This window comes from Bradyrhizobium sp. B025, from assembly GCF_042257955.1.
Taxonomy (GTDB): domain Bacteria; phylum Pseudomonadota; class Alphaproteobacteria; order Rhizobiales; family Xanthobacteraceae; genus Bradyrhizobium; species Bradyrhizobium diazoefficiens.
Map to the genome: position 1 here is coordinate 2,920,183 of NZ_CP170150.1, position 57,014 is coordinate 2,977,196.

The following is a 57,014-nucleotide window of genomic DNA, read 5'->3' on the forward strand; positions in this document are numbered from 1 at the left end:
CGATATCGGCCTCCGTCACGGTGTGCGCGGCGGTCTCGAACTCCGCGCCGAGCGCAATGTCCTCATAGCGGAGATTGATCGGGGCGCTGGTGTCCATGCCCAATCCTCAGGCGACCTTGCGCGGCCGCGCCGGCAAGGCCTTGAAGCTCTGCGCGATGCCCATGGGCCCGGAGCGGAAGATGCGCGGATCCATGTCCTTCAGTTGCGGGCTGATGCGCGGCCGAAAGCCCATATGGGCGAGGATGTCCTCCTCCAGGCGGGCGCCCGGCGCGATCTCGGTCAAGGTCACGCTGCCGTTCTCCAGTTCGAACACGGCGCGCTCGGTGACATAGCTGACGTGCTGGCCGCGCTGCGCGGCAAGCGAGGCACTGAAGCTGATCTGACCAACCTGCGGCACAAACTTGCGGAAGGCGCCGTCGCGCCGGATCGCAAGGCGCCCGTTCTCGACGCCGATATCGAACTTGCCACCGGTCATGGTGCCGCTGAAGATCAATCGCTTGGCGTTCTGCGTGATGTCGATGAAGCCGCCGGAGCCGTCGCGGCGATCGCCGAAGCGGGTGACGTTGACGTTGCCGGCCTCGTCCACCTCGGCGAAGGAGAGGAAGGCGCAAGACAGCCCGCCGCCGTCGTAGAAGTCGAACTGATAGGCCTGGTCGAGAATGACGCGCGGATTGATCGCGGTGCCGAATTCGCGCGCATGGCCCGGCACGCCGCCGACCACGCCGGATTCGACCGTCAGCGTGATCAGGTCGGAGATGCCTTCCTCGGCCGCGACGTTCGGGATCATCGCGGAGATGCCGACGCCGAGATTGACGACGTCGCGCGGGCGTAGCTCGAAGGCGGCGCGGCGGGCGATCACCCGGCGCTCGGTCAGCGGATCGGGCGTGATCATCGCCTCGGGCACACGCGTTTCACCGCAGCGCGCCGGATCGTAGGCGGTGCCGTAGGTCTGCATCTGATCGGGCTCGAGCACGATATGGTCGATCAGGAAGCCGGGGATCTTGACCATCTGCGGATGGATCGAGCCGCGCTTCACGATGCGCTTGACCTGGCAGATCACGGTGCCGCCGGCATTGTGCACGGCCTGCGCGATCGAGAGATCCTCGCGCGTCGTGCCCTCGTGCTCCATGCTGACATAGCCGTCTTCGTCGGCGGAGGTGCCGCGGATGATGGCGACATCGGGCGGAGCGGGGACGCGGTAGAGCAGCCAAGACTGGCCGTGCAGCTCGAGCAGGTCCACCAGCGGTGTGGTGGTGCGCTTGTTCATGCGGCCGCCGTCCTGGCGCGGATCCATATAGGTGTTGAGACCGACATGGGTGAGCACGCCCGGATGTTTCGCCGCCATGGCGCGGCAGAGCTGGCTCATCACGCCTTGCGGAAAATTATAGGCGTCGATCAGCTCGTCACGAACGAGGCGCATGAACGGCACTTGCAAGCCGAAATTGCCGCCGATCACGCGCGCGACCAGGCCTTCATGGGCGAGATGGCAGAGGCCTTTCTCGGTCACGGCGCCGACGCCGGTGATGTTGATCAGGGTCAGATTGTGCGGACCCTGGCCACTGATGAAGCGCTGCTCCAGCGCGTCGAGAATGGCTTCGGCTGCCCCCGTGCCGCCATTGCCGCCGACGATCAGCGTGTCGGCATCGCGGATGAGGCCGGCGGCCTCTGCCGCCGTGATGATGCTCAGCATGATTGCACGCCCCGCATCACGCGGCCTCCTTCTCGACCTGGCGGGCGATGATGAGCCGCTGGATCTGGTTGGTGCCCTCGTAGATCTGGGCGAGGCGGACGTCGCGGAACAGCCGCTCGATGCGATATTCGCGCGAATAGCCGTTGCCGCCGTGGATCTGCAGCGCGTTGGAGACGTGCTTCATCGCCATGTCGGTCGTGAACAGTTTGGCCTGCGCCGCCTCCTTGGCGATCGGCTCGCCGGCATCGTGCAGGCGCGCGGCGTGGTGGATCAGAAGCCGCGCGGCGGCGATGTCGGTCGACATGTCCGCGAGCATGAACTGAACCGCCTGGAAGCCGATGATGGCCTGGCCGAACTGCTTGCGGTCGCGGGCATAGGCGGTGGCGTCCTCGAACGCGGCCTGCGCCATGCCGAGCGCCATCGAGGCCATCATCAGCCGGCTGAAGTTGAAATTGCTCATGGCCATCTTGAAGGCCTGGTTCTCCGGCCCCATCACACTGTCGGCCGGCAGGCGCACGTCGGAGAAGGTGATCTGGCAGTCGTCGAGGCCGTGCATGCCGAGCAGCTCCTCGTTCTTGCCGCGGGCGATGCCGGGCAGGGCGCCGTCGACCAGCAGGCAGGAGATGGAACGGTGGCCCGCCTCGCTGCCGGTGCGCGCGAACACCATGATGCGGTCGGCGACACCGCCGAGCGTCACCCAGGCCTTGGTGCCGTTGAGCCGCCAGCCGTTGCTCTCGCGCACCGCATGGGTGCGGATGCCGGCGACGTCGGAGCCGTGGTCGGGCTCCGAGACGGCGGTCGCAGGAATAATGTCGCCGCTGAGAATTTTCGGGATCAGTGCCTTGTGCGCGTCGGTGCCGTGATGGTCGAAGAACAGCACCGCCTCGACGGGGATCGCGAAGGCATTGGCGACTGCGCCGGAGCATCGCGCCAGCTCCTCCATCGCGATGCAGGCCGCGACTGCATCCAGGCCGGCGCCTCCGGCGCCCTCGCGCAGGCAGATGCCAAACAGGCCGAGATCGGCCATGCCCTTGTAGAGCGTGCGGTCGAAGCGGTCCTCGCGGTCGATCGTGGCGGCGCGCGGGAGGATCTCAGCCTCCGCGAAGCGGCGCGCTGTCTCGCGCAGGGCTTTCTGGTCTTGAGAGTAGAAGCGGTTCATGGCGTGCGGCTCCCGTCAGTCGCTGGCGAGCTTGGAATCGTGGGAGACCTCGCTGCGGTCGCGATCGAGGAAATAGACCGCGACGTCGTCGCCGGGCACGCCATAGGCGCTGCATACGCCGCGGGTCAGCGCGATGGCGGCGGCGCGGCGCTCGGCCTCGCTGCGGCGGAACGCATGCACCTTGAGCAGGATGCGCTGGCCGGCGGCCTGCGCGCCGAACGTGCCGGCATGGGCGTAGTCATCGGGCGCAATGTTCAGGAAATAGAGCGTGACCGTATCAGCGGTGACGCCGAACGCCGACATCAGGCCGTCGGTCACGGACCTCGCCAGCGCGGCCTTGCGCTGGTTTGGGACTTGCGGGGCGAGCACTTCGACATAGGGCATCGATCAGACCTTCGCGGGCTTGGACGCAGACGATTTGGCCGCAGACGATTTGGACGGGGATTTTGGCTTCGCTGACCTGGCGGAGACCGGGGCATCGAACTGGCGGCAGGAGTCGCGCTTGATCAGCCGGGCGCCGACGCGATACTCGCGAACGCCGTCATTGCCGTTGCTCTTCGCATCCATGCGTTGCAGCAACCGGTCGACGGCGAGATTGGCGAGATCGCGCGCGCCGTTGTCGACGATGCTGATCGCGGGGCGATGCCATTCGAACCACGGCATGTCCTCGTAGCAGAGCAGCGAGAGGTCGTGGGGGATCGCGATGTTCCGCTCCGCCGTCACGCGCAGCACGCCGAGCGTTGCCTCGTGGTTGGCCACGAAGATCGCGCTCGGCGGGCGCGGGAGGTCCAGCAGCTTGCGGCAGCCCGTCGCACCGGTCTCGGGGACGAAATGGCCGGCATGAATCAATGTGTCGTCCCTGGCGATACCGGCCTCGCGTAGCGCGCGGACATAGCCGGACAGCCGCTCGCGGCCGGACGTCGTGTCCTGGCGGCCGACGATCAACCCGATGCGCTTGTGGCCGAGCTCGATCAGGTGGCGCGTGCCGAGATAGGCGCCCTGCGGATCGTCGGCGAGCACGGTCTCGAGATCGGTTGCGTCGTCGCGCCGCACCAGGCAGACGATCGGGACGTCCTTCGCCAACGCCTTGAGCTGCGGGCCGTTCTTGCCGGTGGGCACCACGATCAGCCCGTCGATACGATGGTCGACCAGCGTGGTGAGGGTGTCGCTCTCCTGCTGCGGATCGTCGCCGCCGATGCACAGAAGCATCTGATAACCCAGCGCCTTCAGGCGCGCCTGCACCACTTCGGCCATCACCTGGAACGAGGCGTTGGTGAGGTTGTGAACCAGAAGCGCGACGAGCCGCGATTGTCCGGTCTTCAGTCCGCGCGCGATGGGGTTCGGCCGATAGCCTAGCTCGCGCGCGATGCGCGTCAGGCGCTGCTGCGTGCGCTCGCTGGTCAAGCCGGTTCCAGTCAGTGCGCGCGAGGCGGTACTGACCGAAACGCGGGCCGCCTGTGCCACATCTTTGAGCGTGACGGTCATCAAACCTGCCGATAGACTGCAATCGATTGCAGAAACGCTATGAGCTTATTCCACGCGGATCAAGCTCAAAAAATGGATGGTGTTGCCCAATGCAGAGCCATTTATGCAAACGATTGCATAAGGCGTGCGGATATTCCGCAGGCGGCACCCATCGCCTGAATTCACCCGAGCACCCGGCAGTTCCCTGATGAAGACGTTCCGCGGCACCTACACCGTCATGATCACCCCGTTCACGGCAGCGGGCGAGGTCGATGTCGCAGCCTTGCGCGCCTTCGTCGACTGGCAGATCGCGGAAGGCATTCATGGGCTGATCCCGCTCGGCTCGACCGGCGAATTCCTGTCTCTCGACGACGACGAGAAGGCGCTGGTGGCGGAGGTCGTCATCGGCCAGGCCGCGGGGCGTGTGCCCGTGCTGATCGGCACCGGTGCTGAGGATACCCGCGAGGTCGTGCGCCTCAGCCGCCGTGCTGAAAAACTGGGCGCCGACGGCGTCATGATCATCCCGCCGTTTTATTCGACGCCGACCGACGACGAACTCGTCCATCACTACAAGACGGTGGCCGACGCGATCGCGCTGCCGATCATGGTCTACAACAACCCCGCGACCGCCAATGTCGATCTCAAGCCACAGCTCGTGGCGCGCATCGCCGAGATCGACAACTGTCTCTATATCAAGGAGTCGACGCTGGAGGTGACGCGGGTGCGCGACATCATCCGGCTCTGCGGCGACAGGATGACCGTGTTCGGCGGCATCCTCGGCTTCGAATCCTTCGTCGAGGGCGCGCAAGGCTGGGTCGCGGTGGCCTCCAATGTGGTGCCGTCCGAGATGGCGCGCATCTTCAGCCTCGTCGCGGACGAGGGCGCCATCAAGGAGGCGCGCGAGCTCTATCTGAAATATCTGCCGGTGATCGAGTTCGTCGGCGGCCAGGCCTATGTCGCCGGCAGCAAGGCGCTGCTCGGCCATATGGGCCTTGCGGTCGGCGGCCCGCGCCCGCCGCGACTGCCGCTGCCGGCCGCACAGGACGCGGCCGCGCTGGCGCTGGTCAAGTCGTTCGGTCTCGCGTGGCGCGGCGCGTCCATTGCAGCCGCTTAAACCAGGTGTGATCGATGAACCTGCTCGATGGCGTCAAGATCCTCAGCTTCAATCATTACCTCGCGGGCCCGCTGGCCGCACAGACGCTCGCCGATCTCGGCGCCGACGTCATCGCGGTCGAGCCGATCGAGGGCGCGTTTCAGCGCAACTGGGCGGTCGCCAATCACTTCGTCGCGGGTGATAGCGTCAATCACCTGGCGACCGGGCGCAACAAGCGCAGTCTCGCCGTCGATCTCAAGCATCCCGACGGCATCGCCGCGGTAAAGAAGCTGGTCGCGACCGCCGATGTCGTGATGGAAAACTTCCGGCCGGGCACCATGGCCAAGCTCGGCCTCGGCTACGACACGCTCAAGGCGATCAACCCCGGCCTGATCTATGCGGTGGCGACCGGGTTCGGATCGGAAGGGCCCTACAAGGATCGTCCCGGCCAGGATCTGCTGCTCCAGGCGATGTCGGGCCTTGCGATGCGGACGGGGCGGGCGGACGGCGAGCCGACCGCTGTCGGCGCGGTGATCGTCGATCAGCATGCGGCCTCGCTCTATGCCATGAGCATTCTCGCGGCACTGTTTGCCAGGACCAAGACGGGGACGGGGCAGCTCGTCGAGGTCAACCTCTATCAGGCCGCCCTCGATCTCCAGGTCGAGCCGCTGACCGCCTGGCTCAATGGCGCGCCGTCGCCGACGCCGCGCGGTCCGGCCGGAATTGCCGCCTGGTTCAGCCCCGGGCCTTACGGCATTCATGCGACGGCCGACGGCCATCTCGCGATCTCCATGGCGGCGCCCAAGGCGCTCGCGGCAGGGCTTGACTGCGAAGAGTTGAAGCGGTTCGGCGAGGCCGACAGTTTCTCGAAGCGCGAGGAGATCACGCGGATCGTCGCGACGCGTCTGAAGCAGAAGTCGACGGCCGATTGGCTGCCCTCGCTCGAGGCGGCGCGGATCTGGCACGCGCCGGTACAGGATTATCGCGACCTCGAGGCCGATCCCCAGCTCAAGCATCTCGGCGTGTTCAAGAGCGCCGAGAGTGCCGGCGGCGCGCAAATCCGGATGGTGGCGCATCCCGCTCGCTATGACGGCCGGACGCCGGAGGTGCGGCTGGTGCCGCAGCGGTTAGGTGCGCAGACGCGCGAGGTGCTCGGCGAGATCGGCTACGACGCTGCCGACATTGACGCGATGATCGCCGGCAAGGCGGTGGGAGTGGCGCGATGATCGACTTTTCAATCCCTGAGGATACGCGCCTGCTGGTCGATACCGTCCGCCGCTTCGTCGAGACGGAGGTGCAGCCGCTCGAAGACGTCGTGGAGCAGACGGCCAAGGTGCCGCCCGATGCGCTGGCGGTGACCAAGGCCAAGGCCCAGAAGCTCGGTCTTTATGCCATGAACATGCCGGCGGATGTCGGCGGCGGCGGGCTGTCCTGCGTCGAGCACTGCCTCGTCGAGGAAGAGTTCGGCAAGACCTCCGATGCGTTGATCCGCCGCGTGTTCGGCCAGGTCTATCCGATGCTGATGGCCTGCAAGGGCGATCAGGTCGAGCGTTATCTGCTGCCGACGGTGAAGGGCGACAAGATCTGCGCCATGGCGATCACCGAGCCGGGCGCCGGCTCCGACGCCGCCTCGATCAGCACGACCGCGCATCTCGAGGGCGACCAGTGGGTGCTCAACGGCACCAAGCATTTCATCAGCGACGGCGACATCGCCGATTACGTGATCCTGATGGCGCTGACCGACAAGGAGAAGCGCGCGCGGGGCGGCATCACGCTGTTTCTGGCCGATCGTGGCACGCCTGGCTTCAAGGTCGCACGCACGCAGCCGATGATGGGCCACCGCGGCTATGGCCACGCCGAGCTGGCCTTCGAGGACTGCCGCATTCCGAAAGCGGCCGTGCTCGGCGAGGTCGGCGGCGGGTTCAAGCTGATCATGCAGAGCGTGCTCCAGATCCGTCTCGCCCATATCGGGGCGCGTGCCGTCGGCATGGCGCAGCGTGCGCTCGAGATGATGCGCAAGCATGCCGGCGAGCGGCGTCAGTTCGGCCAGCTCATCGGTGACTTCCAGATGGTACAGAAACTGATCGCCGATTCCGCCACGGAGATCTTCGGCGTCAAGATGATGGTGATGAACGCCGCCTGGGACATCGATCAGGGCAAGGATGCGCGGGACAAGGTCTCGATGATCAAGGTCGCGGCCTCCGAGATGCAGGGCCGCGTCGTGGACCGCGCCATCCAGGTGTTCGGCGGCATGGGCTTCAGCAAGGACCTGCCGCTGGAGCGCATGTATCGCGACGCGCGCGTCACCCGCATCTATGACGGCACCTCCGAAATCCACCGCATGCTGGTGGCGCGCAGCACCATCAAGAATGGCTTGCAGCTCTAGGGAAACGACCGATGTCTCACGCACCTCTCAAGCCCGGCGCCGTCTTCGCCTTCCGCAAGACCATGACGGTCGCGGAGCAGGCGATGTTCACCGGCATCAGCGGCAATCTCGGCGGTCTCTATGTGGACGCCGTCCGCGCCAGGAAGGCCGGCGCCTCCAACATGGTCGCCTTCGAGCTCGCGGTCGGCGGCCTTGCCACGACCTGCCTCAGCCAGCTCGGCGGACCGACGCGGCGGATCGGCGGCATCGCGCTGAACTTCGCTGCGCCGGTGATTGTCGGCGAGTCCGTCGAGGCCAAGGCCGAGATCGTCTCGGTTGCCGGTGATGACGCGGTCTGCCGCGTCACCTGCACGCTGTCGCCCTCGGGGGCGACCGTGGTGGACGGCACCGCGACGCTGGTTCCGTTCGCGAAGGGCTGAGCCATGTACGAGCCGAAATCCTTCGACGATCTGAAGGTGAACGACAGGGTCAGCCTCAGCAAGACCATCACCGAGGCGGATGGTGCGCTCTATATTGCTGCGACCGGCGATTTCGGCCCTGTTCATGTCGACGAGGTCTACGCGGGCGCAACGCGCTTCGGCCGCAGGCTGGCGCCGGGGATCATGGTCGCGGGGCTCTGCACCAGCATCCTCACCAGCGAGCTGGTCGGCACGATCGGCGTCTCTGTCGAGGACCGGTTCTGGTTCACCGGCCCGGTGTTCTACGGCGACACGCTCACCTTCGACGTCTGGATCGCCGAGCAGCACGACGAGACCCGCACCATCATCTGGGAGGCGAGCGCCCGCAACGAGGGCGGCCTCGAAGTGCTGAAGGCGCGCGCGAGCCTGAAATTTCCACGGCGGAAACCGTCATGAGCAAGCCGATGAGGAAACCTGACCTGCGCGGCGTCACGGTCGCGACCGTGCTGCCCTTCAAGGACGACAGCTCGATCGACTGGGACGGCTACGCTCGCGTGCTCGACTATTGCGCCTGTCCGGACGGAATCGCGGCCGTGTTCGTCAACGGACATGCCGGCGAGGGCGGGTCGCTCTCGGACGACGAGCGGCAGGCGGTGATCGAGCGGACGCGCAAGCACATCGGCGGCAAGCCGCTGCTTTCAGGCATCATCGCGCATTCCACCGCGGAAGCGATCCATCAGGCGCAGCTCGCGGAAGCTGCTGGCGCCGATTGTGCCGTGTTGTTCCCGCCGGCGCCGCTTGGTGGCGGTGCATCGGCGACCTCGCGAGCACCGGTGGCCTTCGTGCAGGCGGTCAGTTCCGCTATCGGCATTCCAGTGTCGATCTTCCAATATCCACTGGCGTCCGGATTTGGCTACTCACCGGAGACGCTGGCGAAGATCGCAGCGCTCGACGGCGTCATCGCCATCAAGGAGGGCAGCGACAGCATCTTCGCCTATGACGAGAATCGCCGGGCGGTGAAGCGGGCCGATCCCTCCGTTGCGATCCTGCCGTCGAACTTCAACTGGTTCCTGCCGCAGCTCGCCATCGGCGGCGACGGCATTCTCTCGGGCCTTGTCAGCCTCGCGCCGGATCTGTTCGTCGCGCTTTGGCAGGCGGCGCTCGCCGACGATCTCACCGCGCTGCGCGCGGTCAACGAGCGGCTCTATCCAATCGTCCGCGCGATCTATGGCCCGGCGCCGATCATGGACATGCACACGCGCATGAAAGTCGGGCTCAAGGCGCTCGGCTTGATCGGTAACGCCGATCCGCGGCCGCCGCTGCTGCCGGTCGTTCCGGCGTTGTGCGAGGCCATCGCAACGACGGTCGGTGCAGCGCGCGCGACCGGCGACATTCGTCTGGCGTGAGGGACGAACCCGTGGCCGACGAAGCCTTCATTCACATCGTGCGGGTCGACATCGATCCCGAGCACGAGGCCGCGTTCAACGCCTGGTACGAGCAGAGGCATTTCCCTGATTTGCTCGCCTGTCCCGGCTGGCTGTCCGCAAAGCGCTTCGTCTCGATCGGCGACGGGCCGAAATACGCCGCGATGTACGAAGTCGCGGGACGATGGGCGTTCGAAACGCCGGAGTTCCTGAAGGTGAAGGGCTTCGGTCCGTTCGAATCCCTGGTGAAGAACTTCATGCGAATCCAGCTCAGGCCGATGTCGGGACCGGCTTGAGGGGGCGAAGACGATGCTGCCTGTCGTGTCGTGAGATCCGGCCGGCCGCATCCAACAAACATTGAGGGGAATCCCGGGCGAGGGACTGCATCGGTCATTGGCGTCTTACTGGAGGTATCACATGCTCTCGACACTGCTTCGCCTGAGTGCGGCTGCCGCACTCGCTCTTGCATCCACGGCTGCGCATGCGGCCTGTACGCCTGGGATCACCGACGACAATCTGATTGCGCCCGGGAAGTTGCAGCTCTCGATCAATCCGACCAACCCGCCGCAGCAATTCGTCGACAAGGACGGCCAGTTGCAGGGCCTCAACGTGGAACTCGCCGCCGAGCTCGGCAAGCGGTTGTGTCTTCCGGTCGAACTCGTCCGGATGGATTTTCCGGCGATGATACCGGCCATGGCCGCGGGCCGCATCGACGGCATCGACACCGGCATGTTCTGGACCGAGGAACGTTCGAAGCTGATGTACATGGTGCCGTACGCCATTCAGGCGATTTCGGTCGTGGTTGCGCCCGACAGCGGCACAAAAATTGCTACCGAAAATGATCTGATCGGAAAAACATCCGCCGTCGAGGTCAGCACCTACCAGATGAATTGGCTCAAGAAGCTCAGCGATGCGAGCGTGGCGAAGGGCGGCGCAGCCGTCGAGATGCGGACCTTCCCCACCGCCACCAACGTCGTCAGCGCGCTGCTGGCCGGCCAGGTGGACAACGCGCTGCTCGTCGATAGCGTGGCGCGCGATCTCACGGGCCGCGGTCGCGTCAAGGAAGTGCTGAGCGGGCTCGGCACGGCGCGCACCACGCTCGGTTTCCGCAACAAGACGGTGGTCGATGCCGTCGTCAAGGCGCTGAACGCCATGCGTGCCGACGGCAGCTACCAGGCGCTGTTCGACAAGTTCGGCCTGACCAGCATGCCGGCCGATCAGCCGCTTGCGATCGCCGGCCCGGGTCCGGCCTGATACCTACGGAGACGAGCCGATGAGCCATTTCAGTCCGACGGCCGCCGTCAACTACTTCTTCAACTACTTCCTGATGAAGGGGGTGCTCGTCACCATCGGCCTGACGGTGGCGGCGGTCATCGGCGGATTGATCCTCGGCATGGGCATCGCGTTGATGCGCATGTCGTCCAACCCGGTGCTGTCGGGCGCGTCGCGCTTCTACATCTGGTTCTTCCGCGGCACGCCGCTGCTGATCCAGCTCGTGGTGATCTACAGCGGCTTGCCGCAGCTGGGGATCAAGTTCTCCGTTATCACCTGCGCGCTGGTCGGCCTGATCCTCAACGAGGCGGCCTACCTCGCCGAGATCGTGCGCAGCGGCTTCATGGCCGTTTCGGCGGGACAGCGCGAAGCCGCCTGGGCGCTCAGCCTGTCGCCCTGGGTGACGTTCCGCCGGGTGACCCTGCCGCAGGCGTTCCGGCTGATGATCCCGCCGCTCGGCAACTCCATCAACTCGCTCTTGAAGGCGACGTCGCTCGCCTCCGTGATCTCGGTCGAGGAGCTCATGCGCCGCAGTGACATGCTGATGCAGGAGCATTTCCAGATCCTCGAAGTCTATGCGGCGGCCACGGCCTATTACCTGATCCTCACCTCGGTCTGGGATGCGGTTCAACGCCGGCTGGAGAAGCACTTTGGTCGGTCGAGCGCTGCGAAGTCGAGGCGCGTCGCGGCGAGGGCGCCGGTTACGCAGGCGGGTGTGGAGGCCCGGGCATGAGCGAGATGTCGATGAATGCGGCTAGCGGCGTCGAAGGTGCAACGCAGCTCCGCGATGTGCCTGCGGTTCGCATGGAGGCCGTCTACAAGCACTATGGCGACTTCACCGCGCTGGACCAGGTCGATCTCAGGGTCGCCAAGGGCGAGAAGATTGTGGTCTGCGGTCCCTCCGGCTCGGGCAAGTCGACGTTGATCCGCTGCATCAATCACATCGAGAAGCACGACGAGGGCCTCATCTACGTCAACGGCGTCGAGCTCGATCGCCAGCGCAAGAACATCGACGCGGTCAGGCGCGACACCGGCATGGTGTTCCAGAGTTTTAATCTGTTTCCGCACATGACCGTGCTGGAGAACTGCATCCTGGCCCCGATGACCGTGAACAGCATGAGCGAGGCAGAAGCCAAGGACCTCGCCATGCATTTCCTGACAAAAGTCCGCATTCCGGACCAGGCCGAAAAATTTCCCGGGCAGCTCTCGGGCGGCCAGCAGCAGCGCGTCGCGATCGCACGCGCGCTGTGCATGCGGCCGAAGATCATGCTGTTCGACGAGCCGACCTCCGCGCTGGACCCCGAGATGGTCAAGGAGGTGCTGGAGACCATGAAGAAGCTGGCGGAGGAGGGCATGACCATGCTGTGCGTGACGCACGAGATGGGCTTCGCCCGCGAGGTCGCCGACCGCATCGTGTTCATGAACGAGGGCAAGGTTGTGGAGCAGGCCGTACCGGAGGAGTTCTTCCAGCATCCGAAGTCCGAACGGGCGCGGACGTTCCTCGACCAGATCATTCACTAGCGGGCGCGGCGGCGGTGTCCGGCGAGATGACGCAAACATTCAGCGATCGCCTTCGCGGCATTCATGCCGCCACGATCGTGCCGATGACGCCCGATTTCGAGATCGATGAGACAAGACTGGCGGATCATGTGGCCTCGGTCGCGTCCACGCCGGGCATCAATGGCCTCCTGGTCAACGGCCATGCCGGTGAGAATTTTGTGCTGTCGCTCGCCGAAAAACAGCGCGTGGTGGAGCTGGCGCGCGAGTACGCTCCGAAAGACTGCCTGATCGTCTCTGGCGTCAATCACGAATCGAGCCTGGAGGCCGCGCGCGAGGCGGCTGTGCTGGAGCGGGCGGGCGCGGACGGGCTTCTGGTGTTTCCTCCCAACAGCTGGGCGCTCGCACACGCCGATGATTGTGTCATCGCACATCACCGCCATATCCGCGATGCCACCACCGTGCCGCTGATGCTCTACGCCGCGCCGGTCGGTGCGGGTGCCATGGCTTATGCATCGTCGCTGCTGGAGCAACTGGTTGCCGACCCTCGCTTCGTTGCGATCAAGGAGGGCAGCTGGGAGGTCGCGACTTACGAACAGAATCTGCGACTGATCCGCAAGCTGCGGGCGGAGTTCGTCGTGCTCGGCTCGGGAGATGAGCACCTGCTGACGAGCTATCTCGTCGGCTCGGCCGGCAGCCAGGTCAGCCTTGCCTGCGTCGTGCCGGAGCTTGTCGTCAGCCTCTGGAATGCGGCTGAAGCCGGTGATTGGGAGCAGGCGCGGGCCGCGCACGAGAAGCTCTATCCGCTTGCGGTCGCGATCTATCGCGATGCGCCGGGAGGACGCGCGACGGTGCGGCTCAAGGCCTGCCTGAAATTGCTTGGGCGTCTTTCATGCGACGCGGCGCGACCGCCGCAGCCACCGGCAACTTCAAATGAGTTGCGGGCACTCGAGCAAGCGCTGCGGATCGCCGGCGCGCGCTGAAGCCTGATGGCTTTTGGTTGACTCGATCTCGCGGCGGGATCGGTCACCTCTCCCGCTTGCGGGAGAGGTCGGCGCACTTGCGCCGGGTGAGGGTTCTATCCTCTTGGCGAATCCCACCGCGGAGACACCCTCTCCCCAACCCTCTCCCGCAAGCGGGAGAGGGAGCGTACCTGCCTCGCGGCTCGCAGTCAGACCTAACTTCATCATCTTCTAAGCCGCGAAGAACGGATTGGCCGGCCGCGCAAGGCCGAGGTGATCCCGCAGCGTCGTCCCCTCATAGTCCGCGCGGAACAGCCCACGCTCCTGCAGGATGGGTACGACGAGCTCGACGAAATCCTCGAACCCTTCGTGGAAATAAGGCGGCATGACGTTGAAGCCGTCGGCGGCGTGCTGCTCGAACCAGAGCTGGAGCGTATCGGCGATGCGCTCGGCCGAGCCGCACAGCACCCAATGGCCGCGGGCGGCGGCGGTGAGGTTGTAGAGATCGCGCAGCGTCATGTTCTCGCGGCGGCCCTTGGCGAGCATGACGCTGGCGAAACTGTGATAGCTGTCGGACGGTGCGATGTCCGGGATCGGCCCGTCGAGATCGTAGGCCGACATGTCCCGGCCGAAGCGATCGGACAGGATCGCGAGCGCATTGCTGCCGCTGACAAAGCTCTGGAGCACGTTGAGCTTCTCGAACGCCTCCTTGTCGGTGCGGCCGACGACGGGCATCACGCCCGGCAGCACCGTGACGTCGTCGGCTTTGCGGCCGAACGCCGGCAGTCGCGTCTTCAGCGACGTGTAGCCGGCCTTGGCCTCCTCGATATCCTGCACCACCGAGAACACGATATCGGCGGTGCGCGCGGCGAGCGCCTGTCCGGCCTCGGAGCCGCCGGCCTGAAGCACGACGGGGCGACCTTGCGGGCTGCGGCCGATGTTGAGCGGGCCCTTTACCTTGAAGAAGGCGCCGTCATGGTCGATCGGGCGGAGTTTTGCCGGATCGATGTAGACGCCACTGCTGCGGTCGGCGACGATGGCGTCATCCGCCCAGCCGTCCCACAGGCCCTTGACCACGTCGAGGAATTCGCCGGCCATCTCGTAGCGGCGGGCGTGGTCGGGATGGGTGGTGCCGAAATTCGCAGCGGTCGCCGGATTGGCCGTCGTCACCGCATTCCACGCCGCGCGGCCCCTGGAGATGTGGTCGAGCGAGGCGAACACGCGCGCGACCGAGAACGGATCGCTGTAGGTGGTCGAGACGGTGGCGCCGAGCCCGATATGGCTGGTCGAAGTCGCGAGCGCAGCCAGCATCGTCAGCGGCTCGAGCCGCAGCGTGTAGGAGGGATGGGCGGCGGCATCGGCATAGAGATTGTCGCCCATGAAGATCAAGTCGAACTTGCCGCGCTCGGCGGTGCGGCCGATCTCCTGGATCGCCGCAAAGTCCTGGAAGCTGTCGACCGCGCCTGGATAGCGCCAGCCGGCGACGTGGCTGCCGGTTCCCAGGATAAACAGGCCGAGATGCATCTGTCGTTTCATGGCGTCATGTCCAGAACAGGATCTTGCGTTCGAGGAAACCGATCAGGCCGAAGAAGGCGAGGCTCGCCGCCGATGCGACGAAGATCGCCGCCCAGACCTGGACGAAGTCGATCTGGAGCACGGCTTGGTAGATCACCCAGCCGAGCCCGCCATGTGCACCGAGCATCTCGGTGACGATCGCGACGATCACGCTGCGCACCGTCGAGACGCGCATGCCGGCGAGCAGCAGCGGCAGGGCCGTCGGCAGGCGCAGGCGCCACAGCACACCGAAGCGGCTTGCGCCAAAACTCTTCATGAGATCGACGGCGCGGCGGTCGACACGGTCGAGCCCGGCCAGCATCGAGAGCAGGATGGTGAAGCTCACCGCCATCGCCACCATCACGATCTTCGAGCTGACGCCGATGCCGAACCAGAGCAGGATCAGCGGCGAATAGCCGACCACGGGCACCGAATTGATCGCGGTGGCCAGCGGCAGGATCGCGCTGCGAAGTGCCGGAACCAATGCGATTGCGACGGCGAGGCCGATACCGATCAGGCATCCGAGCCCGTAGCCGACCAGCGCTTCGAGCAGGGTGTAACCGGCAGCGTCGATGAGCGTCGCGCGCTTGGACCAGAGGCCGGCGAGGATGTCGGTGACGGCGGGCAGGACATAGGCCGGCAGATGCAGTCCGCGCGCTGCGCCTTCCCAGCACGCGACCAGGAGGACGGCGCCCAGGATGCCGCGCTGGACGGAGAGCGAAGGTGAGGCAAGCGCGCGGCTCATTGCTCGGCGCTCCAGAATACCAGCCGTCGCTCCACCGCGGCGACCACCGCATAGAAGCCGGTGCCGAGCAGCGCCGCGGCGAGCAGGGCGGCCCAGATCGCGACGACATTCTCGGTGAACATGGCCTGGAGCAGCAGCACGCCGAGCCCGGTGGTGTCGCCGAACCATTCGCCGACGATGGCCCCGACGAGGCTCAGCGATGCGGCGAGCCGCAGCGCGACGAAGATTTGCGGCAGTGCGGTTGGAAGCTGCAAGCGGAGCAGGAGCTGGCGGTTGGAGGCGCCAAAGCTGCGCATCAGGGCGATCTGCTTGGGATCGACGGTTTCGAAGCCCAGCAGCGTGTTCACCGTCACCGGAAAGAAGGTCAGATAGAACGCAATGATCGCCTTGGCGAGCAGCGTATTGCCAAACCACAGCACCACGAGCGCCCCGAAGGCGATGACCGGAATCGTCTGCGACACCACGAAGATCGGAAACACCATCTCGCGCAGCGCGCGGATGCGGAAGAACACGACGCCCATGAGCACGCCGAACGCCCCGCCCGAAGCAAAGCCGATCAGCGTTTCGGCGAGTGTACGCAGGAAGCCGTCGACATAGGCGCGAGGCGTCGCCGCGATCGCCATCAGGATCGTGCTGAGGCGCGGCAGGTAATAAGGCCGGATGCCGAACAGCTGCACCGAGCCTTCCCAGATCACCGCCGCAATCGCAAGGCCCAGCAGGAGCCGGACCAGCTTGCGCAACGAAGCCGGCATCGCGATGCGCTGCGCAGCAACCCAGCTCTTGCCAAGCGATGCCGCCGAAGGGCTGCTCACGGCAGCCGGTCCGCCAGCGGAACGCTCTGGATGAAGCTTGCATCATACGCGGCGGCAAGATCCAGCGGCTTGGAAATGACGCCGTACTTCAGGAAGAAGTCGTGGGCGGTCTTGACCGCGTCGGCATCGATCCAGAACATGCCGTTCTTCGCCGCGGCGCCAGCGGTCATCAGGCGCTTTACCTCGGTGAGCATGAACTCCTGCTGCGCGCGGTCGAGCGTCGGAGCCGCGGCCATCACGGTATCGACGGCACCCTTGGGGTCTGCGAAGGCGTCCTTCCAGCCTTTGAGAGAAGCGCGCAGGAACGCCTTGACCAGCTCAGGCTTCTCCTTGGCGGTCGCCTCGGCCACGATCAGCGTGTCGCGCGGGAAGGTGATGCCGTAGTCCTCGGCGACGAAGGTCTTCAGGCTGTCCTTCGGCATGCGCGACTGGATGGTGTAGAACTCGTTGTAATAGGTCGCGGTGACCACATCGACGCTGCCGTCGACGAAGGGTGTCACCGAAACCTGCTGCGGCTGGATCTTCAGCTCATCCGGCTTGATGCCTTCCTTGGCCAGCATGCCGTTCAGCACATGGTTGGCGCCGGTAAACCAGGTGGTGACGGTCTTGCCCTTGAAATCCTGGATCGTCTTCACCGGCCCGTCCTTGCGGGTGACGAAGATGAAGGGCGTGATCTGGTGCGACACGCCGATGCAGACGATCGGCAGTCCCTTGTCACGCGCCGCGAACACGCTGTCGGTGCCGCCGGACAAGCCGAACGTGTCGGCGCCGGTCGCGACCAGGTTCTCGGTGAGCAGGTTGGGTCCGCCGGGATTGATGGTGAGGTCGATGCCCTCGGCCTTGTAGTAGCCCTTGGCGGCCGCAACGTAGAATCCGGCGAACTGCGCCTGCGGCAGCCATTTCAGGCGCAGGCTTGCCTTCTGCAATTCAGCGGCGGGCGCGGCCGTGACAAGCGAGCCGGTCGCCAGTGCGATGGCGGAGAGGGCGAAGAAGGCGTGGCGTCGGCTCAACATGGTCAAACTCCAGGCGGTGAAATCAATTGCGGTAGGACGGATCGGTGCGGTCGAGCTGGCGCATCAGCGCCGGCCACTCGCGTTCGCCGGGCACGAGGATGTCGCCCTGCAATTCCCAGAACTGGCGCGCGGCTTTCTCGCAGACCTCGTGCGGCGGCATCACCAGCTTGGCGCCGGCTGCGGCCGCCGCCTGCATCTGGAGCTGGATCCGCGCGGCGCGTTCGAAATAATACAGCAGCATGAAGGCCTCGCCCGGCGTCCGTCCGACGGTGAGGATGCCGTGATTGCGCATCAGCATCACCTTGTGCGGGCCGAGGTCGCGCACCAGGCGAACCTGCTCGTCGAGGTCGATGGCGACGCCTTCGTAGTCGTGGAAGGCCTGGCGGTCGTAGAAGCGCATCGCGAACTGGCTGAGCGGCAACAGGCCTTTCTCTTGCCCTGAGACCGCGACGCTCGCGTCGGAATGGGTGTGCAGCACGCAGGCCGCGTCGTGGTTCGCGGTGTGGATCGCGGCATGGATGACGAAGGCCGCGACGTTGACGGCATGCGGCGTGTCGTCGAGCTTGTTGCCCTTGGTGTCGATCTTCACCAGGCTGGATGCCGTGATCTCGTCGAACAGCAGGCCGTAGGGATTGATGAGGAACTGGTCCTCGTGGCCGGGCACGCGCAAGGAGATGTGGTTGTAGATCAGGTCGTCCATCCCGAGCTTGGCGACCATGCGATAGCAGGCCGCGAGCTTGATCCGGGCATCCCACTCGGCCGGTTCGATGCCGCGCGGCGCGGCTTGCGGCGCTGACATCGCATTCACGGCGTCTTCTCCTGCGCGATGGAGGATTGGAACGACTTCATGCTTTCCTCCTCGATGGCGTCGAGCAGCGTGCGCTTGAGGCGCACGAATTCCGGAGAGGTGACGATCTCGGGCCGGCGCGGGCGGGGCAGGTCGACGACCTGTTCGAGCTTCACCGAGCCGGGACGCGCCGTCATGACCAGCACGCGGTCGCCGAGGAAGATCGCCTCGTCGACGTCATGGGTGATGAAGAGAATGGTGCGGCGGTATTTCTGCCAGACGTCGAGCAGCCAGCGCTGCATCATCGCCCGCGTCAGCGCATCGAGCGCGCCGAACGGCTCGTCCAGCAGCATCAGGTCGCGTTCGAACAGGAAGGTGCGCATCAGGGCGACGCGCTGGCGCATGCCGCCCGACAATTGGTTGGGATATTGCTTCTCGAAGCCGGCGAGCCCGAACTCGGGCAGCATCTTCAGCGCCTTTGCGCGCGCCTGCTCGCGCGGCATGCCCTCGACCTCGAGCGCGAGGATGGCGTTGTCGACGACATTGCGCCAGGGAAACAGCAGGTCGCGCTGCGGCATGAAGGAGACGCGGCCGAGCAGGTCGGCGGCGTGGCAGCTCTTGCCCTCGAAGCGCAGGATGCCGCCGGCGTCGGGCTCTTCCAGGCCGGCGACAATATTAAAGAGGGTGCTCTTGCCGCAGCCGCTCGGGCCGACGACGGTGACGAACTCGCCGGGGGCGACGCTCGCCTGAAGTCCGGACAGTGCCGCAACGGAGCCGAAGGTCTTGTCGATCGCGCGCAGCTCGAGCAGCGGCTCAGGCTTCGGGTGAGCCTGCGGGGCCTCGATGGCCGGTCCGGGATCGGGGAGGCGGGCAGCCTGCACCGGGATGTCCTTGTATAATGGCGGCGGCCATTCGCATACGAAAGCGGACCGCGTCGAAATCTCTTAGCAACTCGTGTGCCAGTGCGATTTCGCGGCAAATCAGGCATAAGATTTGCGAGTTGGCAGGTGGATATCCCGGAGATGCACGCGTCTCCGCCAGAAAATCGGCCGGTTCACTGGAAGATTGGTGCCATTTTGTATACGTATATCGATATCGGAGAAACATGATGGCGGATATTGGTGCACATGCCGGAGGCAGGCGCGTGAAAAATGGGCACGAAACCCTGGCCGCAGGCCCCGGCATGACGCTCGCCGAGAGCCTGCGCCAGAAGCTCGAAGGGGCGATCGCGGCGGGGCATCTCGAGCCGGGCAGCCGGCTCGACGAGCAGGAGATCGCCCAGCGCTTCGGCGTCTCGCGCACGCCGGTGCGGGAGGCATTCCGTCTGATGGCCGCCAACAATCTGGTCGAACTGCGCGGCCGGCAAGGGGCGACGGTCCGCAGCATCAAGGCGCAGGCGCTGATCGAGATGTTCCAGGTCATGGCGGAGCTGGAAGGGCTCTGCGCGCGGCTCGCCGCGCGGCGCGTCTCCCAGGCCTGGGGGACTGAAATTGGCGAGATTCACCAGCGGCTTGTGGCGGCAGGTGAAACCGGCGATATCGATGTTTTCTACGACATCAACCAGGAATTTCACGAAGCGATCTACGAAGCCTCGCGCAACGCCTTCCTGGTCGAGCAGACCCGCAAGCTGCGCAACCAGGTGGCGGCGTATCGCCGCCGGGTGACGCGCATGCCGAACCGGATCGCCGACACCGTTCGCGAGCATGAGGCGATCATGCAGGCGATCCTGACCCACGATCCGGAGCGGGCGCACAGCGCCATGCGGGACCACGTCAACCTGCTCGGCGACAATCTTCTGGACTTCCTCGCCGCCTTCGAATGACCCTCGGGTCGCTTGGTATGCAAATTGCTAGACCTTGTATATCTAGCTTGCATCCTGGAGACCCGGAGTGGACCTGAAGCTGACGAACAAGACCGCCCTGATCACCGGCGCGTCGAAAGGAATTGGACTTGCGGTGGCCGAGCTCTTCGCCGCGGAGGGCTGTCACCTGCATCTGGCCGCCCGCAATGGCGAGGCCATGCTCCAGGCCAAGCGTGATCTGGAAGCCCACTTTGGCGTGAAGATCACCATCCACGCGCTCGACCTGTCGAGCACGGCCGCGATGGAGAAGCTCGCGGCCGAGGTCGGCGACATTGACATCCTCGTCAACAATGCCGGCGACATCCCGGCCGGCTCGCTGGAAATCCTCGATGATGCCGCCTGGCGGCGCGGCTTTGATCTCAAGGTGTTCGGCTACATCACGCTGTCGCGTCTTTATTATCCGCGCATGAAGGGCAAGGACGGCGTCATCATCAACATCATCGGCAATTCCGGCGAGAACTGGGACGCGAGCTATATCGCGGGCTCGACCGGCAACGCGGCGCTGATGTCCTTCACCAAGGCGCTCGGCGGCCGCAGCCTCGATCACGGCGTGCGCGTTGTCGCGGTCAATCCGGGACCGGTTGCCACCGACCGCATGCTCAAGATCATGAAGCGCAAGGCGATCGACATGCTCGGCGACGAAAGCCGCTGGGAGGAGCTGTTCGACAAATATCCCGGCAAGCGCCCCGCGACGTCGGAGGAGGTCGCCGATCTCGTCGCCTTCCTGTCCTCGCCAAGGTCCGGCTACATCACCGGCACCGTGGTGACGATCGACGGCGGCATCGCCGCGCGCGGCTCGGTGATCTGAGGCCTCGATGTCGAAGCCTCAATCCGCGGCACTGGTCCGCAACCGCTATTTCGACGAGCTCTCGGCGACGCCGGGGCTCTACTGGCTCGGGCAGAACACCAACCATATCGAGAGCCACCCCGCCGTGCGCGAGGCGATGCTGCGCTCGATCGAGGCTGGCGAGTTCAATGCCTATGCCCCGCCGCTCGGCTTCGAGGCGCTGCGTGCCGCGATCGTCGCCGACCTCGGTGTGCCCGGCGCAGAGGCGCTGGTGACCGAGGGCGGCGTCAACGCGCTGGCGATGATCTGCCGTGCGCGCTGCAAGCCCGGAACGACGCTGGTGACGACCGATCCGACCTGGAAATGGCCGTGCCTGTTCGCGCGCCAGCAGGGCGCCGAAGTGATCGAAATTCCGATCTACGATCCGGCCTGCAACTACCGCCTGACGCCCGAGGCGTTGAAGGCGAATGTCGACGAGCGCACCGCGATCATCTATCTCGTCGATCCCAACAATCCGCTCGGCATTCGCAACACCCGCGAGGAGATCGAGAGCTTCGCGGCGATCGCGCGCGATTGCGGCGCGCTGCTGGTGCACGACTGCACCTACCGCGATTTCGCCGACGGCCACACCCCGTCGCTCCACGTGGCGCCGCAAGGCTCGGTGGTCTCGACCAGCTTTTCGAAATGGCTCGGGCTTGCCGGCCTGCGGATCGGCGCTCTGGTCGCCGCGCCGGACCTGTTCGAGGAACTGGCGCTGACATCCACGAGCGTGCTCGGTGCGAGCGTGATCGCCCAGCGTGCGGCGCAGGCGGGACTTTCCGTCAAGGCTGAGTGGATGAAGAAGGTCCGCAGCACCGACCGGTCCAACAAGGCGATGATCCAGGGGGCGGCGGCCGCGATCGAAGGGCTGGCGCTGCCGATCATGCCCTCGCACGGAAACTTTCTGGTGCTGGAGACCATCGCAGCGGGCATCCGTCCCGAGGCGCTGGTCGAGTGCTATCGCCGCCAGGGCATCATGATCCGCCAGGGCACGTATCATACGCAGCGCTTCGGCGACCGCTTCGTCAAGATCAGCACCTCCGTGCCGCAGGCGTGGGTCGAAAAGCTCTGCACGCTGCTGCCGGACATGGTTGCGCAGGCGCGCACGCTCAACGACCTGCCGCCGCAATTCTAGGGAATATGCCGATGACGATGATCACCACCAAAGACGGTGTGAAGCTCCATGTGGAAGAGGCGGGCGCGGGCACGCCGATCCTCTTCATCCATGAATTCGGCGGCAATCACGAAAGCTGGGAGCCGCAGCTGCGCTATTTCAGCCGGCGCCATCGCTGCATCACATACGCCGCGCGCGGCTATCCGCCGTCGGATGTGCCCGACAGCGTGGAAGCCTATTCGCAGGCGATTGCCGCGGACGATGCGGTCGCCGTGCTCGACGCGCTCCGAATCGAGAAGGCGCACATCGTCGGCCTGTCGATGGGCGGTTTCTGTACGGTGCATTTCGGCCTGCGCACGCCGGAGCGTGCCTTGTCGCTCACGGTGGCCGGCGCAGGCTATGGCTGCGAGAAGGAATTTGAGGACTATTTTCGCGGCGTCTCGCTCGAAGTTGCCGACAATTTCGAGAAGCAGGGCGCCAAGGAATTTTCGAAGATCTACGCGCTCGGCGCGAGCCGGGTGCAGTTCCAGAACAAGGATCCGCGCGGCTGGAAGGAATTCGCCGATCGCCTTGCCACCCATTCCGACCGCGGCGCCGCCAACACCATGCGCGGGGTCCAGGCACGGCGGCCGTCCTTCTACGATCTCGAAGACGGCCTGAAGAACATGATGGTGCCGACGCTGGTCGTCGTCGGCGACGAGGACGATCATTGTCTCCAGCCCGGCATCTTCCTGAAGAAGACCATTCCGGCCTGCGGTCTCTCGGTCTTCCCCAAGACCGGCCACACGCTCAATCTCGAGGAGCCGGCGGCGTTCAACGCGCTGCTTGCCGAGTTCATCGCCCAGGTCGAGGCCGGGCGCTGGCTGCCGCGCGATCCGCGCGCGCTGCCGGGCCAGATCATGCGCACGAAGTAGGTCGATGGGATCGAGCACCTTGATCAACGCCGATCGGCTCTGGACGCGCCTGATGGCGCTCGCCGAGATCGGCGCGACGCCCGCCGGCGGGGTGAACCGTCAGGCACTGAGTGACGGCGAGATTGCCGCCTGGCGCCGTGCTATCGGCTGGGCGCGCGAGGCGGGCTTGACGCCGTCGACGGATGCCGCGGGAAACCTGTTCCTGACGCTGGCCGGGCGCGATCACGCCGCGTCGCCGGTTCTGCTCGGCAGTCATCTCGACAGCCAGCCGACCGGCGGGAAATTCGACGGCGCGGCCGGTGTCATGGCGGCGTTAGAGGCGGCGGTCTCGCTCGCCGAGCAAAGTGACAGGCCGGCACGCGATGTCATCGTCGTCGCCTGGATGAACGAGGAAGGCTCGCGCTTCGCGCCGGGCATGATGGGTTCGGAGGCCTTTACCGGCGAACGCAATATGGATGCGATCCGCGCCGCGCGCGATGCCGACGGCATCAGCGTCGGCGAAGCGCTCGACCGCCTCCACCAGGCTTTCCCTGATGTGCCGCACAGGCCACTCGGCTTCGCGGCCGGAGCGTATCTCGAATTGCACATCGAGCAGGGACCATTGCTCGAGGCAGCCGACTGCGCGATCGGGGTCGTCACGGGCATCCAGGGCAAGAAGACGTTTCAGGTGGTGGTCGAGGGCGCCGAAGGACACGCCGGCACGCTGGCGCAGCAGGAGAGGCGGGATGCGCTCGCGGCCTTTGCGCGGATGGCGGCGGCGCTCCATGCCGAGATCGGCACGGTCGATGACGACATCAAGTTCACCATCGGCCGTGTTGCCGTGGTTCCGAACGCGCCGTCGGTGGTGCCTTCGCGCGTCAGCTTCAGCATCGATCTGCGTCATCCTGATAATGCGGTGCTCGATGCCGCGGGCGCGCGCATCGCGGCTCTTTGCCAGCAGAACGCCGCACCGTGCGCGGTCACGGTGACACCGCTCGTCGATGCGCCGTCAAACGCCTTCGATCCGCGCCTGCGGGCGAGCATTGCGGAAGCCGCGCGAGAGCAGGGGCATTCCGCCATGGAGATCCTCTCCGCCGCCGGTCACGACGCCCGCCATCTTGCCAAGATCTGTCCCGCCGCGATGATCTTCATCCCGTGCCGCGACGGCGCAAGCCACGTTGAGCACGAATGGGCTGAGCCCGATCATGTTGCCGCCGGCGCCTCCGTATTGGCCCAGGTGCTGCGCGAGCTGGCGTTTGCGCCTGGCATTGCGGTGTGAGGACGCCGATGCAGGACGTGGCCCCACAGGACTACCGCGATGCGATGGCCTGTCTCGGCGCGGCCGTCAACATCGTGACCACAGACGGCAGCGCGGGGCGCGCCGGATTTACCGCATCCGCCATTTGCAGCGTCACCGACGATCCGCCGACGCTTCTGGTCTGCATCAACCGCGGCTCCTCTGCCTACTCCAGCGTGACGCGCAACGAGGTGGTGTGCGTCAACGTGCTCTCGGCCCGGCATGAGCCGCTGTCCCGGCTGTTCGGCGGCAAGGTGCCCGCCGACGAACGGTTTGCCGCGGCCGCGTGGTCGACGCTCGCAACCGGTGCGCCGGTGCTGGCCGACTGTTCCGCCGCGTTCGACTGCCGGATTGCCGATATCGTCAATGTCGGTACGCATGACGTGCTGTTCTGCCGCGTCGTGGCCCTGCAAAGATCCGGTTGCACCGACAATCTGATCTATTTCGGCCGCGCCTACCACACGGTCGGGGTGACCGATCCAACCGAGGCTGGACCGGAATCCGCTCTTGACGCATCCTGAGGTGAGGCTGGCGATCGCCGGCCGTTCCAACAATCACCTCTGCGCGATGGACAAGAGCCGTCAACCGAACAAGCGCGTATCTCTCGCGGGGATGCATATCGACCGGGCGTCGGCCGTGCCGCTGCACTTGCAGATCGCGGCCCACATCCGCGGCTGCATTCTGCGCGGCGTCTTTCCGGCCGGAACGCAATTTCTGGGCTCGCGGGAGATCGCGCGGGAGTTGGGCTGCTCGCGCACGGTGGTGTTGACCGCGTGGGATCTGCTCTACGCCGAGGGCTATCTTGAATCGACCCCGCGCGGCAGCGTCATGGTGGCGTCAGTCGCAACACCGCACGCGGAGCCGCCGTCGGTGGCGTCGCCCGCGGCCGTGCCCGCCCATATGTCGAAGCGCTGGCAATCACTGCTGGCGTTCGACTACGAGACCAACTGGCCGTCGGAGTTCAGTCCCGGCGCACCTGATATCTCGACGTTCCCCTTCAAGGACTGGTCGCGCCTGCTGCGCCAGACCTGGCAAAATCCGAGGGAGCAGGAGTGCCTCGATCTCCCTCCCGAAGGCCATCCGCGCCTGCGCAGCGAGATCGCAAATTTCCTCGGCTCGGTGCGCGGGCTGGTCTGCTCGCCGGAGGAGGTCGTCGTCACGTCAGGCACATCGGGGGCGCTCGATTTCTGTAGCCGGATGATCCTCGATCCCGGCGACGAGGTCTGGGTCGAGGAGCCCGGCTTTGTCGAGGCCCGGTGGGCGCTCACGGCGGCCGGCGCCAAGCTGGTTCCGGTTCCGGTCGACGACAAGGGGCTGGTGGTCTCGGAAGGGATTCGACGCGCGCCGGGTGCCCGGCTGATCGTGGTCACGCCGTCGCATCAATATCCGCTCGGCGTCAGCATGGGCCTGGAGCGGCGTCTCGAGCTGCTCGACTGGGCCAACAAGAACGATGTCTGGGTGATCGAGGACGACTACAATTCGGAGTTCAGGCACCAGGACAGCATGATCGCCTCCTTGCGTTCGCTCGATCGCGAGGGGCGGGTGATTTATTTCGGCACCTTCTCGAAGATCATGATGCCGAACCTGCGGCTCGGCTACATCGTCGCCAACAGGCATTTCATCGATGGCTTCTCCAGGGGCCGCGCGCGGATCGACGTCCATACCTCCGGCGTCGGTCAGCTCGCGCTCGCCGAATTCATGCGGGAGGGGCATCTGCTGCGGCACCTGCGCGGGATGCGCCGGGCCTATGCCACCAGGCGCAAGGCGCTGATCGATGCGATCGCCACGCTGATGCCTGACGATCTGGCCGTGTCCGCGGCGGTGACCGGGCTGCATCTGGTGGCGCTGTTCACCGATGCGATGCGGGCGCGGATGAGCGACCGCGAAGCGGCCGCCGTCCTGAAGCAGGCTGGCATCCATGTGCAGCCGCTGTCGCAGAATTTTCTGAAGCAGCCGACGTTGCAAGGCCTGGTGTTCGGATACGGGCGGCTGCGCGTCGAGGATGCATCTCCGCTGCTTGCGAGAATCGCGGCTTGCATCGGCAGCGGCTCCCGCAATGCATCATCCGATCCGGCAATATCGTCTCGTACTGTTCGTACAATAAAGAGAGGCAGAGCCGATCGTGGTGCATAGCTCATAGGCACCCGACGATCCCACAGCGCCGTTCGATCGCCTGCAAATTAGACAGACGATTTCAGACGTTCGGATTGCAGCGCAGCAGGAGTTGCGATTTGCCCGGAGAATTCCGTGGTGCGCTGCACGTTTTTCGCGTGAGCCGGCCCGTGTTCGCGTGCTCTCTCTGCGGGCACGACTGCACCAAAACGTGCAGCAGGTGGCGTGGCGCACGGCGCCGGTCGCGCGCTGGTCTAGTGGTTTGCGACAACTTTGGCCCTATCCCGCGCCCATCGCTCTGTCGCACGCTCTCGGTCGGTGGCATGACAAGGGATGCATGATGAGCGCTCTGGTTTCGGCATTGGACGTTGCGATGAACGGCAAGGACCCGGCGTCCGGTTCGGACGTCACGCGTAGCTGATCCCTGCACATGAGCTCTTCCGAACATCACTGGGAAGTCGGCACCGATATCGGCGGCACCTTCACCGATATCATCGCGATCCGGCGCGACTCCGCGGAGGCGCGGATTGCGAAGGTGCCGTCGCGCCCGCAGGCGCCCGTTCAGGCGATGCTCGAGGCCATCGAGGCCGTCGGCCTGCGCAAGAGCGAGGTCAAGCGCTTCGTCCACGGCACCACCCGCGTGACCAACGCCATCGTCGAGGGCCGGCTGCCGAAGGTTGCGCTGGTCGCGACCGAAGGCTTTGCCGATGTGCTCGAGATCGCGCGCTATCGCCGCCGCGATCTCTATCGGCTCGACATTCCCCCGAAATCGCCGCCTCTGGTGCCGCCCGAACGATGCTTTGGACTCGCCGAGCGCCTCGATCACGAAGGCAGGGTGCTGAAGGCGCTTGAGGACGCCGAGATCGAGCGTCTGGTGGCCTGGCTCAAGCAGACCGGCGTTCAGAGCGTCGCGGTGGCCTTGCTGCACGCCTACGCCAATCCGGTGCATGAAAAGATTCTCGGCGAGCGGCTCAAGGACGTCGTCGCCCACGTCTCGCTGTCGCACGAGATCAATCCGGAGGCCCGCGAATATGAGCGGACTTCGGCAACCGTGTTCAACGCGGCCGCGATGCCGATCGCGGTGGAATATCTCAGCGAGCTGGAGCAGCGGTTGCCGATCGGAGCCGGCCTGCAGGTGTTTCATTCGGCCGGCGCCATGATCCCGATCTCGGCGGTGAAACGGCGGCCACTCGTGATGGCGATGTCGGGTCCTGCGGCCGGCGTCTCGGCCTCGGTCAGTATCGCGCGCCAGCTCGGCACGTCGCGCATGCTGACCTTCGACATGGGCGGCACCACGACCGACGTGTGCCTGATCGTGGACGGCCAGGCCGAGATGACCGACGGCCGCATGCTCGGCGACAAGCCGCTGCGCCAACCGATGCTCGCGGTTCATTCCATCGGTGCCGGCGGCGGATCGATCGTGCGCAACGGTCCGGGCGGCCTGATGGTCGGGCCGGAGAGCGCCGGCTCCGAGCCGGGGCCGGCCTGCTACGGCCGCGGCGGAACCGAGCCCACCATCACCGACGCCAACGCCGTGCTCGGCTATCTCAATCCCGAGACCAAGCTTGGCGATCGCATCGGCATCGACATCGAATCCGCCAAGCGCGTCATCGCGCCGATCGCGCAGGCATTGGGGCTGAGCCTGACCGAAACGGCGCTCGGCATCATCAAGGTCGCGAACGCCACGATGGCTCGGGCGCTCCGGCGCGTCACGGTCGAACGCGGCATCGACGGACGCGATTGCACGCTGCTCGCCTTCGGCGGCGGCGGACCGATGCATGCCGCGGGTCTTGCCGATCTCTACGGGATTGCAGCGGTCGTCGTGCCGAGCGCATCGAGTGCGTTCTCGGCGCTGGGCTGTCTTACCGCCGATTTCAGCTTCCTCCAACAGCAGACTCTTCGCGCGGCGCTTGAAGGGATCGACTTGGCGCGCGTGTCGGAGCGGATCGGGACGTTGATTGATGATGCCTCGGCGCCGCTGATTGCCAACGGTGTCGCCAGGGCAGAGATCCAGGTCGAGCTGGTGGCCTTGATGCGCTATGCGGCGCAGAACGACGCCATTCCGGTGCCGTTCGCACTGCCGCTCGACGTGGCTGGGCTCAAGAAGGATTTTCTGGCGCGGCATCACGAGCTCTTCGGCTATGCGACGAAGGAGAGCTGCGTCATCGAATCCGTGCGGGTGCAGGCGCGCCGCCCGTCGACGACCGTCGTCAGTCGGCCGGCGACAGCGGTGAGGGCCGTGTCCTCAGGTACGCGCACCTGCTCGTTCGACGGCTTCCACGAGATCGCGGCAGCAATCATCGACCGCGCCGCGCTGACGGAAACCGTGAACGGTCCCGCCATCATCGAAGACGCATGGTCAACGGTGGTGGTGCCGCCTGGCTGGCAGGCGAAGCCCGACGCCGCCGGCAACCTGTTCCTGACGCGGAGGGGCACATGAAGCTCGATCCGTTCGTCGTCGAAGTCATCAGGCACGGGCTTTCCGCCGCGGCCGAGGAGATGAGCCTGGTGATGACGCGCTCGGCCCGCTCGCCGCTGCTGCGCGAGGCCGGCGATCTGTCGTCCGCAATCACGGACGGTCGCGGCGGTCTGGTCGGGCAGGGCCGCGACATCCCGATCCATCTCGGCGCGATGGCCTACACCGTTCCGGAACTGCTGAAGGTCGTGCCGATCGAGACCCTGAACGACGGCGACGTGGTGATCTACAATGTCGGCGCGCTCGGCGGCAACCATCTCAACGACGTCAAGGTCGTGCGTCCTGTCTTCGTCGACGGCGAGATCGTCGCGTTCGCGGTCAGCCTCGCGCATTGGCCGGATATCGGCGGCACCTGGCCCGGCAGCTATTTCGCCAAGGCCATCGATACCTTCCAGGAGGCGATGCGCATTCCGCCGGTGCTGATCGCAACCTCAGCCGGCGTCAATACGCCGATCGTGCAGCTGCTCAAGGCCAACGTTCGCGATCCTGAGTCCTGCGAGGGCGATCTTTTGGCCCAGATCGCGGCGACCAAGGCCGGCGAGAAGCGCATCGTCGAGCTCTGCCGCGAGCACGGCAAGGCGGCTTTCACGGCAACGCAGTCGCGCCTGCACGATCTCTCCGAGATCGAGATGCGCGAGGCGCTGCGCGCGCTGCCGGATGGCGTCTACGAAGGCGAGGATTATCTCGACGACGGCAGCGAGAACAACGCGCCCGCGCGCATCCACGTCAAGATCACGATTGGCGGCGATGAGGCGACCTTCGACCTCTCCGGAAGCTGCGACCGCGTCTCGAACTTCTGCAACACGACGCCGTTCATGGCGCGTTCGGCCGTCGCCTATGCCGCGCGCATCATGAGCGGACGCGACATGAACCAGAATGCGGGTGCACTCCGGCCCCTGACCATCATCACGCGCCCGGGCTCGATCCTGGAGCCGGGCTGGATGGCTTCGGTTGCCGCCGGCAACCACGAGACGTCCATGCGCATCGTCGACGCGATTTTCCGCGCGATGCAAGACACGATCCCGGAACGTCTGTCGGCTGGGGGCGCGACCACCGCGGGCGTGCTGTTCTTTGCCGAACCGCGTCAAAGCGGTTCATGGAAGATGCTCTACGAGGTCCATGGCGGCGGCGAGGGCGCGCGGCACAATCGCGCCGGCATGTCGGCAACCCGGGTGCATCTCTCCAACACCTCGAACACGCCGGTCGAGGTGATCGAGGCGAACTACGCGATCCGCCTGGAGCAGCAGGCCATTCGCCGGCAGTCCGGCGGCGCGGGTGCCTATCCCGGCGGTGACGGTTCCGTCCGTACCTATCGCATCCTGGCGCCGGCGATGCATCTCACGACTTGCATCGAGCGCATGGTGATTCCGCCATTCGGCATGCAGGGCGGCGAGGCCGGCAAGACCTGCCGTATCTCGCTGATCCGGCAGGGGGCGCATGTTGCGATCGACGGCAAATCAAATCTGGTGCTGCAGCAAGACGATCTCGTCACGATCGAGATGTGCGGCGGCGGTGGCTACGGCGCCGCGGCTGCGGAGTGAGGGGACCCGCGATGAGCAGATTGTTGCGAACCGGACTGAATGCAGGCGAGGCCGCGCCGATGGCCGTCGTCGGCGGCGAGGGCGTCTACTTCCACCTGTCCGACGGCCGCCGCCTCATCGACGGCAGCAACACCGGCGGCGGCCTCGGGCATCGTCATCCGGCGATGGTGGAAGCGATCCGCCGTGCGGCGGATACGCCTGTCGTGAACGAAGGCTGGACCTGGGTCGGCCGCGAGCAGGCCGCGGACGACCTGATGGCCACCGCGTTCGGGGGCGAAGAGGATTGGGTCGGTGCGGTCCGCTTCTGTATCAGCGGCAGCGAGGCCAACGACATGGCACTTTCGCTCTGCCAGGCGCTGACGCAGCGCTCTGCATTGGCGACGCGCGAGCGCGCCTATCATGGCATCACCGGCCTGTCGCGCAGCATGACGGTGCAGCCGCAATGGCATGGCGGGCTTGCGGTGCACTCGGGCGGCTCGCAGCTCCCCGCGCCGATGGCGCCAGTACGGATTTTGCCGGCACCGAATGGCGCGATCTACGGCGCACCGGCCAATAATACGCCGCCTAGCGAATATCTGGCGGATGCCACGCGCCTGCTCTCCGACACGGCGGCGACGATCATCGACTACACCCAAGGCGGCATCTACTACGACGGCGCCTATCAGGACGAGGTGGCGCGCCGCGCGCGGCAGGCGGGCTCGTACTGGATCGCGGACGAGGTCGTCACCGGCGCGGGCCGCGCGGGACGTTGGTTCGCATTTCAGGGGGCCGAAAGCCGCCCCGATATCGTGACGCTCGGAAAGTCGCTCGGTGGCGGTGCGGCGGCGGTGGCCGCGGTCGTGGTGTCGAAGCATATCGTCGAGCGGCTCAAGGGCACGAGTTGGCAGAACTACGGCACGCTGCGCGGCCATCCCATCAGCATGGCCGCCGTCAGCGCCTATCTGAAGGTCGTCAGCGACGACAAGATTCTGGAGCATGTCCAAGAGCTCGAAAGGCTGTTCAGCCGCCGCCTGCTCGCGATCGCGCAGAAACATCCGAGCGTGCAGCGCGTGGCGGGGCAGGGACTGCACTGGACGGTGGAGCTGCACGGCCCGGACTGGCGCACCTGGCATGCCGACACCACGGAGGTGCCGATCGCCTCGCGCGTGGCGGAGCGGGCGCTGGAGGCCGGTGCCGTGATCGGCACCAGCGGCGAGCAGACTTCGCTGTTCCTGGCGCCGCCACTCGTGATCTCCGAGCGCGAAGCTGAGCAGCTTCTGGATGCGCTCGACCACGGTCTCGACGTCGCGGACGAGGAGCACGGGTGAGTATAGATCACGCAGCATCCCGTCGTTCGCCGGCCTGGCCGGTGGATGAGCCCTGGCATCTCACGATGCCGGAAGGGACGCTGTACGACGCGCTGGCACGCGCGGCGAACGACCGGCCGTCGCATCCGGCGACGGTGTTCTACGGTGCGAGCCTGAGCTACGCCGAGCTGCGTGAGCGTGTCGACGCGTTGGCGGGTTTCCTGCAAGGTGCTTGCGGCATCAAGCGCGGCGACCGCGTCATGATCGCGCTTCAGAACTCGCCGCAATATGTCATCGCCTATTATGCGGTGATGCGGGCCGACGCAGTGATCGTGCCGGTCAATCCCATGAACAAGACCGCCGAGATCGCGTATCTCGCGGCCGATAGCGGCGCGGAGGTCGCGATCATCGGCAGCGAGCTGAGCGACGTGTTTGCTCCGCTGGTCGGGGATGCCATTGCGTATGCAATCGTCGCGCAGTATCGCGACGAGGTGCCCAGCGCCACGCCCTACACGCTGCCACTCTGCGTGACCGAAGCGCCGTCGGAGATGCCGTCGTCGCCGGGCTGGCACTTTTGGTCGTCCGCGATCGCGCAAGGCTTGCGGCCGGGTGCGATGGCCGTCGGGCCGGACGACCTCATGATCCTGCCCTACACGTCGGGGACGACAGGCAAGCCCAAGGCCTGCATGCACAGTCATCGCAGCGCGCTGTTCACCGCGGCCTTGCAGGCGCGCTGGTACGGGATCAACGGCGGCGACGTGATGACTGGATTCATGCCGCTGTTCCACGTCGCGGGCATGCAGGGTTCGATGAATGCCGCGATCGTCGCCGGCGCCACTCTGCTGTTGATGGCGCGCTGGGACAAGGATCTGCTCCCGGACCTGTTCGAAACCTATGGCGTGACGTTCTGGAACGCGGCCCCGACCATGATCGTCGACGTGCTCGCAAGCGTCCGCTTCCGCGACCGGTGTTTTGCGAAGCTGAAGGTGCTAACCGGTGGCGGCGCGGCGATGCCGACGGCGGTGGCCGAGCGGCTGAAGGGACGCTTCGGTCTCGATTTCGTCGAAGGTTACGGCATGACCGAGACCATGTCACCGACGCACCTCAATCCGATGGCGGCACCGAAGCGGCAGTGTCTCGGCATCGCCGTGCAGGAGACCGACGCGCGGATCGTCGATCCCGAGAGCCTGATCGAGCTGGACGACAACGTCGTCGGTGAGATCGTCGTGCACGGGCCGCAGGTGCTGCAAGGCTACTGGAACCGCCCGCAGGCCGACGCTGAGGCGTTCATCGAACTCGCCGGCAAACGGTTCCTGCGCACGGGCGATCTCGGCTATCGCGATGCCGACGGCTATTTCTTTGCGGTGGACCGCCTCAAGCGGATGATCAATGTCAGCGGCTTCAAGGTGTGGCCGGCCGAGGTGGAGGCGGCCATGTACCAGAACCGCGCCATCCGGGAGTGCTGTATCGTCTCGGCGCCGGACGATTATCGCGGCGAGACCGTCAAGGCCCTGGTGGTGCTGGACGAGGCGATGCGCGCGACGACGTCGGCGGACGATATCATCGGCTGGGCGCGCGGCGTCATGGCGAGCTACAAGGCGCCGCGCGCCGTTATCTTCGTCGATCATTTGCCGCGGACCGCGAGCAACAAGATCAACTGGCGACTGCTGCAAGACGCCGAATGGGGGCGGACCGCATGAGAAGGCGCCCGGCTGGAAATTCCGGACGCGGCTGCGCTATGCTGCCGGCGCCGGCAAATCGTTGAGGCTGCGATGTTCAGCTTCGTCCAAGAGGTCACCAGGAACCCGCTTATGCGTATTGTCAATGTTGCCGCCGCCCAGATGGGCCCGATTCAGAAAGCCGACAGCCGCGAGGCCGTGGTCAAGCGCATGATCGCGCTGATGGACGAGGCGAAAGCAAAAGGCGCCGACCTGATCGTCTATCCGGAGCTGGCGCTGACGACGTTTTTTCCGCGCTGGTACGTGGAGGACCGGGCCGAGTTCGACAACTGGTTCGAGCGCGAGATGCCGAGTGCGGCGACGAAACCGCTGTTCGAGCGCGCGGCGCAGCATCAGATGGCGATGAATTTCGGCTATGCGGAGCTGACGCCGGACGGCCATCACTTCAATACCGCCATCCTCACCGACAAGTCCGGCAGGATCGTCGGCAAATATCGCAAGATCCATCTGCCGGGCCATGTGGAATACGACACCAAGCGTTCGCACCAGCACCTCGAGAAGCGCTATTTCGAGCCGGGTGACCTCGGCTTCAAGGTCTGGCGCGAGCTGGGCGGCATCATCGGCATGGCCATCTGCAACGACCGGCGCTGGCCCGAGACCTATCGCGTCATGGGCTTGCAGGGCGTCGAGATGGTGCTGATCGGCTACAACACGCCGTCCGTCAATGCGGAGAAGAGCGAGGAGGGCGTCGAGAAGCGCCTGTTTCACAATCGCCTCTCCGTGCAGGCCGGCGCCTATCAGAATGCAACCTGGGTCGTCGGAGTGGCCAAGGCCGGCAATGAGGATGGCCACCCGCTGTTTGGCGGCAGCCTGATCGTCGACCCCAACGGCGAGATCGTCGCCGAGGCCAGGACTGAGGACGACGAGGTTCTGGTTCACGCCTGCGACCTCGATGCCACCACCTTCGGCAAGACCACGATCTTCGATTTCGCGCGGCATCGCCGCATCGAGCATTACGGCCTGATCACCAGCCAAACCGGCGCGGTGCCGCCGCCGGAAAAGTGACGCCGATGGCCGACAAGGGCACATCAGGCATTCCCTTAGCCGAGCTCGATCCGCGCGACCGCTACAAGCTGCTCTGCGGCGTGGTGGTGCCGCGGCCGATCGCGCTGGTGACGACGCTGGACGAGAACGGGGCGGTCAATGCCGCGCCGTTCAGCTTCTTCAATGTCTTCTCCGAGAGTCCCGCGCTGATCGTGCTCGGGCTCCAGCACAAGCCGGATCACTCGCCGAAGGACACGACCCGCAACATCCATCGCGACGGCGAGTTCGTGGTTCACATGGTGGATGAGGCGCTGTCGGGGGCAATGAACGACTGCGCGGTCGATTTTCCGTCCGGTGACAGTGAGGTTGCGGCGACGGGGCTTGCCACGCTGCCCTCGGTCGACGTGAAGGTGCCGCGCCTCGCGGCGGCGCCCTTTGCGTTGGAATGCCGGCGCCATGTCGTGCTGAATTTCTCGCCGGATCGCGAGCTACTGGTCGGCGAGGTGCTCAGGGTTCACGCCCGCGAGGGCCTCGTCGATGAGGCCAACATGTATGTCGATCTCGACGCCTACCGGCCGATCGGCCGCATGTTCGGCAATCTTTACACCACGCAGCGGGGCACGTTCGCGCTCGTCCGCGAGAGCCACGCGCAATGGCTCGCGCGGCAGGACGCCAAAGAGCTGAAGGACGCCTAGTGAGCCGAGAACTGCACCGTACCCAGCGCCATGGTGACGGCCGCCTGTGTCGGGTCGATCACGGGAATACGAAGGGCGTCTTCCAGCGAGCGGCGATGGCGCGCCATGCCGGCGCAGCCCATCACGATGGCGCGGGCGCCGTCCTCGTCGCGCAGCGCGCGGCCGATGTCGATCATCTTGGCCAGCGTGCCTTCGCCCGAGGCGGTTTCCGCAACGCTCATGTTGAGCGGCCGTTCGCCGGCGAGGCGGTCGGTCAATCCCATCTGCCTGAGATAGCGCATGTGCCGCGGGATCGAGCGCTGGGCGATGGCGATGACGCCAAAGGTTTCGGCGCGCGCCAGCGCCGTCAGCACGCCGCACTCGGCGATGCCGAACACCGGGCGGTTGGTGCCCTCGCGGCAGACCTGAAGCCCGGGATCGCTGTAGCAGGCGATGACGAAGGCGGCGGAGCTGTTGTCGCTTTCGACCAGCCGGCGCAGCGGCATCGCGACGCTGTCGACGTCGGCCTGGCTTTCAATGCCGAACGGACCTTCCGCCAGCGTCCGGCAAATTACTTCCGGTCCGCCCTCGAAATCGAGCGGCCTCAAGGCATCCTCCAGCCCCTGCGTGACGGTGGGATTGGAGTTCGGATTGATGACGAGAATGCGCGGCCGGGGCATGATGGTCTTTCCAAGAAATTGCGATCACGTGCGTTGAGCCTATCACGGAGTGCCTCATGACTGAACCCACCTACGACCTGATCATCCGCGGCGGCCGCGTCGCGACCACGACTGACGTCTTCGAGGCCGACGTCGCCATCTCCGGCGAAACCATCGCAGCCGTCGGCCGCGGCCTTCCGGCCGCCAAGCGCGAGATCGACGCGCGCGGCAAGCTGGTGCTGCCGGGCGGCGTCGACAGCCACGCCCATATCGAGCAATTGTCCGCAGCCGGCATCATGAATGCAGATACGTTCGAGAGCGCGACCATCTCCGCCGCGTTCGGCGGCACCACCACGGTGATCCCGTTCGCCGCCCAGCATGTCGGCATGAAGCTGCCGCAGGTGGTCGAGGACTATCACGCGCTGGCGAAGAAGGGCGCCGTGATCGACTACGCCTTCCACATGATCATTGCGGACGCGACCAGGGAGACGGTCGAGGAGCACATCTCGGCGCTGGTGAAGCAGGGCCATGCCTCGATCAAGATTTTCATGACCTACGACCGGCTCAAGGTCGACGACGAGCCGCTGCTGGACATCCTGCTTGCGGCGCGCCAGTCCGGCGCGATGCTGTGCGCGCACGCCGAAAACCACGGCATCATCGCCTGGATGGTGAAGCGCCTGCTCGCGCGCGGCTACACGCTGCCGAAATACCACGCCGTCAGCCACGCCCGCGTGTCGGAGGCCGAGGCCTTCACCCGGCTGATCGGCATGGCGGCGCTGATCGACCAGCCGATCATGATCTTCCATGTCTCGACCGCCGAAGGCGCCAAGGTCATCAGGGACTCGCGCGGGCAGGGGCTCAAGGTCTTTGCCGAGACCTGTCCGCAATATCTGTTCCTGACGGCTGCCGATCTCGACAAGCCCGGCGCGGACGGCGCCAAATGGATGTGCAGCCCGCCGCCGCGCACGCATGCCGACCAGGAGGCGCTGTGGCAGGCGCTGTCGCTCGGCGATCTCCAGACCATCTCGTCGGATCACGCGCCGTATCGCTTTGACGAGACCGGCAAGCTGCGTGCCGGCCCCAATCCCAACTTCAAGCAGGTCGCCAACGGCCTGCCGGGGCTGGAGCTGCGGCTGCCGCTCTTGTTCGACGCGATGGTGTCGAAGGGACGTCTGGGCCTCGAAAAGTTCGTGGAGCTGACTTCGACCGCGCCGGCAAAAATCTACAATCTGCATCCGCGCAAGGGCTCGATCGCGGTCGGCGCCGACGCCGATATCGCGATCTGGGATCCCAATCGCGAGACCGTGATCGCCGACGAGATGATGCACGACCTCGCCGGTTACACGCCGTTTGCCGGGCGGAAGCTGAAGGGCTGGCCGGTGTCGGTGCTCTCGCGCGGCCGCGTGATCGTCGAGGGCAATAAATGTCTCGCGAGCGCCGGCAGCGGAAAGTTCCTGGCGCGCAGCGGCGGCGAGGCGGCGAAGCCGACGGGTCGGCTGGTCGCGGACATGGATCCGGAACGGAATTTCGGGGCGAAGCTGCTGTGACGGTGGATTGCGTGCGATGAAGATCATCATCTTCGGCGGCACCGGCTTTGTCGGCCTCAATGTTGCCGAGGTGCTGCTTGCGCGCGGCCATGACGTGACGCTGTATGATCGTAAGCAACTTCCGGCTGGCGCGGAGCGGTTCTTTGCTGACCACCGGGAGCGGCTCTCGATTATTCAGGGCGAGATCACGGACATCGAGAGGATCGACGCGCTGGTAAAGCAAGGCTTTGATGCGATCATCCTTGGCGCTGCCATAACCGCCGGGGACCAGCTCGAGCGGACCACGACCTCGAGCATCCTCGAGATCAATGTGATGGCTCAGATGCCGATCCTGAGCGCTGCGATCCGCCGTGGCGTTCGGCGCGTGATCAATCTCTCCTCTGCGTCCGCCTATGGTGCCGCGGGGCAACGCTATCCGGTACTGGACGAGGAGACGCCGTGCGATCCCGTCTCATTTTACGCGATCAGCAAATTCACGTCAGAGAGATCAGTGGCGCGGCTTGCCGAGTTGTGGGGAGGCGATTTTCTGAGTGTGCGGTTAAGCGCCGTGTTCGGTCCGTGGGAGCGGATCGGGAAGGTGCGCGATACGCCCAGCCTCCAGTTCCAGATCCTTGCTGCGTTCGCCCGCGGCGAACCGGCCCTTCTCCCTGCGCCAGGCATCAAGGATTGGACCTACGCGCCCGACGCCGCCGAAGCGGTGGCGGTGCTGATCGAAGCCGAGCGGCCACGCCACCGGCTCTACAACATCTCAAGCGGCGCAGCCTGGTCCGCGCTGCAATGGGGTGAGGCGTTCGCAGCCCTTCATCCCGGGCTGGAGTGCCGGCTCGCGTCACCCGGAGAGAAGACCTTCATCAAGCTCCACGGCGGGGATCGTGCGCCGATGTCGGTCAAGCGGATGGCCGATGAGTTCGGCTGGCGCGCCCGGTTCGGCTGCGTGGAGTCGGCCGCAGCGATGAGCGCCTGGTGGATGCAGCACAAGGAAGGGATCTGACATGCGGCTGCAGGGGCGCACGGCCATCATCACCGGAGCGGGCTCGGGCATCGGCCGGGCCAGCGCAAAGCTGTTCGCGGCGGAGGGCGCGCGTCTCGCGCTGGTCGATCGCGATGCCGCGGGTCTTCAGGAAACGCTCGGCCTCGTGAGCGAGGCAACGGCGCATGTCGGGGACGTCGGCGATGCCGCATTGGCCGAGACTGTTGTCGGCGATGTCGTGGCGCGCCACGGCCGGCTCGATATCCTCATGACCGCTGCCGGCTTCTCCTGCGGCGGCACGGTGCTGACGACGAGCCCGGACGACTGGGACGCGGTGTTCCGCGCCAATGTCGGCGGCACCTGGCTGTGGGCGCGGGCCGCGGTGCCTCACATGCAGCGGCAGCAGAGCGGCTCGATCATCACGCTGGCATCGCAGCTCGCCATCGCCGGCGGCAAGGGCAACAGCGCCTATATCGCCGCCAAGGGCGCGATCGTGAGTCTCACGCGGACGATGGCGGTGGATTTCGCCACCGACGGCATTCGCGTCAACGCCATCGCGCCCGGCGCGATCGACACGCCAATGCTCCGCCGCAGCTTCGCCCGTCACGCCAATTCGGACGAGGTGCGCGAAGCCTCCCGCAACCGCCACGCCATGAAGCGGTTCGGCCACGCAGACGAGATCGCGCAGACGGCGCTGCATCTCGCCAGCGATGCGTCCTCGTTCACGACGGGCACCGTGATGGTGGTTGACGGAGGCTGGCTCGCGGCATGACCGACGCGCTCACAGAGCTCGAAGCGGATGTTCGCGCCGATCTCGGTATGATCGCGCATCCCGGCGCGGCATGGCTTGAGCCGAAGATCGGGCCTGATGGCGAACCGGCACTGGACGTGCTCGTCGTCGGTGCCGGCCAATCCGGCATCGCCATCGGCTTCGGCCTCATGCGCTCCCGCGTCAGCAACATCCTGCTGCTCGACAAGGCCGAGGAGGGGAAGGAGGGCCCGTGGCTCACTTATGCCCGCATGCCGACGCTGCGCAGCCCGAAGGACTACACCGGTCCCGATCTCGACATTCCGAGCCTGACCTACCAGTCCTGGCACGAAGCCCGCTTTGGCAAGCAGAGCTGGCAAGAACTCGGCCTGATCGAACGCGGCCATTGGGCCGAGTATCTGCTGTGGCTGCGCCGCACGGTCGGCTTGCCGGTGCGCAACGCTTGCGAACTCCTGGAGATCGCGCCTGCGTCTGACGGCTTGCTCACCGCGCGCGTGAAGCGTGCCGGCGGCATCGAGACGCTCTATGCCCGCAAGATCGTGCTGGCGACGGGGCAGGAGGGGATGGGCGGCTGGATGATCCCGGAACCGCTCCGCCATCTGCCGTCAAGCTCGGTCGCGACCGTCGCCGACGACATCGACTTTGAAAAGCTGCGCGGCAAGCGCGTCGCCGTGATCGGCGCCGGCGCATCCGCCTTCGACAATGCGGCCACTGCGCTGGAGGCTGGCGCCGCCGAGGTGCATCTGCTGTGCCGCCGTACGCAGATCCAGGTGATCCAGCCCTATCGGTGGCTGACCTTTCGCGGCTTCCTGCGTCATCTCAGCGATCTCGACGATGCCTGGCGCTGGCGCTTCATGCGCACCATCCTTGAAATGCGGGAAGGCTTTCCGCAGCCAACCTACGACCGCTGCGCGCGTCATGCCAATTTCACACTGCACGAGGGCGCGCCGGTCGAGGCGGCCCGGGAGACGGGCAAAGGCATCGAATTGCAGACGCCGCGCGGCGCCATCCCGGCGGATTTCGTCATCTGCGGTACCGGCATCGACATGAGCTTTGCAGGGCGCGGCGAGCTCGCTGCATTCGCCGGCAACATCGCGACCTGGGCCGACCGCTATCAGCCGCCTTCGAGCGAGCGCAACGAACGGCTCGGCCGCTTTCCCTATCTCGCCGACGATTACGCCTTCACCGAGCGCGTGCCGGGCGAGACGCCCTGGATTTCCGACATCCATCTCTTCGCCATCGCCTCCACCATGAGCTTCGGTCCGTCGGGATCGTCGATCAACGCGATGACGACCGCCGTCCCGAAGCTGGTCCACGGCCTGACGCGCGGCCTGTTTCGCGCCGATATCGCGCGGCACTGGGCGTCGCTCAGCGCCTATGACGTGCCGCAGGCCGTGGTCACGCGGCCGGCGCGAAAGACGGGGGAATAGCGATGATCATCCATGCGCCGCCGCGACGAAGCGTCCCCACGCGCGACCCGTGAGACTGGCGCGCAACTTGCTTGTTTCTTAACCTGCCTTGCTGGCGTTCTTGTCGAAATTCAGGGAAAAACGAATGCGTTTTGTGTCTTTCAGGCCGGCGTCCTCGATGCTCGCCACCGTTGCGCTTCTGCTCATCGCGAACGCGCCTTCGCAGGCCCAAACCAGGGCGGAAACGCTGCGCTATGTGACGGGCGCATCCGTCAACACGCTCGATCCCAACATCCCCGGCTCGACGCGCGAGTCCTTCGCGCTGAGCATGAGCACCTACGACCGGCTGGTGGCGTTCGGTCGCAAGCAGCTCAACGGCAAATGGGTGTTCGATCTCGACACGATCACCGGCGAGCTCGCCGAATCCTACGACGTCAGTCCCGACGGGCTGAAGCTCACCTTCCGCCTGCGCAAGGACGCCAAGTTTCAGGACGGCTCGCCCGTGACCGCAGAGGACGTGAAATGGTCGCTCGATCGCTGCGTCACCGCGCCGATCCTCGGCAAGGCGCAGCTCCTGACCGGTTCGTTGACGTCGGCCGATCAGTTCAAGGTGATCGATCCCCTCACCATCGAGGTGACGCTGCCAAAGCCCGACAAGCTCGCGCTGCCGAATTTGGCGACCGTCTATCCCATGATCATCAACTCGAAGGTCGCCAAGGAGCACGCGACCGCGGATGATCCCTGGGCGACCGCCTGGCTGAAGGAGCACACCGCCGGCAGCGGTGCCTACGTGGTCGAGACTTTCAAGCCGGGTGAGCAGGTGATCCTCAAGCGTGACGAATCCTGGAACCGCGGCTCGGCCAACAAGCCCGCCTTCTTCAAGCGTGTGATCGTGCAGTCGGTGCCGGAACCGGCGACCCGCGCCAACCTGGTCGAGCGCGGCGATGCCGACATCGTCGTCGATCTCCAGGCGAGCGACGTGCAGTCGCTCGAGGCCAAGGGCAAGCTCAAGGTGATCTCGACGCCGCAGTACAATGCGATCACCTTCGTCTCGATGAACAACCAGATCCCGCCCTTCGACAACGTCAATGTCCGCCGCGCCATCGCCTTCGCGCTGCCGTATGACGACATGTTCAAGGCCGCGCTGTTCGGCCGCGGCGCGCCGCTGTTCGGCGCGAGCTGGCCGGACGGCAAGCCTGTGAACGGCATCTATCCGTTCCAGGCACCGGTGAAGACCGATCTCGACAAGGCCCGCGAATATCTCAAGGCCGCCGGCCTTCCCGAAGGATTTGCGACCACCTTCAGCTTCAACGTCGGCCAGGCCTCGACGGCCGAGCCGATGGCGTCGCTGGTGAAGGAATCGCTTGCGAAGATCGGGATCAAGGTCGACATTCAGAAGCTGCCGGATGCGCAGATGTCGACGCAGATCAACGAGAAGAAGCTGCCGTTCTTCACCGAAGGCATCGTCGCCTGGCTGCCGTCGACCGACTACTTCTACCGCAACTTTTATACCGGCAATCAGCGCTGGAACTACAGCTCCATCAACAATCCCGAGCTCGCCGCGATCGCGCAGGAAGCCCGCTTCGAGCCGGACAAGGCCAAGTACGAGGACGACGGCCGCAAGCTCAACGCGATCCATTTCAGCGAGATGCCGCAGATCCCGCTGTGGCAGCCGAACCAGGACGCGGTGATGGCGTCGTCGATCGAGGGCTATACCTACGAGTTCCACCGCCAGGTGGATTATCGCGACGTCAGCCGCAAGTGAGATCGGCAAGCGAGAGGGGCTCTGAAAGGTGATGACCGGTCTTGGCGCAACGATGATCCGGGCGGGCAGGCGGCTTCTGTCGTCGCTGCCGGCGCTGTTCGGTGTGCTGGTCTTCACCTTTCTTCTGATGCGCGTTCTACCCGGCGACCCCGCGGTGTTCTTTGCCTCGGGGCCCAACGCCGGCAAGGAGGAGATCGAGCAGATCCGCAAGCAGATGGGGCTCAACAGGTCGGTGCCGGAGCAGCTCGTGTTCTACCTCTCAGACATCGGCCACGGCAATCTCGGCCGCTCCATGATGACCGGGCAGCCGGTGCTGAAGGATCTGCGCGAGCGGCTGCCGGCCTCGCTCGAGCTCACCTTCACGGCACTGCTGATCGCGCTGATCGCGGCGGTGCCGCTCGGCGTGGCCGCGGCGCTGCGGCCGGGATCGATCGTCGATCACGGCGTGCGGCTGTTCTGCGCGCTCGGGGTCTGCGTGCCGACCTTCGTGTCGGGCCTGCTGCTGATCTACGTCTTCTACTACCTGCTCGGGCTCGCGCCTGATCCAACCGGCCGGATCGACGTCTTCACCTCGCTGCCGCCGCAGCGCACCGGCTTCCTGTCGATCGATTTCCTGCTCGCCGGCGACTTTGAGGGCTGGTGGGCGGCCTGCAAGCAGCTGGTCCTGCCGGCGGTGAGCATGGCCCTGTTCGTGATCGCGCCGCTGGCGCGGATCACGCGCGCCTCGATGCTGGTCTCGCTCGGCAGCGATTTCGTGCGCACCGCGCGCTCCGTCGGGCTGTCCTGGCGCAAGGTCGTCGTTACCTATGCGCTGCGCAACGCGATCCTGCCCGTCATCACCATCGCCGGCATCGTATTCTCGACCATGCTGGGCGCCAATGTCCTGGTGGAGAAGGTGTTCTCCTGGCCGGGCGTTGCTTCCTACGCGCTCGATGCGCTCTTGTCCTCCGACTATGCGCCGGTGCAGGGCTTCGTGCTCCTGATGGCCAGCCTCTTTGTGCTGGTCAATCTCGTGGTCGATGTCTGCTACGGCATCGCCGATCCCAGGGTGTCGATCGAATGACCAGCGCAACCCTCCGCCATTCGGTCTGGATCCTGCGCGGCAATCCGCTTACGGCCGTCGCCGCGGCCGGCGTCCTTCTGTTCGTCCTCCTCGCGATCTTCGGCCCCTGGATCGTGCCCTATGATCCCGTGGTCTCCAATGTCTCGGAAGCGCTGCTGCCGCCAAGCGCGGCGCACATCGCCGGCACCGACCAGCTCGGGCGCGACGTCTTCAGCCGTCTCATCATCGCCGCGCGGCTCGATCTCGCCATCGCCGTCTCCGCGGTCGGCATTTCCTTCATCATCGGCGCCGTCGTCGGCGCGTTCTGCGGTTATGCCGGCGGCAGGCTCGACCGCGGCGTCGGCCGCTTCGTCGACGTGATGATGGCCTTTCCGCTGTTCGTGCTGGCGATGGCCATGGTCGCAGCCCTCGGCAACCGGATCGAGAACATCGTGATCGCGACCGCGATCATCAATCTTCCCTTCTACATCCGTTTCGCGCGGGCCGAGGTCAACGTCCGGCGCAATGTCGGCTGGGTGGAAGCCGCGCGCGCCTGCGGCGAGAGCCACTTTTCGGTGGTGCTGCGCTTTTTGCTGCCGAACATCCTGCCGGCGATGGCGGTGCAGATCTCGCTCAACCTCGGCTGGGCCATTCTGAATGCGGCGGGCCTGTCCTTCATCGGCCTTGGCGTCAAGCCGCCGACGCCGGAATGGGGGATCATGGTCGCGGAGGGGGCGCGCTTCATCTCGACCGGACGGTGGTGGCTGGTGGCCTTCCCCGGCCTTGCGCTGATGCTGGCCGTGCTCTGCTTCAATCTCCTCGGTGACGGGATGCGGGACATTCTCGATCCCCGCATGCGCACATGAGCAAGGAACTGCTCAGGATCGACGACCTCCACGTCTCGTTCTCGACGCGGCGCGGCATGGTCGAGGCCGTGCGCGGGGTCACGCTCACCGTCGAAGCCGGCGAGATGCTCGGCCTCGTCGGCGAGAGCGGCTCGGGCAAGTCGGTTACGGGGTTCGCAACGACAAGGCTGCTCGATGCGGCCGGCCGCGTCACCGGCGGCAAGATCCTGTTTCGCGGGCAGGACGTGACAAAACTCCGGGGCGACGATCTCCGTCAGCTCCAGGGCGCCGCCATGTCCATGATCTTCCAGAACCCGCGTGCGGCGCTCAATCCGATCCGGGCGATCGGCTTGCAGATCGCAGACGCGATCCTCACCCACAAGCGCGTCTCGAAGGACGCCGCGCGCGCCGAGGCGCTGGAGCTGCTGCGCGCGGTCCAGATCCGCGACCCCGAGGCGCGGATGAACGCCTATCCGCACGAGCTCTCCGGCGGCATGTGCCAGCGCGTGATGATCGCGATCGCGATCTCCTGCAATCCCGCACTGCTGATTGCCGACGAGCCGACCACCGGCCTCGACGTCACCACGCAGAAGGTGGTGATGGATCTTCTGGCGGACATCGCCGCCGCGCGCGGCATGGCGACGATCCTGATCACGCACGATCTCGGGCTCGCGGCGCGCTACTGCCGCCGCATCGCGGTGATGGAGCGCGGACGCATCGTCGAGGAGGCCAGTCCCAGGACTCTCTTCACCACGCCGCAGCACGCCTACACCAGGCGCCTCGTTGCGGCATCGCCGACCGCGACGTCCCGGATCGAGGATCTCGTGACGGAGGAGGAGCGGGAAGGCTACGCCGCGGTTGTCAACATGCCCAGGCAGGAGCCCGCGCACGGTACGCCGCCGCTGCTGGAAGTGCGGAAGCTTGCGAAACGTTTCGACCAGGGCTCTGCGGCGGTCGCGGACTTCTCGATGACGATGGCCGGCGGCGAGAGCGTCGGTCTCGTCGGCGAGTCCGGCTCGGGCAAGAGCACGACGTCGCGGATGATCTGCCGCCTGATCGATCCGAGCGAAGGCGACATCGTGTTCGACGGGCAGTCGATCGGTCATGTGGCGTCGCGTGATTTTCACCGCTCGTCCTTGCGCAAGGACATTCAGATGGTCTTCCAGGACCCGAACGAGAGCCTCAACCCGCGCTTTACCGCCTTCGACTGCATCGCCCATCCCCTGATGCGGCTCGACGGCATGCGGGCGGGCGACGCGCTGCGCGCGCGGGTCGAGGAATGCGCGGAGCGCGTGGGGCTGCCGCTCGATCTCTTGCCGCGCTTCCCGCACCAGCTCTCCGGCGGCCAGAAGGCCCGCGTCGGCATCGCCCGCGCCATCGCCTGCCGGCCCCGGCTTCTGGTGCTGGACGAGCCGACCGCCGCGCTCGACGTCTCCGTGCAGGCGGTGGTGCTGCAATTGCTCGATCGCTTGCGCCGCGAGAACGACATCGCGCTGCTGTTCGTCAGCCACGATCTCAACGTGGTGCGCATGCTCTGCGATCGCACCATCGTGCTGCGCAATGGCGGCATCGTCGAACAGGGCGAGAGTCGGGCGCTGTTCGACAATCCGAAGACCGACTACACGCGCAAGCTGGTCGAGGCGATCCCGCATATCGAGACCGGGCCGACGCTGGCGGCGGCGCTTTGAGGTCTCGATCGACCCAAAGTCACGATGAGATCCCGCTGGCGAAGGCCTGGTTACTGGCATACCATTTGCACGCCAATGGGCTTCGGTTTCACTGCTCTTGGCCAATGATTGGCCGGCATCACGGCATTACTGGGAGGACTTCATGGATCGCAGGACCGTATTGAAGGGACTGGCTGGCGCAAGCGGCCTGGCATTGACGGGCGGCCTTTCGGCCCCGGCGATCGCCCAGGGTGCCGCGGCGCGCACCCTGCGCTTCGTGCCGCAGGCCAATCTCGCCAATTTCGATCCGATCTGGGGCACGCAATATGTCGTGCGCAACGCTGCGGCGCTGGTCTGGGACACGCTTTACGGCATCGATTCCTCGCTCCAGCCGCAACGTCAGATGGTGGAGTCCGAGGAAGTCACCGACGACGGTACGACCTGGACGTTCAAATTGCGGCCGGGGCTCAAGTTCCATGACGGCGAGCCGGTGCTGAGCAAGGACGTCGTCGCGAGCCTTACGCGCTGGTCGGCGCGCGATCCGATGGGGCTGATGATCAAGGCGCTTCAGCAGGAGCTGACTGCCGTCGACGATCGCACCTTCAAATGGGTGCTCAAGCAGCCCTTCCCGAAGCTGCTCTACGCGCTGGCCAAGAACAACTCGCCGTGCGCCTTCATCATGCCGGAGCGCATCGCGCAGACCGATCCGTTCAAGCAGATCACCGACTATGTCGGCTCCGGGCCGATGAAGTTCGCCAAGGGCGAATGGGTGCCCGGCGCGAAGGCGGTGTTCGAGAAGTTCGCCGACTACGCGCCGCGGCAGGAGAAAGCGTCGTGGCTGGCCGGCGGCAAGCAGATCATGGTTGACCGCATCGAATGGATCGTGATGCCGGATCCGGCGACCGCGGCCGCCGCCTTGCAGAACGGCGAGGTCGACTGGTGGGAAAGCCCGATCGCCGACCTCGTTCCGGTCCTGAAGAAGAACAAGAACATCAGCGTCGACATTGGCGATCCCCTCGGCAATGTCGGCTCGTTCCGCATGAACTTCCTGTATCCGCCCTTCAACGACGTGCGGGCGCGGCGCGCGGTGCTGATGGCAATGAGCCAGGAAGACTACATGCGCGCGATCGTCGGCGACGACACCGCGTTGTGGAAGCCGCTGCCCGGCTATTTCACGCCGGATACGCCGCTCTATTCCGAGGCGGGCGGCGAGATCCTGAAGGGCAAGCGCGATCTCGACGCAGCCAAGAAGCTGCTCGCCGAGAGCGGTTATTCCGGCCAGCCCGTGACGTGCCTCGTGGCGCAGGACCAGCCGATCACCAAGGCGCAGGGCGACGTGACCGCGGACCTCCTCAAGAAGCTCGGCATGAATGTCGATTTCGTCGCGACCGACTGGGGCACGGTCGGCTCGCGCCGTGCACAGAAGACGCCGCCGGGACAGGGCGGCTGGAACATGTTCCACACCTGGCATGCGGGCGCGGACTGCATCAACCCTGCGCCGTACACCGCCATTCGCGCCAACGGCGACAAGGCCTGGTTCGGCTGGCCCACCAGCCCCGGCACCGAAAAGGAGGTCGCGTCCTGGTTCGAGGCCAAGAACCTCGATGAGGAGAAAGCCGCCATCGGCCGCCTCAACAAGGCGGCGCTCGATGACGTCGTCTACGCGCCGACCGGCTTCTTCCTGAGCTACACCGCGTGGCGCAAGAACGTCTCCGGCATCACCAAGGGGCCGCTGCCGTTCTTCTGGGGCGTGTCGAAATCCGCATGATCGCGCGCTGAAGCCAGATGCTCTCCTACATCCTCCGTCGCATCGTCGCGACCTTGCCGGTGATGGCAATCGTCGCGCTGTTCGTGTTCAGCCTGCTTTACATCGCGCCGGGTGATCCGGCCGTGGTGATCGCGGGCGATCAGGCGAGCCCGGAGGATGTGGAGCGCATCCGCCAGAGCCTCGGTCTCGACCGGCCGTTCCTGATCCAGTTCGGAAGCTGGGTCTGGCGCATCCTGCACGGCGATCTCGGCACCTCGATCTTCACCAACCTGCCGGTCTCGACGATGATCGGGCAGCGTCTCGGACCGACGCTGTCGCTGATGATCGTCACGCTGCTGCTCACCATCGTGGTCGCGGTGCCGCTCGGCGTGGTGGCGGCGTGGAAAGCCGGCAGCCTGATCGACCGCGTCATCATGGGCTTTGCCGTGTTCGGCTTCTCGCTGCCCGTCTTCGTGGTCGGCTACATGCTTGCCTACATCTTCGCGCTCGAACTGGAATGGCTGCCGGTGCAGGGCTACACGCCGCTTGCCCAGGGCTTTTGGCCCTGGCTGGAGAACTTGATCTTGCCGGCGGTCGCGCTGGGCTGTGTCTACATCGCGCTGATCGCGCGCATCACCCGCGCCACCATGCTCGAAGTGCTGCAGCAGGACTATATCCGCACCGCGCGGGCCAAGGGCCTCGGGCAGGGCGGCATCCTGTTTGTTCACGCGCTGAAGAACGCGGCGGTGCCGATCGTCACCGTGATCGGGATCGGCATCGCGCTCCTGATCGGCGGTGCCGTCGTCACGGAAAGCGTGTTTGCGATTCCCGGCCTCGGCCGGCTCACGATCGATGCGATCCTGCGCCGCGACTATCCCGTCATCCAGGGGATCGTGCTGCTGTTCAGCTTCGTCTACGTCCTCGTCAATTTGATGATCGACGTCATCTATACGCTCGTTGACCCGAGGATCCGCTATTGACCGACACCACCGTCAACCCGCAATCGCTCCCGGCCGGTCTAGTCCTCGCGCCGCAACTGCCGGAGATCCTTCGGCCGGTCAAGATCCGGCGCGGCTTCATCGGCTTCCTGCGCGGTCATCCGACGGTCGCCATCGGCGGTGCGCTGCTGCTGACGCTGGTCCTGATCGCGATCTTCGCACCTTATCTCGGAACGGTCGATCCGACCGCGCTCGCGCCCGCCAAGCGCACACGCGCGCCGTCGGCCGATTACTGGTTCGGCACCGACGTGCTCGGCCGCGACATCTATTCGCGCGTGCTCTTCGGCGCGCGGGTCTCGCTCACGGTCGGCCTGTCGGTTGCGATGTTCGCGTCTGCGGTGGGCCTTGCCATCGGCATCGTCTCCGGCTTCATCCGCTGGGCCGACGGCATCCTGATGCGCTTCATGGACGGCTTGATGTCGATTCCGCCGATCCTGCTGGCGATCGCGCTGATGGCCTTGACGCGCGGCAGCGTCGGCAACGTCATCCTGGCCATCACCATCGCCGAGATCCCGCGCGTCTCGCGCCTCGTCCGCAGCGTGGTGCTGTCGCTGCGTGAGCAGCCCTATGTGGACGCGGCGGTGGCCTGCGGCACGCGCACGCCGATGATCATCCTGCGCCACATTCTGCCCAACACGCTCGCGCCCATGCTGGTCCAGGCGACCTATATCTGCGCCAGCGCCATGATCACGGAGGCGATCCTGTCCTTCATCGGTGCGGGTACGCCGCCCACCATTCCGTCCTGGGGCAACATCATGGCCGAGGGCCGCGCGCTGTGGCAGGTCAAGCCCTATATCGTGTTCTTTCCGGCGGCCTTCCTGTCCGTCACCGTGCTTGCCGTGAATCTGCTCGGCGACGGCCTTCGCGATGCGCTCGATCCGCGCATGGCCAAGAGCCTCTGATGTTGCGAGGCTGATCACGATGGCGCTGCTCGAAGTCGAAGACCTTCAGGCCCACTTCCGTACGCCCAGCGGCATCAACCGCGCGGTCGACGGCGTGTCCTTCCATGTCAACGAGGGCGAGACGCTCGCCATCGTCGGCGAATCCGGCTGCGGCAAGTCGGTGACCTCGATGTCGCTGATGCGGCTGATCCCGGAGCCGCCGGGCAAGATCGCAGGCAGCATCCGCTTTGCGGGCAGGGACCTCCTCAAGCTGTCCGACCGCGAGATGCGCGCCATCCGCGGCAACGACATCTCGATGATCTTCCAGGAACCGATGACGAGCCTCAATCCGGTCCTGACCGTCGGCCGCCAGATCCGCGAGACGCTGATGATCCATCAGGGTCTGGACAAGCAGGCGGCCGAGGCGCACGCGATCGAGATGCTGACGCTGGTCGGCATTCCCGAGCCGAAGCGGCGCGTGCGCGAATATCCGCACCAGCTCTCCGGCGGCATGCGCCAGCGCGTGATGATCGCCGTTGCGCTGGCGTGCAATCCAAAACTTCTGATCGCGGACGAGCCGACCACGGCGCTCGACGTGACCATCCAGGCGCAAATCCTCAAGCTGATGCTTGACCTCAAGAGCCGGGTCGGTGCTGCGATCATCCTGATCACGCACGATCTTGGCGTCGTTGCCGAGATCGCCGAGCGCGTCATGGTCATGTATGCCGGCCGCAAGGTCGAGGAGGCGCCGGTCGCCGAGCTGTTTCGCTCGCCCCGGCATCCCTATACGCAAGGTTTGCTCGGCGCCGTGCCGCGGCTTGGTTCGTCGCTGACGGGCACCGCGAGACGGCTGGCCGAGATTCCCGGGCAGGTCCCCGACCTGCGCAAGCCGATCACCGGCTGCGTCTTCGCCGGACGTTGCGCGCTCGCGACCGATCTCTGCCGCCAATATGCGCCGGGGCTCGAGGAGAAGGGCCCGCGCCATGTTGCGGCCTGTCACTACGCGGCGAAGGGAGCGGTCGCGGCATGAGTCCACCTCTGCTCCAGGTCAACGACCTCAAGAAGCATTTCCCGGTCAACAAGGGCCTGTTCGGCCGCAAGTCCGAATGGGTCTATGCGGTCGACGGCGTGTCTTTCGAGATCGCGCGCGGCGAGACGCTGTCGCTTGTCGGGGAGTCCGGCTGCGGAAAATCGACGGTCGGCCGCGCCATCCTGCGGCTGTTCGACATCACTTCGGGGCAGGTGATCCTCGACGGCCAGCGCATCGACGATGCCGCGCCGGCCACGATGCGCCAGATGCGCCGGCGCGTGCAGGTCGTGTTCCAGGATCCGTTCTCCAGCCTCAATCCGCGCATGCGCGTGCGCGACATTCTCGCGGAGCCGATCCGCAATTTCGGCCTCGCCAAATCCGCGGAAGATCTCGAGGTGCGCGTCACGGCGCTGATGGACACCGTGCGCCTGCCGCGCGAGGCGCTGAACCGCCGGCCGCACGAGTTCTCCGGCGGTCAGCGCCAGCGCATCGGGATCGCGCGGGCGCTGGCGGCCGAGCCCGAGCTGATCGTCTGCGACGAGGCGGTCTCCGCGCTCGATGTCTCGGTCAAGGCGCAGATCGTCAATCTGCTCCAGGATCTCCAGCAGAAATTCGGCCTCGCGCTGCTATTCATCAGCCATGACCTCGCCATCGTCGAGCACATGACCCATCGCGTCGCGGTGATGTATCTCGGCAAGATCGTCGAGGTCGCGCCGCGCCGGGAGATCTTTGCCGCGCCGAGGCATCCCTACACCAAGGCGCTGCTCTCAGCGGTGCCGCTGCCCGAGCCGGGCGCCCAGCGCAACCCGATCATCCTCGGCGGCGACGTGCCGAGCCCGATCAATCCGCCGAGCGGATGCCGCTTCCACACCCGTTGTCCATACGTGTTCGACCGTTGTCGCACGGAAGAGCCGGTGCTTCGGACGACTGGACCCGAGCAGTGGGTGGCGTGCCACCTCGACGAGGCACTAGAGGCACCATAAGTTTAGAGGCATGGCATGCGGGATTTCGCCAGCACGCAGTGAATGCCCTTGTTGCCGTCGACCATCTGCGTGACCCGCAGGTCCGCGGCGATCGAGCAGAGCGTATAGGCATCCTGTGCGCCGAGGCCGCTGTGCTCGCGGATCAGCGCGATCATGTCGCGCAGCGCGGCCTTGGCCGCGTCGTCGAGATCCTCGTCAAAGCCCATGGTGATCCAGTCGGACGCCGTCTCGGCGCGGGGCGAGGTGAGGCGGAGATCGCGGCGGACGTGGAATTCGAAGGTGCCGGTGAGCGCCGCCTCGATCGCGGTCAGGCAGACTTCGCCGTCGCCCTGGAGCGCGTGGCCGTCGCCGGCGGAGAACAGCGCGCCCGGCACGAAGACCGGAAAATAAAGCGTGCTGCCGGCACCTAACTCCTTGTTGTCCATGTTGCCGCCGAATGCCCGCGGCTCCTTTGAGGACAATCGGCCCCAGGCGAGCGGCGGCGCGACGCCGAAATTGCCGAAGAAGGGGGAGAGCGGCAGCTCCTGGCCCCAGGGGAGTTTTGCGACGTTGCGCGCGCGGTCCAGCGGAATGTGGATGCGGCGGAACTCGGGGAAATCCTCAGGGAGAGTGCCGAGCGTCGGGACCTGGAGATTCCAGCCCCAATTGCAGCGCAGCTCGATGCTCAGCACGCGCACTTCGAGGACGTCGCCGGGCTCGGCGCCCTCGATGTGGATCGGCCCGGTGAGAAGGTGCGGCCCCGGACCGCGGAAGGCGCTTGCGAGCACCTCCGCATGTCCGGGCACGACGTCAAAACCGAGCGACGGATCGGGCAGGTCGTCCGGCTCGCCCGAGAGCGTCTCGATGGTCACGCGGTCTCCGGATGCGATCCGGAGCACCGGCTTCAGCCGTCCGTCCCAGAGTCCCCACTGGACGTTTCCAGGAGTGGATCGCAGAACGTAGTCCATGCCTTCACCGGCCTGCGCTGCTCGCAACGATCGAGGAGGGCGACGTGACGTGCTTGCCCAGCGCCAGATAGACCAGCCCCGAGACCCCGATCCCGAACAGCCAGCTCAGATCGGCCCCACCCAACAGGCTGATCGAGACCGGCCCCTGAAGCGCGCCGACCAAGCCGTCTTCCACCAGCCATCCGGCGACAAGGCCGGCGAAGAACGCGATCATGCCGGCCCAGTTGATGTCGCCATAGGCGCTGGTCTCAGGCGAGCGATAGAGCTCGGCGACGTCGATCTTGCCCTTCCGCTTGAGGAAGAAGTCCGCGAGCACCACGCCGGCCCAGGGACTCATCCACAACAAGAGGCTGATCATCCAGTTGTCGAACGCTTTCGCAAAGGACGGCGCGAAGATGAAGTACAGCGTGACCAGATAGCCGGCGACGCCAACGATGACGGTGAGCCAGAAGCGCGAGAACTTCAGCCCCGCGCTCAGCGCCGCCAGCGTCGCCGAGTAGACGTTGAGGATGTTGGTCGCGATCGGGCCGTGCAGCACCATCAGCAACACGAGGATGCTGACCGGCCCGCCGAACACCGCGCTGACCATTTTTGCGGGATCGGTGTCCAGCGTGGTCGAGGCGATGGTCGCGCCGAGGATGCCGAGCCAGACCGTCGGCACGAACATGCCGACATAGCTGTACCAGAACACGGATTTCGACGGCACGCTTTTCGGCACGAAGCGCGAATAGTCGGAGGCCCAGGTGACCCAGGAAATGCCCCAGCCGACGCCGATCGCGGTCATCAGCAGGGTCAGCATCGCCAGATGCGCGCCCGGCGGCAGCGAGGTCGTGAGGCTCCAGTTGACGACGCCGGGGCGCGTCCAGGCCAGCACGCTCATCAGCACCATGATGGCGATGGTGGGTGGCACCGTGTATTTCTCGAAGGTGCGGATCGCGTAGAATCCGTAGACGCCGATCAGGACCTGCGCCGCCATCACCAGCGTGATGATGACGATCTCGATCAGCCAGGTGTCGGGCACGCCGAACTGGCCAAGGATTCCGATCGAAACCTTCACCGGGAAGTAGGTGTTCACGCCGATCCAGCCGAGCGTCATCACGAACATCAGGATGCTGGGCAGGTAGGCGCCGCGGACGCCGAACGCGGACCGGCTCAGCACCATCTGGTTGACGCCGGTCTTGTGCCCCATCACGGTGAAGGTCGCGAAGATCGCGCAGCCGACGATGTTCCCGAGCACGATGACCGCGATCGTCTCCATCAGCCCAAGCTTCAGGATGATCCCGAGCGCGCCGAGCGCCCAGTTGACCGGCGCGATGTTGGCGCCGGCCCAGATCCACATCTGCTGCGGTCCGGTCGAGTCCCGGTCCGCATCGGGAATTGGCTCGATGCTGTGAATATCAGCGCGAAGTTCGGAATCCGTCATGACATCCCCCAATACGAAGCACGCTTCGCATCGTTGCAGCATAAATCGTGCCATTGGTTGCACAACCGCCGGAGCAGGGCGTGCGCCGATGCCGGATGCAATGAGGTTTGCGCCGGATTGTCATTGGAATTTCAAGCGTGCCCTGAACTCACGCGCCGGTTCGCCACCGTGCCCGGGAGACGCTGATCTCCTCCGCGCGCTTGCGGGTGAGAGGCAAAAGACGTTGCACGGTCCTGCAGCGGTACGATGATAAATTAAGCAGCCCCACCCCAAAGCGCAGCAGCCGCTTCTAATCGAATAGGGCAGCGGCGCTGTCGCGACTTGGGTTGCCGGCCACGATGCGCTGCATCATTTCGATGAAGAGCGCCTGTTCCCGCTGGCTCAAATCGCCGAGCGTCGCACGGTGCGCCCGTCGCGCCGCGCCTTCGATCTTGACCAGAAGCGCGGCGCCTTCAGGCGTCAATCGGCACAGGCGCGCGCGGCGATCGTCCTTGTTAATGGCGCGCTCGACCAGGTTCCGTGCAGCGAGCCGCTTCAGCGCACCGGTCGTCGTGGTGCGATCGAGGGCGATATCGGCCGCCAAAGTGGTCTGATCGGCGGTTTCGCGCACGGCCAGCGCCGAGAGCAGGCTGTATTGCAGCGGCGTGACCTCGAACGCGCCGCACGCTTCCTGAAACAGCGCGACGTGAATCTGGTGCAGCCGCCGGATCAGATAGCCGGGACGTTGCGACAATGGCCAGGGGCGGTGCTTGCCCCCGCTGCGACGCTTCTGTGCTTGCCGCAATGCACGCTCTCCCAACCCAAAAACTCGCTCGCGCTTAGCTCGATTCTCGTGCGCTCGCCACCGCCAGATCATGGCACGAAGCTTGCTTTTGTAAAATACGAAGCATGCTTCGTAATTCGAGGGCGGGGCAACCGCCCGTACGAAATCAAGGAGAGCGCCATGCCTTCTACTGCCAGCTCCGTCACTGCCAGCTTCGACCTTCTGCTGCGAGGCGGTCGCGTGATCTGCCCGGCCTCGGGCGTGGACGGCATCAGGGATGTTGCGATCCGCAACGGCAAGATCGCGGCGGTCGCGCCGGACATCTTGCCGACCAGCGCGAAGGAAGTGGTCGACGTCACGGGCAAGCTGGTGCTGCCCGGGCTGATCGATACCCACGCGCACGTCTATCAATATGTCTCGGGCCGCTTCGGCATGAACCCCGACATGGTCGGCGTGCAGTCGGGCGTGACGACGCTGGTCGACCAGGGCGGCCCGTCCTGCATGACGCTGCCCGGGTTTCGTCATTTCATCGCCGAGCCCTCGGCCTCGCGCGTCTACGCCTTCTTGTCGGCCTATCTCGTCGGCGGACTGGAAGGACATTATTATCCGCAGCTCTATAGCCCCGACGGCGTCGACATCGATGCGACCGTCAAGGCGGCGACGGCCAATCTCGACATCGTGCGCGGCATCAAGGCCCATGCCGAGATCGGCGGCTTCGCGCGCTGGGGCATCCGCGTCATCGAGATGGCGGCGGAGATCGGCAAGCGCGCCGATCTGCCTGTCTATGTCCATTTCGGCCAGCTCTGGGGCCTGCCCGAGAGCGGCGCCAATGGCGAAGATGCCGACACCATCCTCACGCGTGTGATCCCGCTCTTGCGCGAGGGCGACGTTCTCGCCCATCCCTTCACGCGCCATCCCGGCGGCTTCGTCAACCGCGAGGGCGAGGTGCATCCGGTGATCCAGGCGGCGCTCGATCGCGGCCTGAAGGTCGATGTCGGCCACGGCAGCCATTTCTCGTACCGGCTTGCGAAGAAGGCGATCGCCGCCGGCATCATTCCGACCACGCTCGGCGCCGATATCCACGGCTACAACACCCATGTGCCCGCGCCGGCCGGAACGCCCGACCAGCACGAGGACGAGGAGAACCATCCCTTCGCGGGGCAGGCCAAGTTCAGCCTGGTCCAGGCGATGAGCTCGATGATGGCGCTCGGCCTGTCGCTCGAGCAGGTGGTGCCGATGGTCACCGCCAATCCGGCCAAGATGCTCGGCCGCAGCGCGGAGATCGGCGCGCTCAAGGTCGGCATGGACGCCGACGTCTCCGTGCTCTCGGAGAAGAAGGGGCGCTTCATCCTCAAGGACAACGAGCAGAACGAGGTGATCGCCGAGCGCCTGCTTCAGCCGGCCTTCTGCCTGCGTGCCGGCGCGCGCTTCGACGCGGTCGCCCCGATCCTGCCGCAGGCCGTCGCGGCGTAAGGCCGGGCGGTGAAGGAGGGCGCGGAGTTGCGCAACGAGCGAGAGTTTCCTTCTGGAAGGTCCGGGCAGGGCGTCGGCGTGCGCCTGCCGCGGAAGGAGGACGACCGCCTGATGCGCGGCCGCGGCCAGTTCGTCGCGGACATCAGGCTTGCGGGCCTTCAGGATGTCGCCTTCGTGCGCAGCCCGCTCGCGCACGCGCGCATCCGCGGCATCCACGTGCCCCAAAATTATCGCGGCAGTGTGTTCACGGCGGCGGACCTCGTCGGCATCAAGCCGATCCGCGCAGTGTCAGGACTTCCGGGCTTCAAGATCTCGGAGCAGCCGGTGCTGGCCACCGGCAAGGTGCGCCAGGTCGGCGAGCTCGTCGCCATGTGTCTCGCGCCGACGCGGGCCGAGGCCGAGGACATCGCGGCCTCCGTGACGCTGGATCTGGAGGAGCTGCCCGCGGTTTATGACATGCTGAAGGCGCGCGAGCCGGGCTCGGCGCTGGTGCACGAGCATTGGGGCGACAACGTCTTCCTCGAGACCAATTACGAGGTCGACATCTCCTTAGCGCTCGACGCGCCGATCAAGGTGACGCGCGAGATCTCCACCGCGCGGCAATGCATGTCGCCGCTGGAGGGCCGCGGCGTGGTCGCGACCTTCGATGCCAGGCGCGACCGGCTCACGCTGCATTCCGCGGCGCAGATGCCGCATATCACGCGCAGCGGCCTTGCCGAATGCCTCGGCATGGAGGAGGGCCAGATCCGCGTCATCTCGCCCGATGTCGGCGGCGGCTTCGGCCACAAGGGAATTCTGCTGCCTGAAGAGGTCTGCCTGTCCTGGCTGACGATGCGCTGCGGCCATCCCGTGCGCTGGACCGAGGACCGCCGCGAGCATCTCGTCGCCAGCTCCAATTGCCGCGAGCACCATTACAAGATCACGGTCTATGCCGATCGTGACGGGACGTTGCGCGGCATCGATTGCGAAGCGACGGTCGATTCCGGCGCATACTCGTCCTACCCGTTCTCCGCCTGTCTCGAAGCCGCGCAGGTCGC

54 protein-coding genes (2 of these 54 only partly in view) are annotated in these 57,014 nt (G+C 65.8%); 39 read left to right on the top strand and 15 right to left on the bottom strand.

The features are described from left to right. The 5 genes in view from ACE10W_RS13370 to ACE10W_RS13390 are tightly spaced (at most 16 nt apart) and all read right to left on the bottom strand, a layout consistent with a single transcriptional unit that may run on beyond the window. A protein-coding gene (locus ACE10W_RS13370) for a MaoC/PaaZ C-terminal domain-containing protein (RefSeq protein WP_110116035.1) crosses the window boundary here: on the bottom strand, window positions 1–97 show its 5' portion. The gene continues 392 nt to the left of window position 1, outside the view; the window shows 97 of its 489 coding nt (coding positions 1–97); it begins with the start codon at window positions 95–97; the stop codon falls past the left edge of the window. A gap of 9 nt (window positions 98–106) precedes the next feature. Next, window positions 107–1,690, bottom strand: coding sequence for an acyl CoA:acetate/3-ketoacid CoA transferase (locus ACE10W_RS13375; protein WP_304552067.1), 1,584 nt, complete (start codon window positions 1,688–1,690; stop codon window positions 107–109). 16 nt (window positions 1,691–1,706) lie between these two features. Then, window positions 1,707–2,849 (bottom strand): acyl-CoA dehydrogenase family protein, encoded by a 1,143-nt coding sequence (locus ACE10W_RS13380; RefSeq protein WP_304552069.1) that lies wholly within the window; start codon window positions 2,847–2,849, stop codon window positions 1,707–1,709. A gap of 15 nt (window positions 2,850–2,864) precedes the next feature. After that, on the bottom strand, window positions 2,865–3,233 hold the full coding sequence (locus ACE10W_RS13385; RefSeq protein ID WP_304552071.1) for a tautomerase family protein: 369 nt from the start codon (window positions 3,231–3,233) through the stop codon (window positions 2,865–2,867). Window positions 3,234–3,236: 3 nt separating this feature from the next. Continuing rightward, complete coding sequence (locus ACE10W_RS13390) at window positions 3,237–4,334, bottom strand: LacI family DNA-binding transcriptional regulator (RefSeq protein ID WP_304552074.1); 1,098 nt, start codon at window positions 4,332–4,334, stop codon at window positions 3,237–3,239. Between the two features lie 184 nt (window positions 4,335–4,518). On the opposite strand from ACE10W_RS13390, the gene dapA reads away from it, so the two are divergent. The 11 genes from dapA to ACE10W_RS13445 all read left to right on the top strand — a co-directional run bounded on the left by dapA (window position 4,519) and on the right by ACE10W_RS13445 (window position 13,366). Next, entirely contained in the window at window positions 4,519–5,427 is a 909-nt protein-coding gene (gene dapA, locus ACE10W_RS13395; protein WP_028172098.1) for a 4-hydroxy-tetrahydrodipicolinate synthase, read from the top strand. 14 nt (window positions 5,428–5,441) lie between these two features. Then, a complete protein-coding gene (locus ACE10W_RS13400) occupies window positions 5,442–6,632 on the top strand; it encodes a CaiB/BaiF CoA-transferase family protein (RefSeq protein WP_304552075.1) in 1,191 nt (396 codons plus the stop codon). After that, entirely contained in the window at window positions 6,629–7,792 is a 1,164-nt protein-coding gene (locus ACE10W_RS13405) for an acyl-CoA dehydrogenase family protein (protein ID WP_304552076.1), read from the top strand. The genes ACE10W_RS13400 and ACE10W_RS13405 overlap by 4 nt, the downstream gene beginning before the upstream one ends. An 11-nt stretch (window positions 7,793–7,803) precedes the next feature. Continuing rightward, window positions 7,804–8,211 carry a MaoC/PaaZ C-terminal domain-containing protein gene (locus ACE10W_RS13410; RefSeq protein ID WP_304552077.1) on the top strand — a complete coding sequence of 136 codons (408 nt, stop codon included), beginning with the start codon at window positions 7,804–7,806 and terminating at the stop codon, window positions 8,209–8,211. A gap of 3 nt (window positions 8,212–8,214) precedes the next feature. Further along, window positions 8,215–8,646: a MaoC/PaaZ C-terminal domain-containing protein gene (locus ACE10W_RS13415; protein ID WP_011086090.1), complete on the top strand. Its 432-nt coding sequence runs from the start codon at window positions 8,215–8,217 to the stop codon at window positions 8,644–8,646. 8 nt (window positions 8,647–8,654) lie between these two features. Next, entirely contained in the window at window positions 8,655–9,596 is a 942-nt protein-coding gene (locus ACE10W_RS13420; RefSeq protein ID WP_370204067.1) for a dihydrodipicolinate synthase family protein, read from the top strand. A gap of 11 nt (window positions 9,597–9,607) precedes the next feature. Beyond that, on the top strand, window positions 9,608–9,910 hold the full coding sequence (locus tag ACE10W_RS13425) for a DUF4286 family protein (protein ID WP_304552093.1): 303 nt from the start codon (window positions 9,608–9,610) through the stop codon (window positions 9,908–9,910). Between the two features lie 121 nt (window positions 9,911–10,031). Continuing rightward, complete coding sequence (locus tag ACE10W_RS13430; protein WP_060911315.1) at window positions 10,032–10,868, top strand: ABC transporter substrate-binding protein; 837 nt, start codon at window positions 10,032–10,034, stop codon at window positions 10,866–10,868. Window positions 10,869–10,887: 19 nt separating this feature from the next. Continuing rightward, a complete protein-coding gene (locus ACE10W_RS13435) occupies window positions 10,888–11,619 on the top strand; it encodes an amino acid ABC transporter permease (protein ID WP_304552096.1) in 732 nt (243 codons plus the stop codon). Further along, window positions 11,616–12,407, top strand: a complete 792-nt coding sequence (locus ACE10W_RS13440) for an amino acid ABC transporter ATP-binding protein (protein ID WP_304552098.1) — start codon at window positions 11,616–11,618, stop codon at window positions 12,405–12,407. The genes ACE10W_RS13435 and ACE10W_RS13440 overlap by 4 nt, the downstream gene beginning before the upstream one ends. A 26-nt stretch (window positions 12,408–12,433) precedes the next feature. Continuing rightward, on the top strand, window positions 12,434–13,366 hold the full coding sequence (locus tag ACE10W_RS13445; protein WP_060913012.1) for a dihydrodipicolinate synthase family protein: 933 nt from the start codon (window positions 12,434–12,436) through the stop codon (window positions 13,364–13,366). A 210-nt stretch (window positions 13,367–13,576) separates the two neighbouring features. Here ACE10W_RS13445 and ACE10W_RS13450 read toward each other — a convergent pair whose 3' ends face one another. Genes ACE10W_RS13450 through ACE10W_RS13475 form a run of 6 tightly spaced genes read right to left on the bottom strand, consistent with a single transcriptional unit; the run spans window position 13,577 to window position 19,137 of the window. Beyond that, window positions 13,577–14,881 (bottom strand): LLM class flavin-dependent oxidoreductase, encoded by a 1,305-nt coding sequence (locus ACE10W_RS13450; RefSeq protein WP_161535630.1) that lies wholly within the window; start codon window positions 14,879–14,881, stop codon window positions 13,577–13,579. Between the two features lie 4 nt (window positions 14,882–14,885). After that, window positions 14,886–15,644 (bottom strand): ABC transporter permease, encoded by a 759-nt coding sequence (locus tag ACE10W_RS13455; RefSeq protein ID WP_161535629.1) that lies wholly within the window; start codon window positions 15,642–15,644, stop codon window positions 14,886–14,888. Next, window positions 15,641–16,456 (bottom strand): ABC transporter permease, encoded by an 816-nt coding sequence (locus ACE10W_RS13460; RefSeq protein WP_161535628.1) that lies wholly within the window; start codon window positions 16,454–16,456, stop codon window positions 15,641–15,643. Before ACE10W_RS13460 ends, ACE10W_RS13455 begins: the two co-directional genes overlap by 4 nt. After that, complete coding sequence (locus tag ACE10W_RS13465; RefSeq protein WP_161535627.1) at window positions 16,453–17,469, bottom strand: ABC transporter substrate-binding protein; 1,017 nt, start codon at window positions 17,467–17,469, stop codon at window positions 16,453–16,455. The genes ACE10W_RS13460 and ACE10W_RS13465 overlap by 4 nt, the downstream gene beginning before the upstream one ends. A 22-nt stretch (window positions 17,470–17,491) precedes the next feature. Next, on the bottom strand, window positions 17,492–18,277 hold the full coding sequence (locus ACE10W_RS13470) for a class II aldolase/adducin family protein (protein WP_161535626.1): 786 nt from the start codon (window positions 18,275–18,277) through the stop codon (window positions 17,492–17,494). Then, complete coding sequence (locus ACE10W_RS13475) at window positions 18,274–19,137, bottom strand: ABC transporter ATP-binding protein (protein WP_161535625.1); 864 nt, start codon at window positions 19,135–19,137, stop codon at window positions 18,274–18,276. The genes ACE10W_RS13470 and ACE10W_RS13475 overlap by 4 nt, the downstream gene beginning before the upstream one ends. 119 nt (window positions 19,138–19,256) lie before the next feature. Between ACE10W_RS13475 and ACE10W_RS13480 the strand changes: the two genes are divergently transcribed. From ACE10W_RS13480 to ACE10W_RS13540, 13 genes are all read left to right on the top strand, one after another. Continuing rightward, entirely contained in the window at window positions 19,257–20,078 is an 822-nt protein-coding gene (locus ACE10W_RS13480; protein ID WP_304552102.1) for a GntR family transcriptional regulator, read from the top strand. Between the two features lie 67 nt (window positions 20,079–20,145). After that, on the top strand, window positions 20,146–20,925 hold the full coding sequence (locus tag ACE10W_RS13485; RefSeq protein WP_161535623.1) for an SDR family oxidoreductase: 780 nt from the start codon (window positions 20,146–20,148) through the stop codon (window positions 20,923–20,925). A 7-nt stretch (window positions 20,926–20,932) separates the two neighbouring features. Then, complete coding sequence (locus tag ACE10W_RS13490) at window positions 20,933–22,078, top strand: pyridoxal phosphate-dependent aminotransferase (RefSeq protein WP_304552103.1); 1,146 nt, start codon at window positions 20,933–20,935, stop codon at window positions 22,076–22,078. An 11-nt stretch (window positions 22,079–22,089) separates the two neighbouring features. After that, on the top strand, window positions 22,090–22,971 hold the full coding sequence (locus tag ACE10W_RS13495; RefSeq protein ID WP_304552104.1) for an alpha/beta fold hydrolase: 882 nt from the start codon (window positions 22,090–22,092) through the stop codon (window positions 22,969–22,971). Window positions 22,972–22,975: 4 nt separating this feature from the next. Then, window positions 22,976–24,229, top strand: a complete 1,254-nt coding sequence (locus ACE10W_RS13500) for a Zn-dependent hydrolase (RefSeq protein ID WP_375762600.1) — start codon at window positions 22,976–22,978, stop codon at window positions 24,227–24,229. Window positions 24,230–24,237: 8 nt separating this feature from the next. Next, window positions 24,238–24,768: a flavin reductase gene (locus tag ACE10W_RS13505; RefSeq protein ID WP_304552106.1), complete on the top strand. Its 531-nt coding sequence runs from the start codon at window positions 24,238–24,240 to the stop codon at window positions 24,766–24,768. A gap of 46 nt (window positions 24,769–24,814) precedes the next feature. After that, a complete protein-coding gene (locus ACE10W_RS13510; RefSeq protein ID WP_369525342.1) occupies window positions 24,815–26,380 on the top strand; it encodes a PLP-dependent aminotransferase family protein in 1,566 nt (521 codons plus the stop codon). A gap of 409 nt (window positions 26,381–26,789) precedes the next feature. Beyond that, window positions 26,790–28,799 carry a hydantoinase/oxoprolinase family protein gene (locus ACE10W_RS13515; RefSeq protein ID WP_304552108.1) on the top strand — a complete coding sequence of 670 codons (2,010 nt, stop codon included), beginning with the start codon at window positions 26,790–26,792 and terminating at the stop codon, window positions 28,797–28,799. Next, complete coding sequence (locus ACE10W_RS13520; RefSeq protein ID WP_304552109.1) at window positions 28,796–30,376, top strand: hydantoinase B/oxoprolinase family protein; 1,581 nt, start codon at window positions 28,796–28,798, stop codon at window positions 30,374–30,376. The genes ACE10W_RS13515 and ACE10W_RS13520 overlap by 4 nt, the downstream gene beginning before the upstream one ends. An 11-nt stretch (window positions 30,377–30,387) precedes the next feature. Continuing rightward, the gene (locus tag ACE10W_RS13525; protein ID WP_304552110.1) at window positions 30,388–31,683 is read left to right on the top strand and encodes an aspartate aminotransferase family protein; all 1,296 of its coding nucleotides are present in this window, start codon (window positions 30,388–30,390) and stop codon (window positions 31,681–31,683) included. Further along, window positions 31,680–33,362, top strand: coding sequence for a long-chain fatty acid--CoA ligase (locus ACE10W_RS13530; RefSeq protein WP_304552111.1), 1,683 nt, complete (start codon window positions 31,680–31,682; stop codon window positions 33,360–33,362). Before ACE10W_RS13525 ends, ACE10W_RS13530 begins: the two co-directional genes overlap by 4 nt. Window positions 33,363–33,473: 111 nt before the next feature. Then, window positions 33,474–34,406, top strand: coding sequence for an N-carbamoyl-D-amino-acid hydrolase (locus ACE10W_RS13535; protein ID WP_304552112.1), 933 nt, complete (start codon window positions 33,474–33,476; stop codon window positions 34,404–34,406). 5 nt (window positions 34,407–34,411) lie between these two features. Continuing rightward, window positions 34,412–35,080 (top strand): flavin reductase family protein, encoded by a 669-nt coding sequence (locus ACE10W_RS13540; RefSeq protein WP_304552113.1) that lies wholly within the window; start codon window positions 34,412–34,414, stop codon window positions 35,078–35,080. Here the strand turns inward: ACE10W_RS13540 and ACE10W_RS13545 are convergent. Continuing rightward, entirely contained in the window at window positions 35,077–35,739 is a 663-nt protein-coding gene (locus tag ACE10W_RS13545; RefSeq protein ID WP_304552114.1) for an aspartate/glutamate racemase family protein, read from the bottom strand. The two genes, ACE10W_RS13540 and ACE10W_RS13545, sit on opposite strands and share 4 nt — an antisense overlap. 56 nt (window positions 35,740–35,795) lie before the next feature. Between ACE10W_RS13545 and hydA the strand changes: the two genes are divergently transcribed. From hydA to ACE10W_RS13610, 13 genes are all read left to right on the top strand, one after another. Beyond that, window positions 35,796–37,265 carry a dihydropyrimidinase gene (gene hydA / locus ACE10W_RS13550; RefSeq protein ID WP_304552115.1) on the top strand — a complete coding sequence of 490 codons (1,470 nt, stop codon included), beginning with the start codon at window positions 35,796–35,798 and terminating at the stop codon, window positions 37,263–37,265. 16 nt (window positions 37,266–37,281) lie between these two features. Then, window positions 37,282–38,256, top strand: a complete 975-nt coding sequence (locus ACE10W_RS13555) for an NAD(P)-dependent oxidoreductase (RefSeq protein WP_304552116.1) — start codon at window positions 37,282–37,284, stop codon at window positions 38,254–38,256. Between the two features lies 1 nt (window position 38,257). Beyond that, complete coding sequence (locus ACE10W_RS13560; protein WP_304552117.1) at window positions 38,258–39,007, top strand: SDR family oxidoreductase; 750 nt, start codon at window positions 38,258–38,260, stop codon at window positions 39,005–39,007. Further along, on the top strand, window positions 39,004–40,434 hold the full coding sequence (locus ACE10W_RS13565; protein WP_304552118.1) for an NAD(P)-binding domain-containing protein: 1,431 nt from the start codon (window positions 39,004–39,006) through the stop codon (window positions 40,432–40,434). The genes ACE10W_RS13560 and ACE10W_RS13565 overlap by 4 nt, the downstream gene beginning before the upstream one ends. A gap of 124 nt (window positions 40,435–40,558) precedes the next feature. Continuing rightward, a complete protein-coding gene (locus ACE10W_RS13570) occupies window positions 40,559–42,178 on the top strand; it encodes an ABC transporter substrate-binding protein (RefSeq protein ID WP_304552119.1) in 1,620 nt (539 codons plus the stop codon). A gap of 28 nt (window positions 42,179–42,206) precedes the next feature. Beyond that, window positions 42,207–43,241, top strand: a complete 1,035-nt coding sequence (locus ACE10W_RS13575; RefSeq protein ID WP_011086122.1) for an ABC transporter permease — start codon at window positions 42,207–42,209, stop codon at window positions 43,239–43,241. Beyond that, the gene (locus ACE10W_RS13580; RefSeq protein ID WP_304552120.1) at window positions 43,238–44,086 is read left to right on the top strand and encodes an ABC transporter permease; all 849 of its coding nucleotides are present in this window, start codon (window positions 43,238–43,240) and stop codon (window positions 44,084–44,086) included. Before ACE10W_RS13575 ends, ACE10W_RS13580 begins: the two co-directional genes overlap by 4 nt. Beyond that, entirely contained in the window at window positions 44,083–45,753 is a 1,671-nt protein-coding gene (gene nikE / locus ACE10W_RS13585; RefSeq protein ID WP_304552121.1) for an ABC transporter ATP-binding protein, read from the top strand. The genes ACE10W_RS13580 and nikE overlap by 4 nt, the downstream gene beginning before the upstream one ends. A gap of 142 nt (window positions 45,754–45,895) precedes the next feature. Continuing rightward, window positions 45,896–47,500 carry an ABC transporter substrate-binding protein gene (locus ACE10W_RS13590; RefSeq protein WP_011086125.1) on the top strand — a complete coding sequence of 535 codons (1,605 nt, stop codon included), beginning with the start codon at window positions 45,896–45,898 and terminating at the stop codon, window positions 47,498–47,500. 17 nt (window positions 47,501–47,517) lie between these two features. Further along, window positions 47,518–48,459: an ABC transporter permease gene (locus tag ACE10W_RS13595; RefSeq protein ID WP_027548944.1), complete on the top strand. Its 942-nt coding sequence runs from the start codon at window positions 47,518–47,520 to the stop codon at window positions 48,457–48,459. Continuing rightward, a complete protein-coding gene (locus ACE10W_RS13600; RefSeq protein ID WP_011086127.1) occupies window positions 48,456–49,379 on the top strand; it encodes an ABC transporter permease in 924 nt (307 codons plus the stop codon). Before ACE10W_RS13595 ends, ACE10W_RS13600 begins: the two co-directional genes overlap by 4 nt. 19 nt (window positions 49,380–49,398) lie before the next feature. Then, window positions 49,399–50,388 (top strand): ABC transporter ATP-binding protein, encoded by a 990-nt coding sequence (locus ACE10W_RS13605; protein ID WP_028172064.1) that lies wholly within the window; start codon window positions 49,399–49,401, stop codon window positions 50,386–50,388. After that, window positions 50,385–51,371: an ABC transporter ATP-binding protein gene (locus ACE10W_RS13610; protein ID WP_011086129.1), complete on the top strand. Its 987-nt coding sequence runs from the start codon at window positions 50,385–50,387 to the stop codon at window positions 51,369–51,371. Before ACE10W_RS13605 ends, ACE10W_RS13610 begins: the two co-directional genes overlap by 4 nt. A gap of 2 nt (window positions 51,372–51,373) precedes the next feature. Here ACE10W_RS13610 and ACE10W_RS13615 read toward each other — a convergent pair whose 3' ends face one another. The 3 genes from ACE10W_RS13615 to ACE10W_RS13625 all read right to left on the bottom strand — a co-directional run bounded on the left by ACE10W_RS13615 (window position 51,374) and on the right by ACE10W_RS13625 (window position 54,525). Then, window positions 51,374–52,318, bottom strand: coding sequence for an acetamidase/formamidase family protein (locus tag ACE10W_RS13615; protein WP_304552122.1), 945 nt, complete (start codon window positions 52,316–52,318; stop codon window positions 51,374–51,376). A 4-nt stretch (window positions 52,319–52,322) separates the two neighbouring features. Continuing rightward, window positions 52,323–53,741, bottom strand: coding sequence for a cytosine permease (locus ACE10W_RS13620; RefSeq protein WP_304552123.1), 1,419 nt, complete (start codon window positions 53,739–53,741; stop codon window positions 52,323–52,325). A 289-nt stretch (window positions 53,742–54,030) separates the two neighbouring features. Then, window positions 54,031–54,525, bottom strand: coding sequence for a MarR family winged helix-turn-helix transcriptional regulator (locus tag ACE10W_RS13625; RefSeq protein ID WP_060911340.1), 495 nt, complete (start codon window positions 54,523–54,525; stop codon window positions 54,031–54,033). A gap of 159 nt (window positions 54,526–54,684) precedes the next feature. Here ACE10W_RS13625 and ACE10W_RS13630 point away from each other — a divergent pair, with 159 nt between their 5' ends. Together ACE10W_RS13630 and ACE10W_RS13635 are read left to right on the top strand one after the other, a co-directional pair. Next, window positions 54,685–55,977, top strand: a complete 1,293-nt coding sequence (locus tag ACE10W_RS13630; RefSeq protein ID WP_304552125.1) for an amidohydrolase/deacetylase family metallohydrolase — start codon at window positions 54,685–54,687, stop codon at window positions 55,975–55,977. Window positions 55,978–55,986: 9 nt separating this feature from the next. Further along, on the top strand, window positions 55,987–57,014 hold the 5' end (the start) of the coding sequence (locus tag ACE10W_RS13635) for a xanthine dehydrogenase family protein molybdopterin-binding subunit (protein WP_304552127.1). 1,366 nt of this gene lie beyond the right edge of the window; 1,028 of the gene's 2,394 nt are visible here — the first part of the coding sequence; its start codon is at window positions 55,987–55,989; its stop codon lies beyond the right edge, outside the window.

Bases quoted from the DNA above. Each gene is read 5' to 3' on its own strand.
- ACE10W_RS13375 (WP_304552067.1), bottom strand. From the start codon at position 1,690: ATGCTGAGCATCATCACGGCGGCAGAGGCCGCCGGCCTCATCCGCGAT.
- ACE10W_RS13380 (WP_304552069.1), bottom strand. From the start codon at position 2,849: ATGAACCGCTTCTACTCTCAAGACCAGAAAGCCCTGCGCGAGACAGCG.
- ACE10W_RS13385 (WP_304552071.1), bottom strand. From the start codon at position 3,233: ATGCCCTATGTCGAAGTGCTCGCCCCGCAAGTCCCAAACCAGCGCAAG.
- ACE10W_RS13390 (WP_304552074.1), bottom strand. From the start codon at position 4,334: ATGACCGTCACGCTCAAAGATGTGGCACAGGCGGCCCGCGTTTCGGTC.
- ACE10W_RS13400 (WP_304552075.1), top strand. From the start codon at position 5,442: ATGAACCTGCTCGATGGCGTCAAGATCCTCAGCTTCAATCATTACCTC.
- ACE10W_RS13405 (WP_304552076.1), top strand. From the start codon at position 6,629: ATGATCGACTTTTCAATCCCTGAGGATACGCGCCTGCTGGTCGATACC.
- ACE10W_RS13410 (WP_304552077.1), top strand. From the start codon at position 7,804: ATGTCTCACGCACCTCTCAAGCCCGGCGCCGTCTTCGCCTTCCGCAAG.
- ACE10W_RS13415 (WP_011086090.1), top strand. From the start codon at position 8,215: ATGTACGAGCCGAAATCCTTCGACGATCTGAAGGTGAACGACAGGGTC.
- ACE10W_RS13420 (WP_370204067.1), top strand. From the start codon at position 8,655: ATGAGGAAACCTGACCTGCGCGGCGTCACGGTCGCGACCGTGCTGCCC.
- ACE10W_RS13430 (WP_060911315.1), top strand. From the start codon at position 10,032: ATGCTCTCGACACTGCTTCGCCTGAGTGCGGCTGCCGCACTCGCTCTT.
- ACE10W_RS13435 (WP_304552096.1), top strand. From the start codon at position 10,888: ATGAGCCATTTCAGTCCGACGGCCGCCGTCAACTACTTCTTCAACTAC.
- ACE10W_RS13440 (WP_304552098.1), top strand. From the start codon at position 11,616: ATGAGCGAGATGTCGATGAATGCGGCTAGCGGCGTCGAAGGTGCAACG.
- ACE10W_RS13445 (WP_060913012.1), top strand. From the start codon at position 12,434: ATGACGCAAACATTCAGCGATCGCCTTCGCGGCATTCATGCCGCCACG.
- ACE10W_RS13450 (WP_161535630.1), bottom strand. From the start codon at position 14,881: ATGAAACGACAGATGCATCTCGGCCTGTTTATCCTGGGAACCGGCAGC.
- ACE10W_RS13455 (WP_161535629.1), bottom strand. From the start codon at position 15,644: ATGAGCCGCGCGCTTGCCTCACCTTCGCTCTCCGTCCAGCGCGGCATC.
- ACE10W_RS13465 (WP_161535627.1), bottom strand. From the start codon at position 17,469: ATGTTGAGCCGACGCCACGCCTTCTTCGCCCTCTCCGCCATCGCACTG.
- ACE10W_RS13490 (WP_304552103.1), top strand. From the start codon at position 20,933: ATGTCGAAGCCTCAATCCGCGGCACTGGTCCGCAACCGCTATTTCGAC.
- ACE10W_RS13495 (WP_304552104.1), top strand. From the start codon at position 22,090: ATGACGATGATCACCACCAAAGACGGTGTGAAGCTCCATGTGGAAGAG.
- ACE10W_RS13500 (WP_375762600.1), top strand. From the start codon at position 22,976: ATGGGATCGAGCACCTTGATCAACGCCGATCGGCTCTGGACGCGCCTG.
- ACE10W_RS13505 (WP_304552106.1), top strand. From the start codon at position 24,238: ATGCAGGACGTGGCCCCACAGGACTACCGCGATGCGATGGCCTGTCTC.
- ACE10W_RS13510 (WP_369525342.1), top strand. From the start codon at position 24,815: ATGGACAAGAGCCGTCAACCGAACAAGCGCGTATCTCTCGCGGGGATG.
- ACE10W_RS13515 (WP_304552108.1), top strand. From the start codon at position 26,790: ATGAGCTCTTCCGAACATCACTGGGAAGTCGGCACCGATATCGGCGGC.
- ACE10W_RS13520 (WP_304552109.1), top strand. From the start codon at position 28,796: ATGAAGCTCGATCCGTTCGTCGTCGAAGTCATCAGGCACGGGCTTTCC.
- ACE10W_RS13525 (WP_304552110.1), top strand. From the start codon at position 30,388: ATGAGCAGATTGTTGCGAACCGGACTGAATGCAGGCGAGGCCGCGCCG.
- ACE10W_RS13535 (WP_304552112.1), top strand. From the start codon at position 33,474: ATGCGTATTGTCAATGTTGCCGCCGCCCAGATGGGCCCGATTCAGAAA.
- ACE10W_RS13540 (WP_304552113.1), top strand. From the start codon at position 34,412: ATGGCCGACAAGGGCACATCAGGCATTCCCTTAGCCGAGCTCGATCCG.
- ACE10W_RS13545 (WP_304552114.1), bottom strand. From the start codon at position 35,739: ATGCCCCGGCCGCGCATTCTCGTCATCAATCCGAACTCCAATCCCACC.
- hydA (WP_304552115.1), top strand. From the start codon at position 35,796: ATGACTGAACCCACCTACGACCTGATCATCCGCGGCGGCCGCGTCGCG.
- ACE10W_RS13555 (WP_304552116.1), top strand. From the start codon at position 37,282: ATGAAGATCATCATCTTCGGCGGCACCGGCTTTGTCGGCCTCAATGTT.
- ACE10W_RS13560 (WP_304552117.1), top strand. From the start codon at position 38,258: ATGCGGCTGCAGGGGCGCACGGCCATCATCACCGGAGCGGGCTCGGGC.
- ACE10W_RS13565 (WP_304552118.1), top strand. From the start codon at position 39,004: ATGACCGACGCGCTCACAGAGCTCGAAGCGGATGTTCGCGCCGATCTC.
- ACE10W_RS13570 (WP_304552119.1), top strand. From the start codon at position 40,559: ATGCGTTTTGTGTCTTTCAGGCCGGCGTCCTCGATGCTCGCCACCGTT.
- ACE10W_RS13580 (WP_304552120.1), top strand. From the start codon at position 43,238: ATGACCAGCGCAACCCTCCGCCATTCGGTCTGGATCCTGCGCGGCAAT.
- nikE (WP_304552121.1), top strand. From the start codon at position 44,083: ATGAGCAAGGAACTGCTCAGGATCGACGACCTCCACGTCTCGTTCTCG.
- ACE10W_RS13590 (WP_011086125.1), top strand. From the start codon at position 45,896: ATGGATCGCAGGACCGTATTGAAGGGACTGGCTGGCGCAAGCGGCCTG.
- ACE10W_RS13595 (WP_027548944.1), top strand. From the start codon at position 47,518: ATGCTCTCCTACATCCTCCGTCGCATCGTCGCGACCTTGCCGGTGATG.
- ACE10W_RS13605 (WP_028172064.1), top strand. From the start codon at position 49,399: ATGGCGCTGCTCGAAGTCGAAGACCTTCAGGCCCACTTCCGTACGCCC.
- ACE10W_RS13610 (WP_011086129.1), top strand. From the start codon at position 50,385: ATGAGTCCACCTCTGCTCCAGGTCAACGACCTCAAGAAGCATTTCCCG.
- ACE10W_RS13615 (WP_304552122.1), bottom strand. From the start codon at position 52,318: ATGGACTACGTTCTGCGATCCACTCCTGGAAACGTCCAGTGGGGACTC.
- ACE10W_RS13620 (WP_304552123.1), bottom strand. From the start codon at position 53,741: ATGACGGATTCCGAACTTCGCGCTGATATTCACAGCATCGAGCCAATT.
- ACE10W_RS13630 (WP_304552125.1), top strand. From the start codon at position 54,685: ATGCCTTCTACTGCCAGCTCCGTCACTGCCAGCTTCGACCTTCTGCTG.